This is a genomic window from Bradyrhizobium sp. BR 10289, from assembly GCF_019455385.1.
Classification (GTDB): Bacteria; Pseudomonadota; Alphaproteobacteria; order Rhizobiales; family Xanthobacteraceae; genus Bradyrhizobium.
Map to the genome: position 1 here is coordinate 170,267 of NZ_JACOFR010000010.1, position 56,983 is coordinate 227,249.

The window sequence follows — 56,983 nt, forward strand, 5'->3', positions numbered from 1 at the left end:
AAGTTCAGGTCTGCATCATCGGCGGTGGGCCATCCGGGCTGCTGCTGTCCCAGCTCCTGCACCTGAAGGGCATCGACACCATCGTGCTGGAGAAATACAGCCGCGATCACGTGCTCGCCCGCATCCGCGCCGGCGTGCTCGAGCATGGCTTTGCCAAGCTGATGCGTGAGGCGCAATGCGGCGAGCGGATGGACCGCGAGGGCGAGATCCATGGCGGATTCGAGATCGCTCATGACGGGGAGCTCTCCCACATCGACCTGCACAAGCATTCCGGCGGCAATTCGGTGCTGGTCTACGGCCAGACCGAGCTGACGCGCGATCTCTACGAGGCGCGTGACCGCCTCGGCGGCAAGGTCGTGCACAATGCGGAAGATGTGACGCCGCATGATCTGGCCTCGGACCGGCCGTACGTGACGTATCGGTCGAACGACGAGATCATCCGTGTCGATTGCGACTACATTGTCGGCGCCGACGGTTTCCACGGCGTCAGCCGCAGGTCGATCCCGAACGACGTGCTGCGCGAATACGAGAAGGTCTATCCGTTCGGCTGGCTCGGCGTGCTGTCGCGCACCAGGCCGGTGTCGCCGGAGCTGATCTATGCCAAGCACGAGCGCGGCTTCGCGCTGTGTTCGCTGCGCTCGCAGGTGCTCAGCCGCTACTACATCCAGGTGCCCTTGACCGACAAGGTGGAGGACTGGAGTGACGAAGCGTTCTGGGCCGAGTTGAAGCGTCGCCTGCCGGGCGAGGTCGCGGGCCGCCTGATCACGGGCCCGTCGATCGAGAAGAGCATCGCGCCGCTGCGCAGTTTCGTCGCCGAACCGATGAGCTATGGCCGCCTGTTCCTCGCCGGCGACGCCGCCCATATCGTGCCGCCGACCGGCGCGCGCGGGCTGAACAGCGCGGCGTCCGACATCTACTATCTCTACCACGGCATGCTCGCGCATTATCAGCACGGCGACGATTCCGGCCTCGAAGGCTATTCCGCCAAGGCGCTCGCCCGGATCTGGAAGGCGCAACGCTTTTCGTGGTGGATGACGATGATGCTGCATCGGTTTCCCGACCGGCTCGAATATGAGGACCGGCTGCAACAGACGGAGCTGGACTATCTGCTGTCGTCCGAGACGGCGCAGCGCCTGCTCGCGGAGAATTATGTAGGATTGCCGTTTTAGCGGTGCCGAGAGCGCCGCGAGATCCGGGCTACTTCCCTTCCAGGATATTGACCGGTGTCCAGTCCGGTGGCGGCGGATTTGCGCTGAGCGCCTTCGCGCGCTTTGCGAACAGCGCTGACGCCGGGTCAACTTTCGCCATTCGTTCGAACGCCTCTGCCGCCTTCGCAAACGTCCGCGCGCGCCAGCACGCCAGCCCTTCCGTATACGCGGCCGCTACCTTGGTCTGCTCGCTGCTCTCCGCGCCCTTCTCGGCGAGCGGCTCGAATACCCTGATCGCCTCGCCGCGGCCCATCACCCGGATTGCGTCCAGCTCACGCCAGGCAAAAGCGTCGCCGCTCTGCGCCATGGTCGTTTCCGAGGCCATGATCGCGGTGCCGTAATATTTGTTGGCGCCTTCGAGGCGCGAGGCGACGTTCACGGTGTCGCTCATCACGGTGTAGTTGAAGCGGCGGCGCGAGCCGATATTGCCGACCACGGCTTCGCCGCTGTTGAGGCCGATGCGGTGCGACAGGCCGTGGCCGGCGAAGGCGGGGTGGTTGGCGTTGAGCTCGGCCAGTCTGTCGTGGCACTTCAGCGCCGCGCGCACCGCGTTGCGCGCGTGGGCGGGATCGTCGGCCGGCGCGCCGAACATGGCGACGATGGAATCGCCGATATATTTGTCGACATAACCGCCGTGGCCCTCGATGATATCGGTCATGGCCGAGAGATATTCGTTCATCAGCGTCACCAGCTCGCCCGGCGTCATCTTCTCCGCAATGGAAGAGAAGCCGCTGAGGTCGGAGAAGAACATGGTGACGTTGCGCATCTCGCCGCCGAGCGCCGGCATCTTGCCGGAGGCGACCATGGTGTCGATCACTTCGGGCGCGAGATAGAAGGCAAAGCTCTTGCGTAGAAAGCGCTCATCGCGATCGGCCAGCACGAAGCGGTAGCTGGTCATCATCGCGAGCGCGGTAAGGCTTGCGAGCGCAGGCTCGGTCAACGGCAGCGCCAGAGCGTGGACGAACGCGCCGACGGCAACGGCCGTATAAACGGCTACCAGAGCGAACCAGGCGATCAGCGCACCGCCCGGTGCAAGCATGCAGGCTGCGAAAGCGATCGCGGCGGCAAACAACACCGTGAGGATGGTCCGCGTGGGAAAGCCGAGCTCGGTGACGGCGTCGTGCTCGATCAGATTTCGGACCACAGCGGCATGCACGAACACACCCGCGACGTCGCTACGCGCCTTCTGCGCGCTGCTCTTCGGGGCGGGCTGGGCACATCGGGCGGCCGACGTTCCATCATAGCCGCCTGAGAGGCGCATCGACGTCAGCTTGCGATCCTCGAAATTGAGGATGGTGCCGAGCAGCACGACCTTGCCGTTAAAGGCACGGCGGAAGAAGTCGCTGTCGCCCTTTTCTAGGCACGCCCGCAGGTCGGCGAAAGAATAGGTCGGCACGTCGCGACCCATGCCACGGTAATTGAGGGTCAGCGTGTTCGGCACTGTGCTTGGGATGGCATAGCCGGACAAGATCGTTGCGCCGGACGGACCGGTCTGCGGCTCTGCACCGAGTGCATGAGCAGCCAGCTCGACGGCCATGGCGGGCACCTGTTTGCCGCCGACAGAGAAGCTCAGAGGCATCCGCCGGATCACGTCGTCTGTGTCGGTATGAACGTTGAGGGCGCGGACATTGTTTTTCACCGCAAGGCGCTGTGCGAGGTAAGGCACATCCGGATGGTCATTGCTGAGGATCTCACCAAGCACCAGCTTGCCGTTATCGGAAAGCTTGCGCAGGGCGATGAGATAATCCCGGTCAAATCCCCTCATGCGCGCGCCAAGCGGCGCGTCGCCAAAGGGAATTTCCGATTGCTCGATCGAGCTCGGAAAGATGACGTCGTAGCCGATCACCTTGGCGCCGCCGTCGGCAATGCCGGTGAGCACCCGGCCGATCTCGCGTGTCCAGGTCTGCGTCGGCGATCCCCTGAAGGGCGGCGTGTCGTAGGTCTCGCCGTCGATGGCCACGACGACGACCGGTGATGTCAAGGGATCGCGGTGTTCGGGGACGAGCCAGCCGCGCAGCGCCGTGAGGATGTCGAGTGAGAGGCCTTGCAGCGCCTGAAGCGGTGGAGACGTGAAGATCGCGCCCGCAAGGAGCGCAATCAGGATCGCCGCAACGATGTCCCGCCCACCGATCCGCCGCATCGCCCTGTCGCCAGGCCGCCTATTCGAGCCGCAGCAGGCGACCGACGATCGGCGTCGGCGACGAGGTGGCGCTGGCGTCGACCTGGAAGGCATAGCGCTTGGCACCGAGAATGGCGAGATAGCTGCCGCCCGGCGTCAGCGACTTGCCAGCCTTGGCAAAGTCATAGAACTTGCCGCCGACCATGATCTCGCTCTTGAGCGGGATGCTGATGCTGGGCTCCTTGCCGTCGGTGCGCTCGATCACGAGCGTGCTGCCGCTCTTGGCCTGCACCAGCGGGGCCGTGCCGTAGAGCGTCGGCAGCTTGGCAGGCACGCCACCTTTGGCATCCGAGCGCATGGTGCGGAACGTGGTGGCGGCGCTCTGGTTGGCCTCGCGCTCGGACAGCTTTACCGCATTGGTGTCGCAGGGGACCGTTTCCCGCTTGACGTCGCCGAGCTGCACGGTGCTTTGCTCGGCGCCGACCAGCACGACGCCTTCGCTGATGGTCTCGCGGACGCAGGATTTGAGATAGCTGAGCGTCACGCTCGCCTTCGGGCCGAGCTTGATGATCTTGCCCGGCGCCACATAGTCCATGAAGGCGATGCCGTCGACCTTGCCTTGCACGTCCTCGATGATCGCGGCCGGGGTCTCCGCCAAGGCGGGTGCGGCAACACAAAACGCGCCGACAACGGCGCCGATCAGGCTTCTCATGGGTATTCTCATTCCGTTCGACCGATACTCTGCCGGTCCCCGCCCTGATCCAATGCTTAGCATCGGAGCGCCCAGGCATGTGTGACCAGAATCACTCTTGGTTATTGGTGCCACTTTAGCAGCAACAGGTTCAAACCGGCGGCCGGAGAAAACAGAGCTGCGGCAAGCTCTTGCCCGGATTGACGAGGTCAGTCGGCCGGAATGGCCTGGACCGGACGGCTCTCAGCCGCACTCTCTATATCAGGAACGAGTGTGGCCTCGGTTTTCTGGAATGGCGTCACCTGCTGCCCGGCGGCGATCTCCACGACCTCGCTCCAGCGCGACAGAAAGGCTTCGACGCAGGCCGGGTCGAACTGCCGGCCCTGGTTCTCGACCAGATAGTTGCGGGCGACGTCCAGCGGCATCGGCTCTTTATATGGCCGCCGTGTCGTCAGGGCGTCGAACACGTCGGCGACCGCCACCACGCGGGCGGCAACCGGTATCTCCTCCGCCTTCAGGCCGTTCGGATAGCCGGCGCCGTCCCAGCGCTCATGGTGGCCTGCGGCAATCTGCGCCCCGAGCTGGATCAGCTCGCAGCTGGAGTCCGCCAGGATCCTCTCGCCGATGGTCGCATGGGTGCGGATGACGGCCATCTCCTCGTCGGTGAGCTTGCCGGGCTTGAGCAGGATCTTGTCGGGAATGGCGACCTTGCCGACGTCGTGCAGGGGCGCGGCGAGATAGATGTCGCGGCAGAGGCGGGGCGGCAGGCCGAGCTCTTCGGCGATGATACGGCTGTAGCGGGCAACCCGCAGCGTGTGCTCGCCGGTGTCGTTGTCGCGGTATTCGACCGCGAGCGCCAGCCGCAGGATGATCTCCTCCTCGCGCTCGCCGAGTTTCCGGGTTGCTGCCGCGACGGCACTCGCAAGATCGGCAGCGCGGTCGTTCTGCTTGCGCACGGCTGCACCAAGGCGCACCAAATTCCGGAGGCGCACCGTCATCTCGACGCTCTGCGGTGCCTTCGGCAGGAAATCGGTTGCACCAGCCTGCAGCGCTTCCATCTTCACGTCGTCGGTCTGGCGCGAGGTGATCATCGCGATCGGAATATCGGCGCAGCCGGGCAACGTGCGGAAGGTGCGGATGAAGCTGATGCCGTCCATGTGCGGCATCTCATAGTCGACCAGCACGAGATCGAACACGCGCTCGCGCGCACAAGCCAGCGCGTCCACGGGGTCGAGAAAGCTCGTGACCTCGACGAGGCCGTCCGCTTCGATATGACGTGTCAGGAAGTTGAGGACAGAGCGGCTGTCATCAACCAGAAGCGCTTGGGTCAGCATCGGCGGCCGGACTGTTCGGATGGCGAAGCATGACCTCAACAAGTAGCCGTTGCGATTTAACGCGAAGCAAACGTTTCGCCTGCGGCGAACTGACTCAAGACTGCGCACAACGCATGAGATTTGAGCGGGCTATGCACGGATGCATGCGGACGCGAAGTTATTCGATATGTGACCCGTAGTTGTACGGGGGTGCCCATTAGGGGTTTGAACACTCTCCATAACGAATAGTCGTCGCGCGGGATTCGCGTCGCGCGTGCAGCGCATCCTGAGGAAATTTGGGGGACGAATGTCGTCTGATGCTACGGAGTCGAAGTGGTCCCTGCGGCTGCCTGCCGACTGCAGCATTGCTGCGATCCGCAGTGTCTATGATCTGATCCGCGAAGCTTTCGGCCGGCAGGACCGGCTGGAGATCGACTGTTCGAGCGTCGACAAGGCCGACGTGACCTCGATCCAGCTTCTGCTGTCAGCTGCCAAGACCGGCGATGCCCAGGGCCGCCCGGTGGTGCTCACATCCTTTTCCCAGTCTTTGCGTAACACCCTTCGCCGCGCCGGCTTCGCCAGCGATGCGATGATCGATCAGCATTTCCCGCAAAAGAAAGATGGCATCTAATGGCCACGATTCTCACGGTCGACGACTCCCCCAGCATCCGCCAGATGATCAAGGTCGTGCTCGAGCCGGCCGGTCACAACGTGATCGAGGCCGGCGACGGCGCGCAAGGGCTCGCCAAGGCTCAGGCCGGCAAGCTCGATCTCGTCATCACCGACCTTAATATGCCTGTCATGAACGGGCTGGAGCTGATCCGGGCGCTGCGCAAGCTGCCGAGCGCGGTCGGCATGCCGATCGTGTTCCTGACCACCGAGTCGAATGACACGGTGAAGCAAGAGGCCAAGAGCGCGGGCGCCACCGGCTGGATCACCAAGCCGTTCAAGCCCGAGCAGCTGCTCGCTGTCGTCGGCAAGCTGGTGCGTGCATGAGCACGATGGACCCGACCGAGGTCTTTCGCCAGGAAGCCAGCGAGCTGTTCGAGGTCCTGGAAGGGGCGCTGCTCGATCTCGGCCAGCGTCCCGACGACCGCGAGCTGGTCGATTCGGCCTTCCGCGCCCTGCATACGATCAAGGGCTCGGGCGCCATGTTCGGCTTCGACAAGGTCGCCTCGTTCACCCACGAATTCGAGACCGCCTTCGACCGCGTCCGCAAGGGCGAGATCAAGCCGACCCAGGAGCTCATCTCGGTCGCGCTCGCCGCCAAGGACTATATCCGCGCCCTGATCGAGGATCCGCAGTCGACCGACGACATCATCGGCGAAGGCATTCTGGACGACCTCAAGCGCTACGTTTTCCCCGATCAGGCCGTCGTCCCGGTGGTCGTGGTCGCCGAGGCGCCATCGCTCGCGCCGGCCGAGAGCCAGCAGGCCGGCTGGCATCTCTATCTGGAATTCGAATCCCACATCCTCCGCAATGGCTCGAACCCGCTCGACCTGCTGGAAGACCTCTGCAAGCTCGGCCCGTGCTTCGTCGTTCCCGTGACCGACGGCATCCCGTTCCTCGACGAGATGGAGCCCGAAGACTGCTATCTGAAGTGGGACGTCAAGCTGCACGCGGCCTGCACCAAAGACGCGATCGACGACGTCTTCATGTTCGTCTCGGACGAGATGAAGCTGACGCTGTCGCCACTCGAGCAGGTCGAGGCGCCCGCGCCTGCGCCGGTGTTCCAGCTCCTTGATGAGGAGCCGGCCCCGGCAGCCGAGATGCCGGCGCCGGTGGTCGAAGTTGTTCCTGCGCCCGCCGTCGAGCAGCCCGTCGCAAAGCCCGAGTTGAAGTCCGAGTCAAAGCCGGAAGCAAAGTCCGAAGCCAAATCGGAAGTTAAGTCCGAAGTTAAGCAGGATCGCGGCATCGCCACCGTCCGCGTCCAGGCCGAGCGCCTCGACGAATTGATGGACCGGGTCGGCGAACTCGTCATCGCCCAGGCGCGGCTGAGTCAGCTCGCCGCCTCCGGCTCCGATCTCTCGATCAAGATGATCGCCGAGGAAATCGAGCGTCTCGCCTCGTCCTTGCGCGACACCACGATGGGCGCGCGCATGGTGCCGATCGGCTCGCTGTTCGGTCGCTTCCGCCGCCTGGTGCACGATCTGTCCCGCGATCTGTCCAAGCCGGTCGATTTCGTCACCTCGGGTGAGGACACCGAGCTCGACAAGACCATGATCGAGTGCCTGGCCGATCCGCTGGTGCACCTGATCCGCAACGCCATCGACCACGGCATCGAGGACACCGCGACCCGCTCCGCCAACGGCAAGACCGAGCAGGGCCGGATCGAGCTCGCTGCCGTTCATTCCGGCGCGCAGGTGCTCGTCACCGTCAAGGACAATGGTGGTGGCCTCAACACTGCGCGCATCCGCGCCAAGGCCGAAGAGCAGGGCCTGATCGCGGCCGGCGCCGTGCTGACCGACCACGAGATCCACCAGTTCCTGTTCCACCCGGGCTTTTCGACCGCACAGACCATCTCGGCGCTGTCAGGCCGCGGCGTCGGCATGGACGTGGTCAAGCGCACCATCGAGAACATGCGCGGCACGATCGACCTGTCGACCAAGCCGGGCCAGGGCACGACCGTGACGCTGCGCCTGCCGCTGACGCTTGCGATCATCGAAGGCCTTTTGATCCGCGTCGGCGAGGGCCGCTACATCATTCCGCTGTCGGCGGTGGAGGAATGCATCGAGTTGACGGCCGAGGACGAGCGCTCCCGCGGCCGCAACTTCCTCAACGTGCGCGGCAACCTCGTCCCGTTCCTGCGCCTGCGCGAGATCATGACCGCGTCGGGCACGCCCGACCGGCATCAGAAGACCATCATCATCTCGACCGGCGAGACCCATGTCGGTCTGGTCGCCGACCAGATCATCGGCAACCACCAGACCGTGATCAAATCGCTCTCCAAGCTGCACTCCGACGTCACGATCTTCTCCGGCGCGACCATCCTGGGTGACGGCACGGCGGCGCTGATCCTCGACGTCGCGCAGCTCGTCGCGCTGGCGCAGTCGAGGGTCGAGAAGCAGCACATCAGCGAGGCGGCGTGATGAACGACGGATTGGCGCGCGAACAGCAGGCCGACGCGATGCAGGTCGTGATGATCGGCCTCGGCGAGGAGAAATTTGCGCTCGATGCGGGGCTCGTGCGCGAGATCATCGATCCCGTGCCGGTGACGAAAGTGGCGGGCGCGCGGGCTTTCGTTCCCAGCGTCATCAACGTGCGCGGTAACGTCATTCCCCTCGCTGACCTGCGCATCCGCTTCGGCATGCCGCAGCTCGACGACTCTGCCGAGACCCGCATCGTCGTCATCGAGCTCCAGCTCGACGGCGAGCCGGTGCTGGTCGGCGTCACCGCCGACAAGGTCTACGAGGTCACGGAGATATCGCAGACCGACGTGCAGCAGACGCCGCGCGTCGGCATGCACTGGAAGCCGGAGTTCATCCGCTTCATCGCGAAGTGGCGTGAAGAGTTCGTCATCGTTCCCAACATGGAACGCATCCTGAATTAAACGGGGTCTCGGGGGCGAGACCGGGTAGGGGCTGGACATGAGATTTACGGTCAAGGCGAAGCTGGCAAGTGCCTTTGGTGCGATCATCGTCTTGTCGATGGTCGCGGGCGGCGTAGCCTATCTCAAGCTCACCGACATGATTGTCAGCTCGGAGAATCTGATCGGGCGCGCCGCGCGTATGCAGAAGGCTGCCCAGATCGAGATCAATCTGATGGCCCAGGTCCGCGCCGAGAAGAATGCGATCATCGCTCCGGACAACGATGTCGACGGATTCGTGGCCGAGATCCCCAAGCTTCGCGAAACCAACATCAAGATGCGCGATGAGGTTCACGCCATCGCCAGCGAGGGCGGCAAGCGGCTTCTCGAAAAATATGCAGCGACCTACGAGAAGCTGAACAGCGAGCAGGACCAGACGATCAAGCTGATCAAGACGGACCGTGCCCGCGCGGCCGATCGAACGATCCACGAGGGTCGCAAGGCGATTTCGGAAGCCGTGGAGGCAATCGACGCCTACCTCGCGTATACGCGCAAAGCCTTGGGTGACGAGGCCGAGGCCTCACGCGCCGAAGCAAGCCGCGGTCAGATGATCGTGCTGGTGCTCGTCGGCATCTCCCTGATCGTGGCGATTCTTGCTGCGCTCTGGATCTCCCTCAGCATCAGCCGTTCCTTGAGCCGCGCGGTCGGACTTGCGGGCGCGGTTGCGGAGGGCGATCTGACGCAAACCATTCCGTCCGCCAGCAACGACGAGATCGGCGACCTCATCAGGTCGCTCAACGCGATGGTCGAGAAGCTGCAACAGGTCGTCTCCGAAGCCCTGACTGCCGCGCAGAACGTTTCGGCCGGCAGCCAGGAACTGTCCTCCAGCGCCGAGCAGCTCTCTCAGGGTGCCACGGAGCAAGCCTCCTCGGCGGAGGAAGCCTCTTCCTCGATGGAGGAAATGGCTTCGAACGTGAAACAGAACGCCGACAATGCCAGCCAGACTGAGGCCATCGCCGCCCGCTCGGCCAAGGATGCCGAGGCATCGGGCGCTGCCGTCGGCCGCGCGGTGGGCGCCATGCAGACGATCGCCGAGAAGATCACGATCGTCCAGGAGATCGCGCGCCAGACGGATCTGCTCGCCCTGAATGCGGCCGTGGAAGCGGCCCGCGCCGGCGAGCACGGCAAAGGCTTCGCCGTGGTGGCTTCCGAGGTGCGCAAGCTTGCCGAGCGCAGCCAGGCAGCCGCCGCCGAAATCGGCACCCTCTCGACCGAGACCGTCAAGGCCGCTCAAGAAGCGGGCGAGATGCTCGGCAAGCTCGTCCCCGACATTAAGAAGACTGCCGAACTGGTGCAGGAAATCACCGCAGCCTGCCGCGAGCAGGATGTGGGCTCCTCTCAGATCAACCAGGCGATTCAGCAGCTCGATAAGGTCGGTCAGCAGAACGCCAGCGCCTCCGAGCAGGTGTCCTCCACGTCCGAGGAACTCGCGTCTCAGGCGGAGCAGTTACAGTCCACGATCTCCTTCTTCCGAATCGAAGATTCGGGTCGCAAGACCAAGGTACCGGCCGAGGAGGTTGACCGGGCGGTGGGGCAGTTGCGGGCCAAGGCGGCCAAAATGGCAGCGGTCGAGCGGGGCAACAAAGCCCCGGCAAAGACCGGACGGGCCAAGAAGGTGGTCGGTGGCGGCTTCGCATTCGACATGGAAGACGGCGGCGACGAGCGCGACGCGGAATTCCAGCGGTAGACGGTTTGGGAGGTGCGGTCCGTATGGCTCACCTTCCAACAACAAAAACCGGGGATGGACCCCGAAGGAATAGGAATATGCGATTCACCATCAAGGCCAAGCTGGCGTGTGCATTCGGTGCCATCCTCCTGCTGTCGATGATCGCGGGAGGCATCGCATATCTGAAGCTCAGCGATCTGGCTGCGACCACCGAGGTCGTGATCGGGGCCGCGGGGCGCTCGAGCAAGGCCGGCGAGCTTGAACGCAGCTTGCTGCTGCAGGTGCGAGCCGAGAAGAACGCCATTTTGGCGCAGTCGGATGCGGATGTGGAGCGATATAGCGCCGAGGTCCGCAGGCTCCGCGAGGAACTGGTCAAGACGAAGGACGGGATCTACGCGACGGCCACGGAGACCGGACGCAAGATGCTCGACCGATTCTCCACGCTTTACACGACGCTGAACACCGCCGAAGACGAAGTTCTCAGACTGGCCCGCTCGGACAAGGCAAGGGCAATGGAGCTGTCGAGCGGCGAGGTTCGCCGCGCCGTGACCGAAGCAAGTCACGCGCTGGATGAGTATCTCGAATTCCTCAAGAAGCTGATGGCGGATCGGGCTGATGAAGCCCGCGCGGAGAGCAGCCGCGCGCAGACGGTGCTGATTAGCATCGTCATCGTCTCGTTGCTGCTCGGCGCTGCCGCCGCCACCTTCATTGCATTGAGCATCAGCCGCTCCCTGATGCGCGCCGTCGGTCTCGCAAACGCCGTCGCGATCGGCGACCTCGGACAGAAGATCGAGGTCAAGAGCAATGACGAGGTGGGAGATCTCGTCAAATCGCTGAACGGGATGACTGCGAACCTGAATGCGACCGCGGCAATCGCCGACGAGATCGCGCAGGGCAACCTCGCCGTGGAAGCCAAACGTCTGTCCGACAAGGATGTCCTCGGCATCGCGCTGGAGCGGATGATCACTGGCCTGAATGCCAACGCCGAGATCGCCAACGAGATCTCGCAGGGCAACCTCACGATCGAAGCCAAGCGCCTTTCCGACAAGGACAAGCTCGGCATTGCGCTGGAAACGATGGTTGAGCGGCTCAGGCAGATCGTGACCGAAGCGATCACCGCCGCCCAGAACGTCTCGGCCGGCAGCCAGGAGCTCTCCGCCAGCGCCGAGCAGCTGTCGCAGGGCGCGACCGAGCAGGCCTCGTCGGCGGAGGAAGCCTCTTCGTCGATGGAGGAAATGGCTTCCAACGTGAAGCAGAATGCCGACAACGCCAACCAGACCGAGCAGATCGCAGCGCAGTCGGCCAAGGACGCCGAAGCCAGCGGTGCCGCGGTCGGCCGTGCGGTGCAGGCGATGCAGACGATTGCCGAGAAGATCACCATCGTCCAGGAGATCGCCCGCCAGACCGACCTGCTTGCTCTGAACGCCGCGGTCGAGGCCGCCCGCGCCGGCGAGCATGGCAAAGGCTTTGCGGTGGTTGCTTCCGAGGTGCGCAAGCTTGCCGAGCGCAGCCAGGCGGCTGCGGCTGAAATCGGGACGCTTTCGACGGAGACCGTGAAGGTCGCCCAGGAGGCGGGGGGCATGCTGTCAAAGCTCGTGCCCGACATCAAGAAGACCGCCGATCTCGTCCAGGAGATCACCGCAGCCTGCCGAGAGCAGGATGTCGGCGCCTCGCAGATCAACCAGGCGATCCAGCAGCTCGACAAGGTCGGCCAGCAGAACGCCAGCGCCTCCGAGCAGGTGTCATCGACATCGGAAGAGCTCGCCTCTCAGGCCGAGCAGCTGCAGTCGACCATCTCGTTCTTCCGGATCGAGCAAACCGCGCGTCACGGGAAGCCGGCGCATGCGGAGGTCGAGCATGCCGTCGGCCAGCTGCGCGCCAAGGCGGCCAAGATGGCAGCGGCCGATCGCGGCAACAGGAAGCCCGCCTCGAAGCCTGCGCGGGCTCTGAAAGTTGCCGGCGGCGGAGGCGGCTTCGCCTTCGACATGGACGATGCCGACGATGATCGCGACGCGGAATTCCAGCGCTAACCAGCGTGTCCGGCCGCTGCCGGACCCGCTTCCCGGATACACCTGACCGAGTGGACTGCATCATGGCCGCAACCTCGCAATATCTGACGCTCGGGCTCGCCGGCGAGACGTTCGGCATCAGCATCCGCAACGTTCGTGAGATCCTGGACATGCGGCCGATCTCGCGGCTGCCGCATGCGCCGAACTTCCTGCTCGGCATGATCGACGTGCGCGGGGCCGGCTATCCGATCGTCGACCTCAGGACCAAGCTCGGCCTTCCGGCCGTGGCCGCGACCGAGGCGACTCGCATCATCATCCTCGACGTGCCGATGAAGGACCGCCTGGTCGGCGTCGGCTTCGTCGCCGATTGCGTGTTCGAGGTCACCGACATCGACGAGCAGGCGATCGAGCCGATCCCCGAGGTCGGCGGCAAATGGCAGTCCGACTATGCCGCCGGCATCGGCCGCAAGGGCGAGAAATTCGTGGTGATCTTCGACCTCGCCAAGCTGATGGCGAATGACGAGATCCCGGAAGGACGTGACGTGGCCGCGGATTCGTCCCGCGCCGCCTGAGTTTGTAAGTGCGTGAGCAAGCGTAAGTACCTTAATTCGAACCAACGAGACTGACATGAGATTCACCGTCAAGGCCAAGCTTGCCAGCGCATTCGGCGTCGTCATCCTGCTCTCCATGATCGCCGGCGCGGTCGGATATCTGAAGCTGGCCGACATGGTCAATTCCTCCGAACTCCTGCTCGCTCGTTCGGGCCGCATGGAGAAGGCCGCGGACCTCAAGGAGGGTATCCTCATGATGGTGCGTTCGGAGAAAAACTCGATTCTTGCAACCTCGGACGTCGAATACGAGCAATTCGTGGCCGATCTCGCCAAGAATCGCGATGCCCTGACCAAGAGCAAGGACGAAATTCAGGCTGCTGCCGTCAGCGAAACCGGCAAGAAACTGATGGAGAGTTTCTCCGCTGCTTTCGCCAGGCTGAATGCGTATCAGGAAGAGACAGTCAGACTCGCGAAAACCGACAAGCTGAAGGCGCTGGATCGCTCCATGCATGACGGCCGCAAGGTCGTCGCGGACGCCATCGAGGCCGCCGACAATTATATCAAGAACAACAAGAAGAACATGACCGAGCAGGCTGAGCAGGCCAGGCAGGACGGCGCCCGCGCCGAGATGCTGCTGATGAGCCTTGTCATCGCCTCGCTGCTGATCGCGGTGGTCGCGGCGACCTGGATCGCGCTCAGCATCAGCCGCGCCCTGGCCCAGGCGGTGGGCCTTGCCGACGCCGTGGCGATCGGCGATCTCAGCCACAAGATCGAGTCCTCCAGCAATGACGAGATCGGCGATCTCATCAAGTCGCTGAACGCGATGACGGTGAACCTGAATGCGACGGCCGCGCTGGCCAACAAGATCGCGCAGGGGGACCTCACGGTCGAAGCCAAGCCGTTGTCGGACAAGGATACGCTCGGCCTCGCGCTCGAACGGATGGTGGAGAAGCTTCGCCAGATCGTGTCGGAAGCCCTAACCGCCGCGCAGAACGTCTCGGCGGGCAGCCAGGAGCTCTCCGCGAGCGCCGAGCAGCTCTCGCAGGGCGCCACCGAGCAGGCCTCGTCCGCCGAGGAGGCCTCGTCCTCGATGGAGGAGATGGCCTCGAACGTGAAGCAGAACGCCGACAACGCCAATCAGACCGAGAAGATCGCTGCGCAGTCGGCCAAGGACGCCGAGGCGAGCGGTGCCGCGGTCGGCCGCGCCGTAAACGCGATGCAGACCATCGCCGAGAAGATCACGATCGTGCAGGAGATCGCGCGCCAGACCGACCTGCTAGCGCTCAACGCCGCGGTCGAGGCCGCGCGCGCCGGCGAGCACGGCAAGGGCTTTGCCGTGGTCGCCTCCGAAGTGCGCAAGCTCGCCGAGCGCAGCCAGGCGGCCGCCGCCGAGATCGGCACGCTCTCGGCCGAAACCGTGAAGGTCGCGCAGGAAGCGGGCTCCATGCTCTCCAAGCTCGTCCCCGACATCAAGCGGACGGCGGAACTGGTCGAAGAGATCACCGCGGCCTGCCGCGAGCAGGACGTCGGCTCGGCCCAGATCAACCAGGCCATTCAGCAGCTCGACAAGGTCGGCCAGCAGAATGCCAGCGCATCCGAGCAGGTGTCCTCGACTTCGGAGGAACTCGCCTCGCAGGCCGAGCAGCTCCAGTCGACCATTGCCTACTTCCGGATCAATCAGGGCGTGAAGAGCCAGGCTCCGGCGCCGATCGATCGCGCCGTCAACCAACTGCGCGCCAAGGCGGCCACCATGGCGGCGGCCGAGCGACCGGCTCGTAAGCCGCAGGCCAAACCGGCGCGCGCGATGAAGGCTGCTGCCGGCGGCGGCTTTGCCTTCGACCTGAACGACGGCGAAGACGATCGCGACGCCGAATTCCAGCGCTAAGACCGTTCCAAGGGATCGGCCTGCCATTCACCAGCGGGCCGATCTTTCCTCGTTGACCAGCGCAAACGCGTAGGATTCAAGATGGCCCGTTCGGCCCGACATTCAGTGCAGGCGGCGGCCATCCCGGATGGGGGCATGCAGCGATGATGCCCGCCGTACAGGATACGGCCGTCCATCTGTCGGACCGCCACTTCCGGACCATCGCCGAATTGATCGAGGGCCAGGTCGGCATCAAGCTGCCGCAGGGCAAGCGGCTGATGCTGGAAGGACGCTTGCACAAGCGCGTGCGTGCGCTGAATTTCTCAGACCTCAACGAATATGTCGAGAATCTGTTCGAGGCCGAGCATTTCGACACCGAGCTCACGCATCTCATCGACGTGGTGACGACCAACAAGACCGATTTCTTCCGCGAGCCGCAACACTTTGCCTTCATGCGCGACGTCGCGATTCCGGCCTTGCTCAAGCTGCATGGGCGCAACAGTGCCAGCCTGAAGATCTGGAGTTCAGCGAGCTCCACGGGGATGGAAGCCTACACCACCGCGATGGTGCTGGACGACATGACGCGGAACGGCTCGCGCTTCCAGTACCGCATTCTCGGAACCGATATCTCGACGGCGGTGCTCCGTCTCGCCAAAACCGCGATCTATACCCGCGACGTCCTCGCGCCAGTGCCCGAGCCCTTCGTGAAGCGCTATTTCCTGTCGTCGCGGGACAAGGCGCGCGGCGAGGTGCGGGTGGTGCCGGAATTACGGCGGATGACGCATTTCATGCGGATGAACCTGATGGATACGTCTTATCCGGTAGACCGGGACGTCGACATCATCTTCTGCCGCAACGTGCTGATCTATTTTGACAAGCCGACGCAGCGAAAGGTCGTCGAGCAGCTTTGCAATCATCTGCGTCCGGGAGGATATTTGCTGGTCGGACACTCCGAGTCGATGGTTCACAGTGCCGTTCCGGGGCTGAAGCAGGTTCAGCCGACCATTTTCCAAGTCTGATTGGGGGCACGTTCAACATGCCGAGGGAGAAAGTTCGCGTACTGATCGTGGACGATTCGGCGTCGGTGCGCCAAATCCTTCAGACGATCCTGAACGAGGATCCGGATATCGAGGTGATGGGCACGGCGTCCGATCCGTTCGTGGCGGCAAAGCGTCTCCAGGACGAGATTCCCGATGTCATGATTCTCGACCTCGAGATGCCGCGCATGGATGGCATGACGTTCCTGCGCAAGATCATGGCGCAGCGGCCGATCCCGGTCATCATCTGCTCTTCGCTCACCGAGGAAGGCTCGAACGTGATGTTCGAGGCGTTCGAGGCCGGCGCCGTCGACATCGTTCCCAAGCCTAAGATCGACACGCGACAGGCGTTGCTCGAATGCTCGACGCGTTTGCGCGAAGCCGTGAAGTCGGCGGCGCGCGCACGTGTGCGGCCGCGGACGGAACGACGGGTGATCGAGAAGAAGTTGACGGCCGACGCTATCATCCCCCCGCCGGTGCAGGGCAAGGTGCGGCCGACGACGGAACGCATCGTGTGCATTGGAGCCTCGACCGGCGGGACCGAAGCGCTCAACGACGTGCTCGAGATGTTGCCGCCGCACTGTCCGCCGATCGTGATCGTCCAGCACATGCCGGCCGGCTTCACCGCGGCCTTCGCCAAGCGTCTCGATGGCGTCTGCCAGATCCACGTCAAGGAGGCGGAGGATGGCGAGACCGTGCTGCCTGGCTGGGCCTATATCGCGCCGGGCGCCCGTCACATGCTGCTGCAGCGCATCGGCCTGCGCTACCAGATCGCGATCAAGGACGGCCCGCCGGTGTCGCGGCATCGCCCGTCGGTCGACGTGCTGTTCCGCTCGGCGGCCCAGCATGCCGGCGCCAATGCGCTCGGCGTCATCATGACCGGCATGGGCGACGACGGCGCGCGCGGCATGCTGGAGATGCGCAGGCTCGGCGCCGCGACGCGGGCGCAGGACGAGGACAGCTGCGTGGTGTTCGGCATGCCCAAGGAAGCCATCGCCCATGGCGGCGTGGAGAAGGTCGTCTCGCTGAACCTGATCCCGCGCGAGATCATGCTCTGGTACCAGACCGGGCACGTGGCGGCGGCAGGTTGATCGTCATGTCAGCCATTCCCGCCAACACGCTGACGGAGGCGACCGTCGCGATCGAACAGGTCTCGTCGCGGATCGAGGACGTGTTCGCGCGGGTCGGCCAGGAGCTCGGGCGCGGCCACCTCATCTTTGGGGAGTTGAACCAGGGCCTCGCGACGCTCTCGCAGGAGCTTTCCGGCGCCGAGATCGAGGGCGCCGCGACCGCGTTGCAGGAGATCTCGGCGCGGCTTAGCGAGCTCGCAGAGGCGCTGCCGGCCGAGAGCGCGCTGCTGGCCACGATCGGCACCAGCACGGCGGAAGCGTCCGCGCTGCTCAAGCCGCTGTTCAAGCATATCGGGATGATCACGATCATCGCGCGCAGCGCCCGGATCGAGGCGGCCTCGCTCGACGGCGATCGCGAGGGCTTTCTCGCCTTCACGCAGGAGGCCTATGACCTCGGCAAGGCTGTGCAGGGCTCGATCGAGGGCTGCGCGAAAGACCAGCAGGGGCTGTCAGAAGCGGTTGCCACGGCGTCCGGCCGGCAGAAGGAATTCGAGAGCCGCTACGGAAAGCAATTGGTGTCGGAAAGCGCCGAGCTCGGCGCGGCCTATTCCGGATTGCGCGACCAGCGCCGCAACAGCAGGCAGCTCGCTGACCTCGCAAGCGCCAGCACAAGGAAGATCGCCGAGGCGGTCGGCAGCGCGATCATCTCGTTGCAAGCCGGTGACAGCACGCGTCAGCGCCTCGAGCATGTCTGTCACGGTCTCGGCCTTGCGGCGGGAACCGGCCCGAGCCTCGTTCCCGGTGCAGTCGCCAGCGACGACGGTGCGCGCGCGATCTGCCAGTTGCAGGCGGCGTTGCTCAGGGACGCCCAGCGCGAGTTCGGCGGCGATATCGGCCAGATCGTCCGCGCGCTGACTGCCATCCTGCATGACGCGGGCAGCGTGGTCCGTCATGGCCGCACGCTGTTCGGCGGGGAGGATGGCGGCTCGTCGTCATTCCTGACGCGCATCAAGCAGACGCTCGCCCATGCCTCAACCCTGATTGCCACCTGCGAAGGCGCCGGCCGCGCGGTCGACGAGGCGCTGGCCATCGTCGAGGACACGCTGACGAAGTTTCGTGAGGCCATTGCCGGGCTCGCCGAGGCCACCGTCGACATCACGCTGATCGGCATGAATGCCGGTCTCAAGGCGAGCCATCTCGGCAGCCGCGGCAGCGCCTTCGTCGTGATCGCCAACGAGCTCAAGGCAACCGCCGATCAGGTCTCTGCGGGCGCAGCGCGCTTGCGGCCCGTGCTCGACGGCATCGAGCGTTCGGCAAAAGAGCTGAGAGAGCTCCGTGTGCAGGGCGATCCCGCGCAGCTTGCCAAGCTCGAGCCGCAGATCCTCCAGGCGCTCCGCGAGGTAGAGGTCGGCAACGAGCGGCTCGACAGGCTGATGAGGCGCCTCGTCGACGAGGGCGCGGAATTCGAAGGCCTGATGAACTCCGCGCAGGGCCAGATGACCACGCTCGGCGAGGGCTCTGCAACATTGCCCGCGGTTGCCACGCGGCTCGAGACCGCCAGCTCCGGTGCGGAGCCGCCGCAGCCGGAGGTGCAGGATCAGGCGATGCTGGACGATCTCTTCGTGCGCTACACGATGGAGCGCGAGCGGGACGTCCACCGCGAATTCTTGCAGACGCTTGGGCTGGCATCGACTGCGACCACGCGTGTCGTGGCGATCGAGGCCGCGGATGACGGCATAGAGTTGTTTTGACGTTCCTCGCCGGCATCGCCTCGTGCGTCGGCGTCAATTTGAAGGGACGGCTTTGCAGGGTGTTAACCGTGGCGAAATGCTTACCGCGCCGGTCATTGTCGCGCCCCACAGTTGGTTGCAAATACCAGTGAATTTTCCGACGGGTGTTTCCATGATGAGAGACGGCCAATACGCGGCCTGGTTCAGGACCTCACGCGGCCAGGGCACAGGTATCGTGCATCTTGCGGACGGAAGGATCTCCGGGAGCGACAGCTTTATCACCTATGGCGGCTCCTATCAGTTCGATGACGATCAGCGCTTCACGGCCGTCCTGACCACGCGGCGCTATGCCGAGGGGCCGCCGACCGTGTTCGGGTTGGACGAGGTCGAAGTCAGCCTCTCAGGCGTGTGCAACGGTCTGGTGGCCACCTGTTCGGGTACGGCCAAGCAAGCGCCCGACGTCAAGTTCGAGGCGACCCTGATCTACAACCAGGACGAAGCGCCAGTGGCCGACATCCGATGCGCCGTCGTGAAACTCAACGCCGACAAGCTGCCCAAAAGTCTCGACGGCCGCTTCCGGCCGCGCCATCCGTTCACGCCACCCAAGGTACCGCCGTCTTAGGCTTGCGTTGACGCTGTTGGCGCGAAGGCGTTCGCGAGCCGCGCTGTGCCAACAAAGCATTTAGAGATGGAAATCTAGTCTGCGGCGCAAACAAGGGTGGTCAAGAACAATGCCTCAGATCTGGATGACGTATAACGAACTCGGCGCGCTTTGCGGCTGCGGCGCAATGGAAGCCAGGGAGCGCGCGATTCATTTGTCGCTCGATCGTCGCAAAAGCCGCGGCGGGACGACGCGCGTGAAACTCGATCTGGCACTGACGGCGAAATTCCTCGCATCCGTGCGCGATTCCGATTTCGATCTCGATTGCGCCATCGAGGCGCTCCAGAACACCCACCGGCAGATGGCCAATCTTCTCACGTCCAGTGAGATCCGCGACCGGCGTGGAGTGGCTTGAGCCGTTCCTGGTGGCGGCCCGCCGCGACAGGCGGGCGCCATAAGGTTACTGGCGGGAAATTCCCATCTCTCTCTGGAGTTGCGGCGAGAGCCCCATCGCGCCCTCGGTTCGGCCTTGCCCGGTGCCGCCATTGCGCGCCGGAGCTGCAGGGGTGGCCGAAGATATATTGGGGCTGCTGACCGCCCCTGACGTGCCGTTGCCCTGCGCATTTCGTGTGGGGGAGGTGTAGGTGCCTTGAGCCTCGGCGGAGCCGGATGTTCCGATCAACAAGGCTCCAGCCAGGAATATGCCATATCTCATCGTGGTCAGGGTTCCAGTCGCTGCAAAGAGCGACACTATGGACCGGAGGTCGTTTGGCGCCAACCGCAGTTTTGGCTTTCGCGACCGAGATACAGTTTATGATGGGGGTCTGGGCAGGAACGCCAGGATCGTCTGGGCCAGGAGCACGCCCACGATCCCGCCAGCGGCCTTTTGCAGCACGTCGAGAATATGGGGATCCTGATCCAGTATAAAGGCTTGAAAGATCTCAAGAAAGCCAGCGACGGCCAGAACCAGCATGCAGGCGCCGGCGAAACGTCCCGGTAACAGGAAGGACAGCAGGAAGCCCAGCAGCGCGTAGGCGCTGAAGCGCTCTATGACAAAGACCCAATAGGCTTCCGCATGTCCTATCAACGCCGGCCTGCCCGCCAGTCTGGCGAGGGTGGCGTAAGCGATAAGCGCGAGGCAGACGCCGGTCGCGGCTAATAGATGATTGCGGCGCATGTCCGACCATAGCGCTAACCTCAGTGCCGGTGCTCGAAACCTGACGGTATCGTTAAAGTGGTCTTCTGTGCGATCAGGGCAGGCAGCATGGCGTTTGTGCCATGCTCAAATTTTCGGACGCAGCATGATCAAATATCCGGCGTCAGTTGCTGCGCCGGCCGCCGGACGCCACGCGTTTCATCGACGTGACGTTGCGGTTATCCGGTCGCATCAGGAATTCCGGGGGTTGGGACGGCCGCGAAGGGCGAACGTAGGGCTCCCACTTCAGGTATCGCGTCAGATAGCTCGTGCGACGCCTGTACGACACGACAGAACGCGTGCCATAGCCCGCCGCGAACGAACTTATCGCCACCAGGATGAGGAGAAGGGGATCGGGCATTTCGACGAGACTTGGTACGGAAGAGGAGATTTAGCGGCGTTTAACCGTTTTGCGCGATGCCGGTAAGGCAGCTTTGCGGAATCCCGGTGACAAGCCATCACATCAATTTGCTCCCCCGCCGTGGAACAAGACTTCCCGGTGCGAACGCGGCTATCGTCTGCATGGATCGCCGCTGCCATTCCAGCGTCCGGAGCCTTCGCAAGCCTCCTCGTGTTTATGCGCGCTTCGACCGTGGCCCCCTGAGGCGGCGGCGCATTCGTGAGACCCCCTCACGGGTGAGATACCCTGCGGTAAATCCGGTCACGAAAACTCCCGAGATCACGGCCAGCGCCAGCATCCGGTCCGAAAAGCATATTGTGTGCCAATCAACGCCGGATGGGCTGCGCGGTGTTCTTCAGCCGGGCGAGCCGTATCACGATGGATCGCTCGGAGCGCTCCAGCTTTGCGGCAATGAGCCGCGCCTTGTATCCCTGCGCATCCAGCTCGAGCAGCAACCGATCCTGATCTTCGGTCCAGCGCGTACTTTTATTGCGAGACATCGTCGCCTCGGTTGGTCACTTCGTCGAGATCGAGGTCCCATCCTCAGACGACGATCTTGCTCCTGTCGGCGGGACCGCGTCGGAGCATCCGCGACGGTCGCATCAGACGTGTGACGATGACTTTCTCAGCGCTCTGAAGAAACACGTACCGCCTCACGCGGCTGCCGCTGCATCAGGATCGCTCTGCTTTTCGTCAATCGCTCTTCGTCGGCGGATGGCCGAAGAGAGTGAAGCGACTATCGAGCGGAAGTTTGACCACGGATTGTGTGCATGACGGGTTTGTCTGCGCAGAATCGCGGCTCTCTCTAGCAAGTCGCGCCGAAGCAACGTGGCGAGGGGCCAATCGTTCCGCCTGGGAGCTGCGGGGCGGCGAGTTTGGCACGGGATGTCAGCTCTTCTTGCCGGGCTTCGATTTCAACGACAGGCCGAGACGCAGCGCCATGCGCTTGATCGCATCGGTTGAACGACCGAGAAGTTTCGCTGCCTCTTCCAGCGACGTCGAAGACTTGGCCAGCTCCATGAGCCGGCGGTCTTCCTTGAACGACCAGGGCCTGCGCGCCATAACCGAAACCATCCTCTCCTCGACACAACGACAAAGCCGCCAAGCGGACCCATGTTCGCTCGACGGCTTTGCTTGGGTGGGGCCGGGCTTGGGGCAGCCCGGTGAGAAGATGGATATGCGATCCCCGGGCGTTCGCAACAAACAACGGGGATTAAGCTAACCGCTCAACCTTACCGCGATAAAATCCGGGCGGAGCGCTCCGTAATACCACGGGGTTTTTCGTCAGCCGAGGCCGATTCGCGTGTGCTGGTAGCCGCGATCGAGGATGTTCTGCCACCATGTCCGGTTGTCGCAGAACCAGCGGACAGTCTTGGTCAGCCCGCTCTCGAAATCCTCGCGCGGGCGCCAGCCGAGCTCGCGCTCGATCTTGCCGGGATCCATGGCGTAGCGCAGATCATGGCCGGGCCGGTCGGCCACAAAGCTGATCAGGTCGCGGCGTCTGGCGGTGCCGGGCGAGATCTCATCGAGCAGATCGCAGATGCGCTCGATGACGTCGAGATTGGTCCGCTCGCAGCGCGCGCCGATATTGTAGGTCTCGCCAACCCTGCCGTGCTCGAGAGTTAGCGTCAGCGCCTCCGCGTGGTCGGCGACATAGAGCCAGTCGCGAATGTTGGCGCCGTTGCCGTAGACCGGCAGAGGTTCGCCCGCCAACCCGCGAATGATCATGTGCGGGATCAGTTTCTCGGGAAAATGATAGGGTCCGTAATTGTTCGAGCAGTTCGTCACCAGGGTGGGAAGCCCGTAGGTCTCCCGCCAGGCGCGGACGAGATGATCCGACGAGGCCTTGCTCGCCGAATAGGGCGAGTTCGGCGCATAGGCAGTGTCTTCGCTGAACTGGCCGCTGGCGCCGAGCGATCCGAACACCTCGTCGGTCGAGACGTGGAGAAAGCGGAAGCGCGCGCGCCGCTCCGGCGTCATCGCCCGCCAGTGCCGCAGTGCTTCCTGAAGCAGGGTGAACGTGCCAACGACGTTGGTCTGGATGAACTCGGCGGGGCCGTCGATCGAACGGTCGACGTGGCTTTCCGCCGCAAGATTCATCACCGCGTCGGGCTGGTATGTCTCGAACAACGCGCGCAGACCCGCGCTCTCGCCGATGCATTGCTGTGCGAAGACGTAGCGCGGATGGGTGGAGGCGCCCGGCAGCGAGTCGAGATTGGCGGCGTAAGTGAGCTTGTCGATGTTGACGACGCGCGCGCCGGTGTCCGCCAGCAGATGGCGGATCACGGCCGAGCCGATGAAGCCCGCACCGCCCGTCACGAAGATGGTGATGCCGTCAAAGCGCATGCGGTCTTTGCCTCAGGCGCCGCCCGCCTCGCGCCCAAACGAGCGGTAGACCGACAGCAGATATTGCCCGTAGCTGCTCCTGGCGTTCTTTTGCGCCAGCTTCTCGAACGCTTCAAGCGAGATGTAACCCTGCCGCAGCGCGATCTCCTCGGGGCAGGCGATGCGCAGCCCCTGGCGCTGCTCGAGGATCTGGACGAAATGGCTGGCTTCGACCAGCGAGGAATGCGTGCCCGTGTCGAGCCAGGCCATGCCGCGGCCCATCAGCCGCACGAACAGCTCGCCGCGCGCCATGTAGACCCTGTTGACGTCGGTGATCTCGAGCTCGCCGCGGGGGGAGGGCGCAATCCCGGCGGCGATGTCGAGCACGTCGTTGTCGTAGAAATAGAGCCCGGTCACCGCGATGTTGGAGCGCGGCTGCGCCGGTTTCTCCTCGATCGACAGCGCCCGTCCGCTGGCGTCGAGCTCGACCACGCCATATTGCTCCGGCGCGTTGACGGGATAGCCGAAGATCGTGGCGCCGTGCTGGCGTGAAGCGGCCTGATGCAGCATCTCCGGCAGGCGGTTGCCATAGAAGATGTTGTCGCCCAGCACCAGGGCGACCGGGTCCCTGCCAACGAAGTTGCGGCCGACGATGAAGGCGTCCGCCAGCCCGCGCGGGCTGTCCTGATGGGCATAAGAAAAGGAGAGGCCGATGTCGGAGCCGTCGCCGAGCAGCCGCTGGAACAGCGGCTGATCCTGCGGCGTCGTGATGATGAGGATGTCCCTGATGCCCGCGAACATCAGGGTCGACAGCGGATAATAGATCATCGGCTTGTCGAAGACAGGCAGAAGCTGCTTCGACACCACGGCGGTGACGGGATAAAGCCGGGAACCCGTTCCCCCCGCCAGGATGATGCCCTTCATATGTCCTCGAGCCTTGGCTCAGCAACCGCCCATTGATAATGGATGGCGCGGCCCATGCAAGCCGGTTCCGGCCGCCGTGGTGGCTCCCGGTCCGGGGCGGGCCGGCGGCCGCGCTTGGCTATTTGCCTTGCGTTGGCTTTGCAGCGAGGCTGTTGCCTCGAAAGTGGTGTGACCGCGCGGCAGCCACTGTGCTCTTGGACGCGAGACCCCGACCTTCGGCCGAATGGGCGAGAAAGACTTGCCTCAGACATGAATAACCGATGGCGAACTCCTGCGCTTTTCGGACGATCCCGCGTCCGAAATCGAAGTTCATGCTTCGCGAGGCGGTGGTCGCAATCCCTTCTGCGAGATTGCGCCAGCGCATCTACGGTTGTCGCGTCAGAAGTGGAACGACGAACGCCTTCAAGTCCGGGCCTCGAAACATATGCCCCGTAATTCCTGCGGCAGATGCAGCCTCAAGGTCGCTCTGTTTGTCGCCTATCAATATACTGCGCTGGGTGTCGATAGAGTGTCGCTTTACAAGTTCGTTGATCATGCCCGGCTCCGGCTTTCGGCATGAACATGTCTGTCGATACTCGGCGACGACGCCTTCGGGGTGATGCGGACAGTAAACGAACTCATCTATATGTGCGCCTACGCCAGCCAGTTGATTGGCCATCCAATCGTGAAGTGCTCGAACCTGTTCTTCTCCGTAGAAACCGCGTGCGACCCCCGACTGGTTCGTGACCACGAATGCCAGGTAACCGGACTGATTGACAGCTCGGACAGCCTCCAGCGCGCCCTTAACCCATCGAATCTTGCCCGGCTCGAAAGCGTAGCCATCATCCTCGTTGAGAACGCCGTCACGATCGAAGAATACTGCAGGCCGCATAGCAATTGCTCTGTTCGTTGAACAGGCCGGTTCTCCGACTAATCTTGGCGAAACTCAATCGAAAAATTGCCAGGCCTTGATTTCCGGCTACGTCAAGCGTTTCGTCCAGAACTTCGATGACTCATCGCTCTGTGTCCGAACGATGCTGTAATCTCTAAGTGCCTGGATAAGCTTGACGATCGCGGGCTTGCGATTGTCCAGAACCAGATAATTCCCATCCTCCTTTACGATGAGCACGAGGTGATGTTCGCCAGTTTTGCGGATGACGACCTCCGCCAACACAAGTGCGGACGAGGCCCAGCCCGCGTTCAGCAGGAGGTGGCGCTTGGTCACGGCGTAGTCTGCGCAATTGCCTTCTATTGGAAAGATTTGCCAATTGAGGTCGATTTCATCGACCCCATTTTCGCTCGGCGTGATACTCGTGTTCACCACAGTATTAACCGCATTCAGGTCATGCCATAGCGCCAGGTAGTCGAGCCGGGTCGTCGTCTGCTGTGTGCCCGTGCGCTGGCTGCACTCCGCAGGAAGGCGGGTACAAAAGACAGTGAAGGCCATCGGCGGCAATACGCGGTCGTCTTCTGCGAGCGCAGGTGATGCTTCAACGCAAATGAGCACGAAGGCGACCAGTAGCCATTTCACGCATCTCATGATCACGATCCTCGCTCGAGTTCCGCCGTTGAGAGAAGGATGAGACGGCTATCGAGCGGAAGTTTGGCGAGAGATTGTGTGCATGACGGGTTCGGCTTGCGCAAAATTGTGACGCTTGCCTGGATCAGAAGCAGTGTAGATCTGATTGGCGTTAGTGTAAGATATTTTACAACCTATGCACGATGTGTGAAGGGTCTCATCGATTCGGCGAAATCGCCCGATACGTCTTGGAGAATTCGCGGTTTTGCAGACAAGGCTTCCATAATGAACTAGTGTGTGTCGAAATGATCGAGTGATCGTGATGTTCCGCATGAAACCATGTTTGGTGCCGTGACTGCATTGATTATAATGGTTGACGTCTCGGGCGGCCCGGTTCGGGCTGCGGATGATGCCTTGACGACGAGTCCGAATGCTGCGCAGCAGGCAGATAGTCTCGTTCCTTCATCGGACACTCTTGTCTCTCGCGACGACTGGAAGCGCAGAATCGAGGAGGCGCGCTCACGGGCGGACCGAGCGCGGTGGGATTGGCGGCTCAATGCGCCGTTGCGTATTGCCGTGCCCGATCCGCCGGAGAAGATAGCCACCGAGCGCGTGCTGAGCGACGACACGTTACAGCCGGGAGACATCGTCTCGACAGACAAGGGTTTGCTGCAATTTCGTGGCTGGTCCGGAGAGGACGGGCGGACGGCGGATTTCGTGCCGATCGTTCCGCGTTGAGCCGGCTGCGCGGCATTTATTTCTTCCCGGCCCAGAGAAGCCCGCCGGCGTCGACTGAATCGGTCTCGTGTCAATTCGTGATCGTTACAACGGTCCGGCTGAGAATTGATCCAATTATCAAGGACGCACTCAGAATTTCTGGGATGCATCATCTCCGAATGATCGCCATGTGTTGTTCGTGATCGCGAGCGTCACGAGATCGTCGAATTCGTCCGGCTATGATCCGCGGACGAACAATGCGAATGCGCAGATGCTACAGAAAGCTTGGGCAGCGTTGCCTCTCACCAAAATCAGAGAACGGGCATTCGAGGGTGCGTTCTTCAGCGTGGTGCTGGTCGCAATGGCCGGCTGGGTCTATTTCATCACGCTTTTGCTGGTGAGGATGATCCTGTGGTTCTTCGGGTGACCGGAGCGGATGACCGATCCTCAAGCAGACTGCTGCCCAAGATTTCTCGCGCATGACGACGAAATCAGCAGCACTCATCATCATCTCGACACAACTGCACGATGAGAATGCGGTGTCTGGGAGAAGGAAACGTTCCGCAAATGGAAGACTTCCGAATGACGCCGTTCCTGATCCTGATTCTGATCTTCTCCGCCGGCTTCGGAGTCGGCTACGCCGCTCGAGCCCTGCGGTCGCGCAAGCGCAAGCACATGCGCCAACTCTACGCACCCTATGGTCCGTCATCCCGGCCGGCGACGCGGCGAGCATTCTGAAGATATGCAACCGGAATGGATCGGGCTGCCTTGGTCCTAGCGCTTGTAGAGATTGAGCGTGTGGCGAAGGTCTCCGATGACCGAGGTAACCATGTCCGGTTAGGTTAAGTTGCGGCCACCATTGTTGGTTGGGCTGGCGCTGGCTAGGTTGCGCGCGGATTGCAAATCAATGATTGTCTCCGTGCGCTTTTGAGTTGGGATTGAGCTCGATGATCTGGCTCCTGGCTTTGGACGTAACGGTTTTGGGTGCGCCGCTCTTCATTCGGGTCAATGCGCGGCGACTTGGCGCATTGAATGCTCTGTGGATCCGGTAAGAGGCGCACCATGACTGACCTGAGGAATAATGCTCCCCGTCGATATTTCGTGGACGCCTGTGGGCGGCGCGTCTTGATTGGGTTGACCCTTGAAGAGACGTTCGAGTTTGAACGGCTGGATAGCCAGCCGGTAGCCAATCTCTCCGACGGGCAGTTCAAGCGCGAGGGAGGCGTCCTGTGGCCCGTTGCGGGTGAGGAGCGCTGGCAGGAACTTTATGCCAAGCACGACGGCGCCTGGAAGGCATGGAGGGCGCAAAACCGCGGCGATACGTTCGGAGGTTTCAGTCTTTATTAACTATCCCGGACCCATTTTCCGGTATGATGCCTCCAACCGGAAAATGAACGCATGTTCCAGCTGTTCTTGCGGGCTCGTACTCACAACTTCCTGAGGGACCGCCTCACGGGTGAGCAGCAGTTTCGCGCTCGTTCGCCCGAGCGCGATGCCGAGACCGACCGATCACGCATCGAGGCCATCATGGTCGCGATCGAAGATGCGTTGCACGCCGCGGAACGGGAGCAATCGGGCTTGAATCGCCGGGTCGAGGATGTGCTGGCGCGGGCGGCGGTGACGTTCGGCAATGGTGACGACGAGTATCTCGAGCGTGAGGCCCTTGATAGTCACCATCAGGATCTGTTCGATAAGGAAGTCCTGAACGGCCAGCGCCGACTTAAGGAGCTCGGCGCCTCGATCGCTCACTTTAAATTTCTGAAGGCGGCGATGCTAAGCCGGTTTCCGGAATTCAGGCCACCTGCCAGGAACAACTAGCGTCTGCACTCAGTTCGACGCGCACCAGTGCTGCAAACCAGCGCGAGCCGGGGATCTCAATATTCCAGGACCCGCTCCGGAAAAGCTGGATTCGCAAAGCGGGCGTAGGTGCGGACCCGGCCATAGGCATAGTTCGGATCTTCGTTCTTGGTGCGCGGATCGAAGCTGGAGGGGTAATAGCGCTCCAGGCTCCGATGCCGCACGTGAACCACGATCGGGCAACCACAACGCGGGCCGCAATAGGGGTTAGGGCCGCGATCGATATAGGGCACGCTCGCTGCGATACGGCGTGCCGCGACCGGCGGGACAGCGTAGTCGGCGGCAAAGGATGGCGCAGCGGAGATAGTCAGGCTCGACGCGAGCGCGAGAATTCCAAAAAAAGATCGCATGGCTGTATTTTCCCCAATCCACACTAACCTTAGACGGTCCGGCGCAAACGGGCAAGCTAGTGCATTTGCGCGTGACCCTGCCGCTCACCCGCGCAACGTCGCCACGAAGGACGGCTCGATCGCCTTGACCGCCTGCTCGAGGAATTCCTTGCCCTGCTTTGATGCCCGCCGGTAAGCCAGCACGACGGCCGGTTTCAAGTCCGCCCGTCGCGTCAGCATGAGCCGGATGTCGCCACGCGCCAATTCGGCCAGGTCAGGATCGACCAGTGCGTCGAACTGGGTTGCGGTATCGAGTCGCACTGGCATTAGCCGTGTGTCGTTCGGTGCCGTAAAGTATGTCATTTTCAACGCTTCGAGCATGGCGGGCCCGCTGGGATCGTGCTGGCTTTCAAGCAAGGCTAGGGCGAGCCACAGGTCAGCATCGTAGGGTGCCGAAGAAAGCGCCTGCCTGACGCGCGAACGGGCACGCACGTTGTCAGGGGACGCACCGCCTCCCGGCTTAGCTCGCTGCACCGTTTGTAGAGCGGCCATCAAGGCGTGATTGCTCTCCAGATCCGACCTGAACAGTGGAATGGCTTGCAACCAGCCCGGCACGTCGCCGGCAGGGGGCGCGATCTTCGCGGGATCGGCTGGAAACGCCGGTCGCGGCACCGTGTTCAACTCCGCCGTCGCCGATGCGAGTCCGTAGCAGCCGAGTGCCAGACCGAGGGTGACCAGGCAGATGCGGACATTCGAGGCAGCATTCATCGATAAACGGGGCTCACGTCACAGGGCCAGCAGACTATCGCCCTGGATGGTTAGCAAGGTCAAATTGCCCGTGGCATAGGCGCCGGTGTCGATGTTGACGCGGTTGGGGCGGATGTCCGGCTCCTGGACCGGCGTGTGGCCGTGAACGATGTATTTGCCAAATTGCCGTTCACTCTGGAGAAACTCCTCGCGGATCCAGAGCAGGTCCTGTTCTTGCTGCTGTGCCAACGGCACGCCGGGCTTGACCCCGGCGTGGACGAAGAAGAAATCCCCGCATACGAACCGCAGCCGCAGACTCTCGAAGAAATGGCGCTGGTGGGGGGGAATTTTCGACGCAAGTTGCTGTATCAGCTCGGTTTGCTCGGCCGCATCAGGGTTGAGCGACGGCCGCAGGCCGTACGAGGTCAGCGTCTGGAGGCCGCCGAATTGCTTCCACTGATCGAGCTGTAACGGGTCTTTCAGCACGTCCGCTAGAAAGGCCTCATGGTTGCCCTTCAGAAATACCGATTCGTGCCGACGTCCGCGCTCGATCAGCAATTCGATGGTTCGGCAGGAATCCGGACCGCGGTCGATATAGTCGCCGAGAAATACGTGAATCGGGCGTCTCGATCCGATGGTCGTCAGGTCCCTGTCGATCACGGTGAACATTTGCTGAAGCAGATCGGCGCATCCGTGGATGTCGCTGATGGCGTAGACGCGAATACCCTCCGGCAGTCTCGGCTTTCGCCGTTCCATCTTCGAATGTGGCCATTTGAACATCTGGAGCGACTCTGGCGACCCGTGCGGAAGTGTGATTCGGATAGTTTGACCATACTCGTGTTAGTAAACAAATTCGGTACGCCGTCAGGTGCATTTGATCCTAATTGAAGGCCTAATCAGCCCGGAATTTCAAAACTTTACGCCTAGCATCCTTAGCAAAGCAAAACGCGGGGATGCGACAAATGCGAAAGCTTTGTGTAATGGTTGCCACGGCGCTCGTGGCTATGTCGATGGGATTCCGGGGAGCTGAAGCCGGATTGCTGGGCATGCCGATGGGGCTGCAGGCGGCGATTCAGCGCATCAAGTTCGAGACGCCGACGATGCCGCCCTTTGCCTTCCTGCAGTTCTGTGTCCGGTATGAGGACGAGTGCCGCAAGCGGCCGCTGTTTCGCGGCGGGCCGGTCAAGTTGACGGAAGAGCGCTGGGCCGAGCTGAAGCAGGTCAATCAGAGCGTCAATCGCGAGATCACTCCGGAGCGGAATGACCTCGGCCTCGCCGCCGAAAAATGGCTGATCAACCCGGATCGTGGCGATTGCAACGACTATGCCGTCAGCAAGCGGCATGAGCTCCTCAGCCGCGGCTGGCCGGCGCGTGCGCTTCTGCTCAGCGAGGTCGTCGTCCATTCGGGCGAGCATCACCTGGTTCTGGTGGTTCGGACCAACGGCGGCGACTTTGTGCTCGACAACCTGACACCGCAGATCCGGCCGTGGGTGCGCGCGCCCTATCGCTGGGTCCGGATCCAGATGCCTACCCACCACCGCCTCTGGGCGACGATCGCGGGTCGAGGCGTGTAAGACCGCTACTTCAGCCTGCTGGTTCGGCCGACGCTTTGCGAGAGGCCGAGCCCAACGATCACTGCGCCGATGACCTGAACCGGGGGTGAAAGCAGGCTCGTGTCGCACAAGGCTTCGGCGAGCACGACCAGGATGCTGGCCGCGGCCGCCGAGGCGAAGAACGAATCCCGTCCCCTCCGTAATGCGCCACGAAAGACGAAGACGAAGACGTGTAGGCCTAGAGCCGCGACAATCGCAAATGCCGGCCATCCCCATTCGATAGCGATCGACAATGCCGTCGTCGGGGGGGCCTGCGGCACGCTGCCGAAATCACCATAGATCGCCATCAGTGCGGGCGATGTCCCGACGCCATTTCCGAGCCACGGCGTTGCAGACAGAATCCGCGCTGTGCCGGTGAGTGCTTCGGTACTCGAAGAGGCTGCAAATCCGGCGATTCCGTCCGCCGGCTTGCTCTGCAAATGAGGGAAAATGATCGCAGTAGCGATCCCGGCAACGATGAGAAACACGCCGGTCGCTGGCCATGGCTGAAAGCCGAGACGACGGAAGACGGCGACGACAAACAGTGCCGCGAGCCCAAGGAAGAGGGCGGCGATCGCGAGGCTCGGTGCCAGAATCCGGGTTGCCGCGGAAGCAATGATGAGACCGATCACGGCCGGACCGAGCCGGCTCGCAAGCGAGACGAAGGACGATTCGCCGGTCTCTTTCCGGCTCAGACGTCGTTCGACGGCCATGATGGCAACCGCGCAGTTGCAGAGCGTCGCGAGGAGGGCTGTAGCGACGAACATGTCCGAAGCCGCGCTGCCGGCGGGCGGAATCATCTCCTGAAAAGGCCTGGCCTGAGCGATCAGAACTTCGGCGGACAGAATCGTCAGGACGATGGTTACGACAAAGAAGGTCATCTCGGCCCGCTTGCGGTCCCTGGCGACGATCGCCGTCGAGATCATCAGCGCCAGCATTGCCAGATAGGCGCTCAGGCTTCGCAACGTGGCCCCGGGGGCGACACTGACATGTCCCCAGTTCGACGCCTCGCCCATCGCAGCAGTCGTGGCCAGCCAAATCGGGTTCACCAGCGAGGTGAACGGCAGCGGCACGATCTGGAGCACCATCCAGGCGATGGGAAAGACAGTCGCGAGCGATACGCGGCGTAGCAAAGGCCAAATGATGGAAAGATCGCCCTCCGGCACAGTGGTCGCAGACAACCCGACGAGCACAGCTGTGATCAGTACGATCCCCCCTTGCGCGAGCGCGTCATTGACGGCCGCAAGTGCGGGAATGGCTGCAAGGAATATGACGAGAAGTCGGAAGGCGATCAGCAAGTTCAAAGGCTTCGGGTAGCGACGTGACGGTTTACCCGATCACATCTGACGCAATGGTCTTCAACTATTGCATACCCAAGGCATAACGCCAAACGCGCGGCTTGTGTGCGCGAAACGAGATGACTTGAAGGTGGCTCAGTGCGGTCGCTTCATTGCATTCTTTTTGTAGAGGACCGCGACCGAAGCGGAGCGGGGCGATTTAGGTCGCATCGGCGCCCGCAGGCCCGTCAACGTCGATCGCGTAATGAGGCCGAATGCGTAGCCGAATTGCGGCGCCATTCCGACCAGCAGCGCGTGTCCGAATGCGTCGAGGACCGTTGCGTCCGAGGCGATGTCGACGACGAACCCGAACAGGAGCGCCAATAGCGTCAGGGGCACCAGAATCCAGACGCGGAAGGCCCACGCCAGGACAGCGCCGGCAAGAAACGAGAATATGGCCGCCGAAATCATGCTGTATCTCCGCCGCCACCATTTCACCCGGTTCCCTAAGAAACGGTGAAATGGAAAAGCGAGACCGCGCGACTTCCGCTATTTGGTTAAGCAGTTCGGAGGCAGCGAGCGCAGGGCCCCGGCCAATCCGCGGATCGGTATGACGCCCTGGATCGGACTGGGGCTTGCGGCAATCTCGACCGACAGTTCGCCCGCCGCTTGCCACGCGCCGTTTGCGAGCTTGGACTCGAGCCCCGGCAGCAGCAGGGCCTCGCCGCCCTGAACGACGGCGGCCTCGACTTCGAATGTTTTGGCCTCGGCCTTCATGACGACGGAGGGACGGCTGGCGCGCGGAAGCGGTTGGAGCAGGATCAGGACGGCTTGGAGCCCGTCCTGGCCGCAGCGGAGACTCAATCCCGCCAGATTGATGTCCGATTTCGAGATGTCGGCGACATGCATGACCGAGACGATTTCGGCGTTGCTCGTGGTATCGCGCGTCTTGACCAGTCGCCATCCGTCGCTAAGCATCGTCGTCTGGGTTCGGGCGTTGGCGAGCCTCGACGCTTCCTCGTCGCAGCTTTCGATCTGTCCGGCGCTGGCGCCGGGGCGGCAATTCTGCAGCCGCTGGGCGTCGCTGGATGGCATAGACATGCTGCTGACCAGCATTGCAAAAGCCAACGCAAATAGAACGCCTGGGCCTAATTGTCGGATCGGGACGGCTTGTTGATGTCTGTTCACAAGGACCTGCTTGACGTCATGCTTAATTTGTTGGCAGAAACTTTATCATAAAGGTTTGAAGTGCTGCATTGCGCAATTTTGTTGCGTTGCAACAGGATTTGTGTTTTTTTAGCTAAAATATAATTAGCCGCCGTGCTGTATTTGGGAGGCGATCTTGATCCCTCAGAGTTCGACCGACCTAAAGCAACGCGAGCAGCTTGCAAAGCGCCTAGCAGAGACATCGTCCGCGGAGGCGAGCGGCCTGACCAATAGTGCTGCCCAGGTCGACCACGTCGGCCACAAGCTAAAGCTTCCCTATTTTGCGCTCCAGAACGCGTTGGCGTTCATCGATGCGTGCCTAATCATCTCGGCGAGCCTCGTTGGAGGCGGCCTCTATCAGATGTTGGTGATGGGAGACTTCAAGAACGCCGATCAATTGCTCGGTGCGGGCATGACGGCGGCACTGCTCTATGTGCTTATCGGTCAGGCCAGTGGCTTCTATGACTTGCGGACCGCCTTCTCTAAGAGAAAAGACTTCGGACGGATTTTCGGGCAATGGGCGCTCGTGAGTCTCCTGTTGACACTGCTCGCTTTTTTGCTGAAGGCTGGCGCATCATTTTCCCGCGGCTCGATCATCTGCTTCGGGCTGTTGGCCCTTTCTCTGCTTTTGCTGTTCAGGCGCATTTCCAAGCGATTTGTCGCGACCGCAGTTGCTGAAGGTCAAGTTCAAGGCCGGCGCGCGATCGTTTTTGGAACGCGCAATGAGCTTGCAACGCTCGGGGTTGAGGAACTTCTTGAGCGGTTCGGTCTCACGGAAATCGAGCGCGTCGTGTTTCCCAGCGATGACCATACTCGGTTCACGATGACGGAGGGCGAATCGTCCTCTCTTGATCGAGCGCTGGCGATTGCCCGGGAGCAGGGCGCGAATGAGATCGTGCTCGCCTTCCCATGGAACGATACGCGCAAATTGGAGCTGGTTCGCGATCAACTGAGGATTTCGCCGCTCCCAGTGCAGTTGCTTCCCGACCGACGAATTCGTTCACTCGCCGAAAATCCCTCGTTCCGCCTTCGCAAATCTTTGTCGATCGAGATCCAGCGTGGCCCGCTCTCGCGCGCCGAGCAGCTTTCCAAACGCCTTGTCGACGTCTTGGGGGCTACGGTCGGTCTGATTATCCTTGCGCCCTTGATGCTGCTGAGCGCCATCGCGATTAAGCTGGATTCCCCTGGGCCGGTGTTTTTCCGTCAGCGGCGCAAGGGGTTCAATGCCAAGCAATTCCCCATCTTCAAATTCCGGACAATGATCGTGATGGAGGATGGAGCAACCGTCGTCCAGGCGAGGCGATTCGATCCGCGGGTGACGAGGGTGGGGCGGATCTTGCGGCAGTCGAGCATTGACGAGGTTCCGCAGCTGCTGAATGTTCTGTTCGGCGACATGTCACTGGTCGGGCCTCGGCCGCACGCACTCGCCCATGACGACCATTATGGTGATCTGCTTTCCGCCTACGCGTTCCGGCATCACGTCAAACCGGGCATTACGGGCTGGGCTCAAGTTCAGGGGTTTCGGGGCGAGACCGCACGGGTGGAGCAGATGAAGGGCCGGGTCGACTGCGACCTCTGGTACATCAACAACTGGAGTTTGGCGCTGGACTTTAAGATTTTGGTCCTAACGTGCCTGGAATTAGTCCGATCTCGCAACGCCTATTAGTTGAAATGGCGGCCCGGAAAACGGCTCGCGCGAGATTTCGAGGGCATGTCCCTGCTCAATTTCTGCTCGTATCCCACCACCTGTAACTGCGGCGCAACAAGTTCCGCATACTTACTGCCTGTCATCCAAATCGCGTTGACTCCATTGGGCGTTTCACCCAATCCTCAAGCGCGTAAATTGTAATTGGGGATTGATTTTGGACAGGGGCGTATTCCGAGGGGCTTTGGCGATTTTGGCCATGCTGGGAACGGCGGGGTGCTCGCTGATGCCGAGCTCCGGCCCGGAAGACCACGTTATCAAGAGCGAGATTACGCAGGCAGGGCCAGACTATGGGCTGGTGAAGCTGACTGCCCCCGTGGTTGATATCCTCAAAGAGTACGGTCCCGGCGCGATCGCCGGATCGTTCCCGGATAACCGTCCGCCGGCGTCGATCAAGTTCGGCATCGGTGACGTAGTTTCGGTCACGATTTTCGAAGCGGCAGCTGGTGGCCTCTTCATTCCTGCCGAGGCCGGTGTGCGTCCCGGCAACTTCGTTCAGCTTCCGAACCAGAACGTCGATTCCGCCGGTAACATCACCGTTCCCTATGCGGGAGCAGTGAAGGCTGCGGGCCGCACGCCTGGAGAAATCCAGCAGGATATCGTCCGTTCGATCGGCAATCGTGCCATCGAGCCGCAGGTCGTGGTCGCCCTGATCACGCAAAACACGTCGCTGATCAGCGTGCTTGGAGAGGTCAATACGCCGCAGCGTTTGCAGGCCAATGCGGCTGGTGAGCATGTACTGGACGTGATCTCGCGGGCCGGCGGCATCAAGGGGCAGGGCTACGAGACGTGGGTGACGCTGGAGCGCAACGGCAAGCGCGCCACCGTGCCGTTCGGCGCGTTGGTTTATCAGCCTGCAAACAACGTCTGGGTTCACCCCAACGATACGATCTATGTCTATCGTGAACCACAGGTCTTCCTGGCGTTCGGCGCGCAGGGGCAGCAGGGCCAGTTCACGTTCGATATGTGGAAGATCAACATGGCACAGGCGCTCGGCAAGGCCGGCGGCTTGCTCGACGCGCAGGCGGAGCCGAAGGGCGTTTACGTCTATCGGCGCGAGCCGCGTGAGCTGGCCGAGCGGCTGGGAGTCGATTGCTCGAAATATGTCGGACCGCTGGTGCCAATTATCTATAACGTCGACCTGAGAGATCCTGCGGGCTTCTTCCTTGCGACCAAGTTCGAGATGCGCGACAAGGACGTCCTTTTTGCGGCGAACGCGGCGACGGTGGATTCGGCCAAGTGGCTCCAGTATGTGCGCCTGGTCATCGCGACTGCCAACGATACGACCGTCGCGGCGAACAATACTCAGATCCTGAGAATCAACTTGAAGCAGTGACCGGGGTCGCAGGAGCACTTCGCCGCTGGTCCGGTCTTGTCTCTTTAGCCTTGCTTTGTCTCACGATGGTGGTCTCACCGATGCCTTTTGGCTCGGTGGGACTGCCTTCCATTGTGGTTTGGGCTGCTGTGCTGGGAGGGGCCGGTATCCTTGCCTCCTTCCAAAGGTTGGACGTCAGGCGTGCTATCGTTCTTTTCGCCCTCTGGTCCTTCTGCGCCTGCTGGCTGGCCGTCCTGCTCCTTCAGACCTGGTCATCGCCTGCTACCGACTTCCTGGACAATCCCATCTGGGACGACACCGCCCGGTTGCTCTCGACAAAGTTGGATCCAATTCCGTCTGCACTTCGTTTCCAACCCGTTTTGTCTCAGGGGCCCTTTCTGCTGGCGGTTCTGACGCTCAGCTGCGCATTCGTGCTCGGCGCGAAGGAGCGATACGCGCGGGTGATCATCGCGGCCTTTGCCTGCAGCGGCCTGCTTTACGCGATTTTCGGTATCGTTTCCTACCTGATCGATCCCTCCAAGATCCTCGGTTACGACAAGGATGCCTATCTCGCGGAACTGACGGCGACCTTCTATAACCGCAATACGGCGGCGATCTATTTCGGATGCTGCGCGGTGATCTGGCTGGTGTTTCTATCGGAGCGGATTCGGCGGAAGAAGCCCAGTCTTACGAATCTGTGGGACTGGCGCGCACTGCTGTACAGCGAGTTGCTGCCGCCGGCGGTAGCCATCTTGATCTGCCTGGTCGCAATGTTCATGACACGCTCACGGGCGGGATCACTGGCGTCAGTGGTGGGGCTAATCGTCGTACTCCTCGGGTTCTTCTATCGCTCCTTGGCCTCTCGTCGCACGCTTCTGGTCGCAGGTGTTGCGGCCGTGGCGGCCGCGGGGGTGCTGATGCAGTTCCTCGGTGGCGGAGTTACCGAGCGAGTCAGTGTCGAAGGGGTCTCGGACCAGGGGCGGTGGCAGGCCTACCTTTCCACTTGGCGGATTATCCAGGATTATCCTTGGCTCGGTACCGGGCTTGGGTCATTTGCGTGGGTTTTCCCGGCCTACCGGAGCCCGCTGATTTCGAGCTGGGGCGTCTGGGATCGTGCCCATAATACGTTCCTGGAACTGACCTCTGAGCTCGGAATCCCGCTCGGATCGCTGCTTGCGCTGGGCTGGATGGCCATGATCGCGTTGCTGATCCGAGGTATTCTGACGCGTCGGCGACGGGTCGGATGTCCGGCCGCCGCGCTTGGCGTTTTGGTGGCCGCGACCTTGCATACAATGGTCGATTTCCCGTTTCAGATTCCGGCGTTTTCGATCGTCGTTTTCGCGATTGTCGGTGCCGGTCTATCCCAGTCGTTCCGACCACGGCGGGCCATGACGCGGATGGTGTCAGACGTACCCGCGGTGACAGATGCTTGATTTCAAAAATCGGGTGATTTTCGGCTCGATTAAGCAATTGGCAATAAATCGCCCTAGGGATGCCATCTTGCACTGCAAAATGTGCTATATGGTCCCGAGCGGCATGGTATAAATTAAGAAATTGAAGGAGTGCGGCATATGGCTAAAGCGGCAGCGCAATTGATCGGACGTGCCTTTCTCGCGACCGTTGCGACAACGGTGGTCCTCAGCCAAGGTGCCTGGGCAGCCTGTTTGGCGCCCGACAAGCAGATGTCGCCTCAGGCGATTTCGGACTTCCTGAACAACCCAGGCGCGCTGTTGAACGACCCGGCCAACGCCAATCCGAACCCGAAGTCAGCCGGCGACAGCTTCGCCAAGACCATCGAGAATTTGGTGGCTTCGGATCCGCGAGCGCTGCCCGCTGTTATCGAGATGCTCAAGACGGCAAACGTGGCGCAGCAGGGCGCCATCGGCACCGGTTTGGGCGGCGCAGCCAACGACTGCAACGTCCCGGATCCGAAGTTCGCGGCGGACATCGCGGAAGCGTTGGCCAAGGCGACCTCAACCCCAGCTCAAACCAATTTCGCGCTCGCCACGGGCAAGCCGATCGGGTCGGTCGCAGCTGGTGGCGCTGGCGGTGGTGTTTCGTCCGGCGGCGTCGGCGGATCGACAAACCCGACGACGACTGGATCGAGCAGCGGCACTGCCACACCTTTCTCTTCCAGCGGTACGCCGACCACCGGAACAAGTTATTTCAGCGGAGGCGTGTCGGGGATTAGCGCAGCATCCACGACCTCGACGACATCATCAAGCAGCGTGAGCAGGTAGCTTCCTGATCACATTACGAAGCGTGTCGACCAATTGACCGGCAACCGCCGGCCAATTGATGTTGAGCCATTGAACAGGACGATTCATGCTTCAGGTTGATCCGAAAGCTTTTCGAACCGCCCCAACCGCGCCAGAGCAGCCTCAGCGCGATCAGGCGACGTCGCAGGACTCGTTGCTGGCTTTCCGGGCGCTGATACGCCGACAGCTACCCTATATTGTACTTACAGTGATCGCTTGCGTTGGCTTGGCAAGCGCTTACTGCATGACGGCTGAGAAAAAATACACGAGCACTGCGGCGCTCATCATCGATAGCCGAAAAACCCAAATGCTGAACCAGCAGTCGACGTCGTCACCGATGGGCGTCGACACGCCGTTGGATTCCGCGACCGTCGATAGCCAAGTTGAAATCTTGAAGTCCGACAAGGTCGGATTGGCCGTAATCAAAGATCTTGATCTGATTCACAATCCGGAATTCGTGAGCAAGGATTCGAGCTGGCTGTCGTCGGTCTTGGGTCTGTTTTTCGAGCGGACGCCGCCGTCCGAGCAGTCTTTGACGCGGCTTGTCTTGATGCAGCTCCAGAGGAACCTTGCCGTCAAGCGCAAGGCGCTGAGTTACGTGATCGAGGTCTCTTATAAATCGCGTGATCCTGAACTGTCGGCTCATATCGCCAACGCTGTCGCTGAGGCTTATTTCGTCGATGCGCTTGAAGCCAAGTATCAGGCGTCGAAACGCGCTGCCAGCTGGCTGCAAGACAGATTGAAGGAGCTGCGCGCACAAGCTTCGGCGGCTGATCGTGCTGTCGCGGATTACAAGGCTAAGAACAACATCGTTGATACTGGCGGCCGGCTGTTGACCGAACAGCAGCTCGCCGAAACCAACAGCGCGCTCACGATCGCGCGTGCGCAGACCGCGGAAGCTCAAGCCCGTTATGACCGTCTGTCATCCATCTTGAACGATGAAAATCGTGACGTGAACGATCTCTTCAAGGACATCGCCACGGTCACGGATTCTCTGCGCAACGATGTTATCACGCGGCTTCGGCAGCAATATCTCGATCTCTCGGCACGCGAGGCGGATTGGTCGAAACGCTATGGCCCTCAACATCTGGCTGTCGTTAACATCCGAAATCAGATGCGTGAGATCCGCAAGTCGATTACCGACGAACTCCGACGAATCGGGGAATCCTACAAGAGCGACCTGGAAATTGCCCGCGCGCGCGAGGCATCCGTTCAGGCAAGCCTGAAATCGACAATCGATCAGTCTAATGACACCAATCAGGCGCAGATCGTGTTGCGCGACCTGGACAGCAACGCGCAGAGTGCGCGCGCTTTGGCGGACAACTTCCTGCAACTTTATATGTTGTCGGTACAGCAGCAATCGTTCCCGATGACGGATGCGCGTCTGATCACTGATGCGTCGCCGCCATTGACGGCCAGCGATCCCAAGACGCTCGTTATCATCCTTGGTGCGATTATGGGTGGGTGCCTGCTCGGCTTCGCGGTCGGCTGGACCAGGGATGCGCTCGATCAGGTGGTCCGCACGCGGGACGACGCCGAAGCGCTTCTGGGCGTGAGCTGTCTGGCCGTGACACCAAGAATCGGCGCTAGCGACGCAACGAAACTATCGCGAGGCAGTTTTCCCGTCAGAATGTTGCGTGCTTCAGGCAGGATGCTCGGCATTGGCAGAGAGCGGTCCTCCGTGAACGCAATCGATGTCTTGCCCACGAATGCCTCGGAGGGTGCGGTTGGAAGGCCTGGGAGTCTTCTGATCGCAGACGATATCATGCGGTATGTTCAGGACTCGCCGTTTTCTCGCTTCACGGAAGCGGTGAGGTCCATCAAGGTGGCTGCAGATATCGCCTTTATGGATCACAAGACGAGAGTCATTGGCTTTACCTCGGCGCTTCCCAATGAGGGCAAGACGACCATCAGTGCGTCGTTCGCGCAGATACTTGCGCTTGCCGGCAATAAGGTTGTGTTGGTCGATGCCGACATTCGCAATCCGTCTGTCACGCGAGCTCTTGCGCCAACCGCAACGCAGGGATTGCTTGATGTCGTGCTTGGGAAGATCGATCTCGACTCGGCGATCCTGAAAGATCCGGAGACGCAGCTCGCTTTTCTTCCAACGGTCGTGCCGTCGCGCGTTGCCCAATCGTCCGAGTTCCTGTCGTCGTCAGGCATGGCGAAGACTATGGAAGCGCTCCGCGAGAAGTATGACTGGATTGTCGTTGATCTCTCGCCCTTGACGCCAGTCATCGACGTCCGCGCGACGTCGCGGTTGATCGATGCCTACGTGCTCGTCATCGAATGGGGCCGCACCGATCGAGATGCGATCGTGCAGGCATTGAAGGACGCGCCTATGCTCCACGATCAGATTATCGGATCGGTGCTCAACAAAGCCAATGTCGATGTGCTGAATCGTTACGATTCGTATCGCGGCAACTACTATTACAAGAATTACTACAGTCGTTACGGCTATGTTGACTGAGCGAGATGGTGCTCCTGCTCTCGCGCTTTGCGCTACTGCCTCTCTTGGGGGTGGGAGCGATCGCGCTGGTTTGGGCTCGCGCATTCAGTTCTGAATTCTGGGTTTATGCGCCGCTCGAAGGTATAGCATCGCGAATCGTTCGCTCCGACAATTTGGCTCCTGACGTATTGGACGGCGTCGCTCCGTTGATAAACAATCTGGAGCAGTTGCAGCAGTGCCTGCCTAGGGCAACGCATAACGCGGCGATCATTAGGGGCAGAATGCTCCAGATCGCGATCGACAACTCCGACCCCGATCTGGTCGCGCAGGCCTCCGCAAGCGTGGATACCATGATCCGGAAGTCCCTGCGATGCGCGCCAAACGATTCGTTTCTCTGGTTCGTGCTGTTCTGGCTCGAGGGCATGCGGGGAGGCTTCAGCGATGATCTGGTTGGCTATCTGTCCAAATCTTACGAGCTCGGTCCTTACGAGGGATGGATCGCGCTCCGTCGCAACAAATATGCGTTGATTGTCTATCCGTTGTTGCCGCCGCCGCTGCAGGATCGTGTCGTGAGCGAATTTGCTGCAATGGTCGATTCGGGCTTCATCCGCGACGCCGCTTCCAACCTGATGGGAGCGGGATGGCCCGTTCATGACAAGCTGCTCGCGAGTCTCACACATGTGAGCCTCAAGTTCAGACGGCAGCTGGCTAACGACCTGCGTCGAGCCGGCGTGGAAGTTGACGTTCCTGACGTCACGATGCCCGAGTTCCGCCCGTGGCAGGTTGAGTGACTGCTTATAGGCTCAGAGAGGCGCCGTCTTATCGGTCGCCCTTACAAACCACTTTCCACTCACATCGCTGGAATGCGTCGCAGACTTGCTGGTCTCGGCAGGAGGATCGACTACCAGCTATCGGCGGCGGCGCGAGGCGGGGGGCCATGGATCTCGCGCAGGTCGTCGCAGGACAGACCGGTGGAATGTCGTAAGAGTTGGTACAGGCCGGCTGCAGCTGGCCGTCGACGCAAGTGCAGGAACAGCCGGCAATTGCTCCTGTCGAATGCAGGACTATCGCTACCGCCATGGCCGCCAGGATGATGGTCTTCATTCGAAACCTCCGTCGTGGCGAACTAGTCTGCCGAATTGGCCGACCCGAGACGGGCGCGATAGGCTTCAGCCAGCAGCTTTGTATCTGTGGCCTTGGACAAGTCAATTGGCGCTTTGATCATTCGGTGCTGCGTCATAAAAATGTAAAGGTCATTCCATCTGTTTCGGAGGGCTTCTCCGAAGCGCGCGCCACCAGGGCGGATGAATTCTCGCTGCCGTTCGAGAGCGCGCTTTAACATACTACGATCGATGTCGCCGCCAATAACCGACGCGATTTCCTCGATGGCTTGATCAGGTTTGGCATAGGTGTAATCCCAGCCGGCAATCAACGCGCGCAAGAAGCGAATGAGAGCGTCCGGATTTTGGCGAAAGCTGATTTCGTCCACCACATAGACCGTGCCTAATGCGTGAACACCATAGGCGCGGGGGTCGAGCGTACCGTAGTCGAGTCCGGCCTTTTCGAAGATGAGATTTTCAACGCCGGAATGCCCGAGGATCACGTCGATTTTATCGTCCAATATTCCCTTCGCGCCAGGATTGACCGGGACCTCGGTCAAGCTCGATCTCGCGACGGAGTTCTTTGTTAAAAACCATTCGAAAATCAGCCCGGTGTCCGAGTTCGCATCGTATCCAACCGATTTTCCAGCGAGATCTTGCTCCGAACGAATGTTCTTTTTGCGTCGAAAGAAGAATGCAGCCGAGCTGTCGACGTAGTTGCCTGCAATCGCGACTAGTGGAACTCCGCTTGCCCGGGCGATCATGAAGTCGCGGGCATTCTGGATGCTGATTACGATCGAGGGAGTGTCATCCGTGCCGCCATCACGTCCTTGGAGGCTCTGCAATTTGACCGACAGTCCCTGCTGGGCAAAGAACCCCAGCTTGGAGGCCATCATGACGCCCGCCAGCGACACATCCGGCGACCCAGAAAACTGAAGATTGATTGAGGTTGCCTCTGGTCCAGCCGCGAGTGCGCCGGAAGTCGGCTGCGCGAGGAACAATGCGCCCACGCACGCGATAAAGTATCGGAGCACGTATTGAGCTCTCACACTGTCAGTCGCGAAATGGGCGATCATGGCCGGCTCGATTGGCTCAGTTGAAGTCCTCAGTGTACGAGTACCGGAAATCCTTGTCCGGAGAGAATCCTAAGGTCTGTTGTCGCCTTGCATAGCCAGCGATTGTAGTTTTGACGCAGTTCGTGGTCTGGTAGTAGCAGACCTTGAGGCCAACCGGAAAGCTGCAGCTGTTAGCAATGATGAGCACGTGCTCCGACACGGTTGGGTTTACGATCTGGGGGCGGATTGTTCCGTGAATATTTACGCAGGGTTGTCCCGTTGCCGTTCTATGCAGATTCGGCTTGGAGCCGAACCGCGACTTGTCGTCACTGTCAGGGAAAGCGAGGCCGCCCGTCCCGCCAACAACGGGAGGAGCATTGAGGACGCCTCCCGTCTGACCAAGCGCGCCGCTACAAGAAATGGTCGTCAACCCAATCACGATCAGGCTGGTCGTCATATTGACGGACAGAAGTCGAACTAACCTTGGTCTTAGCATTTTGGCCTTTCTGCTTTCGAGCGAATATGTGCAATCTGTCAATTTTAAGCCTAAATGATGCATTGCATTGCATTGCCAATCCATTCACGGTCAGGAATAGTCCTGATCATGGCGGCACATTGTTGCACTTGGCGGAGGAATGAACCGCCGTTCGAACGGGGCAGCGGTTTCAAGGTGAAGTTGCATTCCTGGTTTCGTGCTCTCGCGTTCGCTCAATGATGAGGCCTTCAGTGTCTAATTCTGCGGCATCAATTTCAATAGGGGTGCTGCGAGCCGAGTTCGCAATCGAGCGTATCTTGAATTTCTTTCCGGAATAGCCGTTGCTGGTTGATGATCGTCAACATTCGAGTCATTCATCCACGTGAGCTGAAACAGATACGCAATCGGTACGCATAGTGGCACGCTCAACTAAACTTCAGAGATCGCTGGACAGGTATCTCGGGATTCCGGCGATTCGCGCTATAGGGCTGGTACGAAGGAAGCGTCATCGGGTCCCCGGTACGATTAGTCGTATCGGGTTGATCCAGCCCTCTGCGATCGGCGACATGTTCCTGACCTCGGGATTAGTGGACCATCTCCACAAATTGTATCCCGCCGCGGAGATCCACGTATTTCACAGTGCCTTTAACGCGGGTGCCGTGCAGTTTCTTGTGCCCGATGTGATCAGTCATCGCTGTGACTTCACGGACCCAAGGCCCGCTCTGCGGGAACTGAGGGACGCCAAGCTTGATGTTCTGATCAATTGCGCTCCCTGGACGCGGCTGACGGCTCTGCTGACCTCTCTGTCCGGCGCAAAGGCCACCTTCGGCTTCCGCTCAAAAGGGCAGGGCATTCATCCCGCGTTTGATCTCACTGTGCCCTATCGCGACGATCGGCACGAAATCGCGAACCATCGCGCCATGGCCGAGCTATTCGGCCCGCTCGATAGCTATCGATTGACCATCCGTTCGATCGAGTGCGCGCCCTCCAGGGCACTTCCATACGACAAACTGGTGTTGATGCATGCTACGCCCGGCGGATCGGCGGCCAAGCCGAAGTCCTGGCCGCGGGAGCATTGGGCGGAGCTGGTTGGCCGGTTGACCGGCAAGGGCTTCGTCGTCGGCTTCACTGGCACGCAGGCCGATCAGACCGCTATTGATGCGATCCTCGACGTGGCGAAGGTGCCGAGCGAAAGCGCGTTTTCGCTCGCCGGGCTCCTCAGCCTGCCCGAATTGGCATATGCGCTAAACCGGGCGAAGCTGCTTGTTACTGTCGATACCGGCGTTGCACATCTCGCGGCCGCGCTGAATGCACCCGTCGTGTGTCTTCACGGGCCAACGCGCTTCGCCCGCTGGGGCGCATGCAACGTGCGCGCGACTGGCGTCGATTCACCGCATCCGGCGGCTGGTTACATCCACTACGGCTTTGAGAGTCATCCGCTACAGAACGACGTCATGCCGGCGATTTCCGTCGAGGCGGTCGAGGCCGCCGTAACTGTGCGGCTTACAGAGACGAAGAGCGAGACCGTTGCCGTGGTGCGTGACGCCTTGGAGCAGGAACAGAAGGCGCGCCGCTCAGCAACGTCCTGACGTTCCTGCGCCAATTTCGTGCCTTCATTCAAATCTTCGTGGCTTCCGTCGTCAGCATGTGCTCGATCTGGTCGCAAATGCCGTGCGCGGACATCAGGTGGATCTGCTGGATCACCGGCGTGTCTTCGGTCGGTGCGATAAGGACGTGATCGCAGAAGGTCCGCATGCTCTCGCCCTTTGCGCCTGTAAAGCCCACGGTCACCAGGCCATTCGCGCGTGCAGCCTTCATCGCCGCGAGAATATTTGGGGACTTGCCAGATGTCGTTAAGCCCAGGAGAACGTCTCCCGGCTGCCCAAGGCCCTGCACCTGGCGCGCAAAGACTTCCTCGTAGCTGTAGTCGTTCGAGATTGCCGTCAGGGCCGAGGTGTCCGTCGTCAGGGCAATAGCGGCCCATGCCGGGCGCTCAAGCTTGTAGCGGCCAACGATCTCCGCTGCGATATGTTGCGCGTCGGCAGCGCTTCCGCCATTGCCGATAAGCAATAGCTTCTTGCCGGCCTTCAATGCCTCGGCGATGCTGCGCGCAATGGTATGAAGCGTCGCCAGCAGTTCGGAACTCTGCGTCGCACGGCTCATCCCCTCCATCGAGCTGTGGAAATGGGCTGAAATTCGATCTTGAGACAAGGTCAATACATCCGGTCGGGGGTTAACGATGAGCGCGCAGTGCCAATGTTCTCGACGTGCGAGCCGCGGTTAGACGAGAACTGCGACAATTCATTGAATCGTCGTTGTTCCCTGATCGGCCATATTGTCAGGGCTGCAACCGCCATGCCACTGCGTAGAGCGCGTTTGGTGCGTGCATGTCAATGCAATCGCTGGATGCCGCGCGTGCAGGTTAACTCCATTGCCTTATTTGGCGTCATTCTCGTAGGCGAAATGCTTCAAAGTCGATGCCGAACGCGCTAACAGCAGGGCGCAGATCGCTTATCCAGTTAGCTGTGAATAGTTGTTCATTTTAAGGCGCGTCGTGTCAGGAATTCTCCTTAACCGTATGCGATAAGGCTGCGGGCCGTCTCCTGAGACAGGCGCATTTCTTGCTCGTGACGTCAGGTGATTCTGAAGATGGACGAGTGCCAAGAAAGCTTCGAGAGGACGAGTTAATGCTTCTGGTGACCGGAGGGGCTGGCTTTATTGGCTCCAATATCGTGGCCGCACTCAACGATGCCGGCCGAGCGGATGTCGCTGTGTGTGACGTGCTCGGCAGCGATGGAAAGTGGCGCAATCTCGCCAAGCGTCGACTCGCCGACGTCGTACCGCCGACTGACCTAGCGGCCTGGCTTCAGGGACGCAAGCTCGATGCTGTCATTCACATGGGTGCGATTTCGGAGACCACCGCGACTGATGGTGACCTGGTCATTGAGACCAATTTCCGCCTTTCGACTCGGTTGCTCGACTGGTGCACAGCACAGGCAACTCCGTTCATTTATGCGTCATCGGCAGCGACGTATGGCGATGGAGATTCAGGCTTCGCTGACGATGCATCGCTCGGTGCGCTCAAGAAGCTACGACCGATGAATCTCTACGGTTGGAGTAAGCACCTCTTCGATCTCCTCGTCGTCGAACGCTTGGCGAGGGGGCAGAAGATGCCGCCGCAATGGGCGGGCTTGAAATTCTTCAATGTGTTCGGACCGAACGAGTACCACAAGGGTTCGATGATGAGCGTGCTGGCGCGTCGGTTCGACGACGTCAAGTCGGGAAAGACGGTCCAGCTCTTCAAGTCGCACCGAGAAGGTATCGCTGACGGCGATCAACGCCGCGACTTCATCTATGTCGATGATATCGTGCGCGTCATTATGTGGTTGCTTGCTTCCAATAGCGTCAGCGGCATCTTCAATGTTGGCACCGGCAAGGCGCGAAGCTTCCGCGATTTGATCGTCGCAGCTTATGATGCGCTGGGTGCGGCTCCGAAGATCGAATACATCGATATGCCCATGCAGATCCGCAACAGCTACCAGTACTTCACGCAAGCGTCGGTCGAGCGGCTGCACGGCGCGGGCTACAATGGCGGTTTCACCTCGCTCGAAGATGCAGTTTCCACCTATGTCGGAAACTTTCTCAATCAGCCGGACGCCTACCGCTAGTCATTGAACAGGACAGAAAAGATGTTCGATTTCGATCTGCTATCAAAAGCCATCGTTCGCCAGACCGTCCTGTGTATCGGCGATCTCATGCTGGACGAGTTCGTCTATGGTGAAGTCTCGCGCATCTCGCCCGAGGCGCCGGCGCCCGTTCTGGCGGTCCAGCGCAGTGAAACCAATATCGGCGGTGCGGGAAACGTCGCGCGAAACGTCACGTCGCTGGGAGCCCGTTGCATTTTCGTCAGCCTGGTTGGCGACGACATGACCGGAAAATTTCTCAAGAGCGAGCTGGCGGCAGATCCGTTGATCGAGCCTGTGCTGATCGTGGACCGCGACCGTCCGACGACGCGGAAGACCCGCTATGTCTCGGAGCATTTTTCCACGCATATGCTGCGTGCCGATGCGGAGCGTGCCGCGCCCGCACCCGAGCTCATCGAGCAGCAGATCATCAATGCCGCCGTCGCCGCGCTGCCTCGCGTTGATGTCGTATTGCTCTCCGATTATGCGAAAGGCGTGCTGACGGCGCGCGTCGTTCGCAACGTGATCGACGAGGCTCGCAGGCTCGGCAAGCCCGTGGTCGTCGACCCGAAGAACGCCAACCTCGCGTTCTATCGTGGCGCGACTCTGCTCACGCCGAACCGCAAGGAGTTTTCGGAAGCGACGCGCCGTCGCATCCTGTCAGACGACGACATTGCTGAAGCATCCGTCGAGGCATTGAGGACCGCTGACGCAGAGGCAATCCTGGTGACGCGCAGTGAAGATGGCATGACCCTCGCGCACCGAAACGGCGATCTGATCCACGTTCCAGCCCAGCCGTCGAAGGTCCGCGATGTGTCGGGAGCCGGCGACACGGTCGTTGCTGTTATCGCCGTCACGTTGGCAACCAGGGCGGATTGGGAAGACGCCCTTCGTTGCGCCACGGCCGCTGCTGCGGTCGCGGTGAGCAAGCCCGGAACGGCCACGGTTTCACTCGACGAGCTGCGCCGGAAGATCTTACCGGCCGCCTCCCTCACGGCGGAGGAGAAGATCGCCATGAGCGCGGATACTCTCGACGCGCAGATAGGCGAGTGGCGTAAAGAAGGCCAACGGGTCGGATTTACCAACGGCTGTTTCGATATCCTCCACCCCGGTCATGTTCGTGTGTTGACGCAGGCGCGCGCGGCCTGCGACCGCTTGATCGTAGGGCTGAACAGCGATGCCTCTGTGCGCCGCCTGAAAGGACCCGAGCGTCCGGTTCAGGAGGAGCGGGCACGTGCCGAGGTTCTCGCTGCGCTCGAGGCGGTCGATCTCGTCGTGATTTTCGAGGAGGACACACCGCTGAACCTCATCTCGGCGATCAAGCCGAGCGTACTCGTCAAGGGCGGCGACTACACCCGCGAGCAGGTCGTCGGCCACGAGATCGTTACGGCCTATGGCGGCGAGATCGTCCTTGTGGACATCTTGCAGGGGCACAGCACGACCTCGCTGGTGAAGCGGGCCCGTGAAAAGCGGGGCTGAGCAGAAGGGCCTTCACTGCGACCCGTCGGCGAGCCGCTAGGCTGTGACCTCCAGCACCTGCAATTGGTCTGCGATGTCGAGATCAAGCGGACCGCCGGTCGGTGCGATCTCGCTCGTGGAAAGTGAGCCATCGTCCTGAAAGCGGTGAAGCTTTATCGTGGCAGGCCGTTGCGACGCCGTGACTGTGCATCGGCGCGACGTCGGGTCTTTCGCGGTTCTCGTTGACGGATTCCAGCCGGCCACGCCGAGCCAGAAGAAGTATAAATGCGAACCATCGTCGCGCATGAACGTCGCTGTGAAGACATCCTGGGCGGTCCCCTTCAAGTCGAACTGCAATGTTCGCCCTGCAACTTGTTGCGAGGACGGGCGACGAAACAACGCAATCAGCTGGGCAACAGCATGGTAGGAGGGTTTCGGTGCGCAATCAAACGTAGCTAAACCGAAGTTCGATTCGGGATCTCCCGTCCCGTTGTTGAAGCTGTCGATAAGCTCGTAGATGTAGGTGCGCTTGACTGATGCAAGGAAGTTGAACAACAGCAAGCGCGGCAGATAACGAGTCTTAATGGGCTCGGACACGGGCAAGTGCGACTTCGTCGTCGTGAGTGCGGTATGATAGCCGGATTCCGACACCAGCACCGGCTTCTTTCCAAAGATGCGCTCGGCGTCCGCAATGAAATGGTTGAGCTCGCCAGCTCCTCTGGTTTCCGGGTGCTCCATGCCCGGATAGGGATGAATGTTGATGAGATCGACGGCATCGGAAAGGTTCTCGGCAACGGCCACATTCTTCTGAATGTAGCTTGGGGAAGCGACTAACACTTTCCGCAGAGCTGGCGTTGATTTAACGACGCCGTAGAGCGCGCGCTGGTGGTCGGCCGAGATGGCCGGTCCGAGCTGCGAACGTACAAGATTGGGTTCATTCGCGCCTTCAAAAATCTCCACGCCGCCATCAGTCCATTCGTAGATGTCGGGCACTTTGCGGGTCGGTGTGAAGATGAAGCCGTTTAGCGGATCCTGGCAGACCAGATCGAAGCGATAGCCGGCCTGGACGAGGCTCCGGATCCTTTTGTAGAAGTCGTCGTCACGGGTGATGTAACCCGCTACCACGGCATCGTCACGGAGATGCATTATTCCGAGCGGCTTCAGCAACGCGACGACGCCCTCGAAATTCGTGTAGTAGGGGGTGACCTTGTTTCTGAGATGAATGCCTACCCCGACTCTGTCCAGAAAGTCAGACGCCCGGAATTGTGCCGGCCGGGTTTGTGCGCCGGCGGGCATTGATCGAGCCAGCCCCGACGCGACAGCCAGCGATGCTAATTTTACAAACGCGCGGCGCGACGTTTGGCCGCCGTGAGTGAGTTGCGGAATGCGCACTATCTTCCCTCCAGATCGACGCCAGACAGGCACAATTTCCGTGCAAATCCTCGCGCCGAGAGCCGTGTACCCCGGCAGAAATATTTTTTTAAGGCAGACGGCGCCTGTGCCGTTAGCTATTTTTGTCAAGTTGTGGAGAGCTCCAAGGCGTTAACCCGATATAGGTCTACTCGCCACATTCGATGCGTGGTATCAGCTCTGGTGTCGGTCAACATTCGTGAACCCTTTGATTTTCTTGGTGATCCTGTCCTCATGACCAAAGTTGCGTCCCGCGAGACGACGCGGCTGTTGGCGTTGCAGGCGCTGCGCACGATGGCCGCCACGATGGTGGTTCTTCTGCACGCCCAGGAATTGATTGGCTTGCACGCGGCTGCCCACGGCCATGCGTTCACCCATTTCAAGGCCATTCCGCTTGGTGCGGGCGTTGATCTCTTCTTCGTCATCTCGGGATTTGTGGTGGTTTACGCCTCACAAAAGCTCTTCTGCTCGCCGGGCGGACGTGCGGAGTTCGTCCGTCGCCGTCTGATACGGATCATACCACTGTACTGGACAGCGTTGACGCTACGGCTCGCTGTATTAGCTGTCGGGGCTGGCGTCGGCGCCAAGCTGTTTCCCGACGCAACGGCGATTGTGACGTCATACCTGTTCATTCCCTACGACTCCCTTGGTTTCGGATCTGACTATCCGTTTCCGATTCTCGACCTCGGGTGGACTCTCAACTATGAGATGTTTTTTTACGCTCTGTTTGCCTGCTTCATGGGCTTTCGCCGCGATGTCGCTGTGCCCGCCGCCGTCGCTTGTCTGGTTGGGGGTGTTCTAATCGCGGCGGTATTTCCGCCCGAAAACTTGGCGATCCGCTTCTGGTTGCACCCAATCTCGGTGGAATTCGCCGCCGGTGCGGTGATAGCGTTGCTGTTCATCCATGGCTTGGCTCTGAACTGTGTGATGCGGATTGCTCTCATCCTTGGCGGTTTTGCGCTGTGGCTGGTTCCGGTTGCCTGGTTCGGTGATACATCCGGGCCCGGATTTTACACGTGGATACGGGTTATGGTCTGGGGCCTCGGTGCGGTGATGATTATTGCCGGGGCGGCACTCGGACACACCAGCTTCAAATCCGCGTGGTCTCGGGCCATCGCCGATCTGGGCGACTCGTCCTACGCGCTCTATCTGCTGCATCCTTTCGTATTTCTCATCTTCAAAGCGGTTCTCGGTAAAATCGAGCTGCCGCAGGTGGCCTACTGGCCGTCCGTACTGCTGATAACCGCGCTTGCAATCGCGGCCGCTGCGTTGTTTCATAAATACGCGGAGACCCCCGTAGTTGCTTTCCTTCGGGAAAAAACCCGGCCCCGCGCCAGTGTGCCTGCGGTCGGAGTCGGTTAGGCCCTGGTTGCCCGAATGGGCTCACATCTGTCGCCTCGCGCTTCAAGCCGGATAAGAAACGCTCAATGCTCGAGAATTTGCTATCGGTCTTCGGGCTGAACATCCTTCGCTCGGTCGTCCAGTTTTTCATGACGTTCGCGCTGACGCGGTTCATCAATCCGTCGGACTATGGCGTCATGGCGTTCGTGATTCCATTCTGGACATTCATATCCCTGGTGTCTGATTTCGGGCTCAGCAACGCCATTGTCCGCGAGCAGAAGCTGACGAGACGACAAGCCGGCGCGGCGATCAATCTCTGCCTCATCATTACGGCCGTCGGGGCGATCGGAATGCTCGCGATGGCCTGGCCAATCGGCAAAGTGATGAATGACTACAAGATCGCCGAGGCGATGGCCTGCTTCGCGTTGGTCTTGAGCCTGGCGATGATCTCGACCATTCCACGTGCGATGCTCGAGCGGGATTTGCGGTACCGGACACTGGCGACCATCGAGTCGGTTGCCACGCTGGGCGCTGTTCCGCTCTGCCTTGCTCTCGCAATCGGTGGAGCCGGCTTCTGGAGCCTGATCGCCTATCACGTAACGGTTCAGGTGATCAGGCTGATCGGCTTTGGTCGTTACGGTCGCGACAATATCGAGTTGACGCGGGGATGGCGCGAGGCGCTGCCACTGGCGAAGTTCGGCGGATGGGTCCTGGCTTACAACCTCCAGAATTTTCTCGCGCGCAACGCCGACAACATCATCATTGGACTTTACCTCGGCGCCAGTGCGCTCGGTGTCTACGCCATCAGCTACCAGATCATGGTCCTGCCCCTGATGACAGTGACTTGGCCGGCAAGTGGTGTTCTACTTGCCACCGTCAGCCGGCTCCAGAACGATCTGTCAAAGGCGCAGCAATACGTCGCCTGTCTGATTTCGTTGACGGCCGCACTGATATTTCCTGCGATGATCTATTTGACGTTCGGTTCGAAATACCCACTAACCGTCTATATGACGGCGGCCTGGCTCGACGTGCCGGATCTTCTGTTCTGGCTCGCGTGGGTGGGAGCCATCCAGTCCGTGGCCGCCTATGGCGGCGCCGTGTTGACCGCGCAAGCGAAAATGCGGCTCTACTTATCGCTCGGCGTCGCCAATACGATTGTGTTCTTGATCATCTTCCTGATCACTGCCCGGATTGGCATCGAGGCCCTGGTCATGTCCTATGCCGCCGCTGCGATTATTGGGTCGCTTGTATATCTCTACGTGCTCGCGCGAGTCCTCGAAATTTCCGTGATCAAGCTCATATCGTGGATGTCGGCGGGCCTGCTGGCAACGGGCCTCGGTCTTGCAGCGGTTGGGCTCTCACGCCTCGTGCAGGTCCAGGATGCTGGCCTGCGATGGGTGTTCGATACCGGAGCCTACAGCGTCGCAGTTGTTATGGTTCTGTTACTCTTCAGGGCGCGGCTGGTGGACCAGGTTCGTTTTTTTGCCGTTAATCGGGGAACAAGCGATGTCAGTGCGTGATCTCGTCGAGGACGATCAGGACCGCTACTTTGGGACCCGAACCCGAAAAGCGCGGATCAAATCCTATCTTTTCCATCCCGGCTTTCTGACGATTTCCCTGCATCGTTTTGCAGCCTGGCACCGGCAGCGTGGTCGGAATCTGCTGGCAGACCTGTTTTGGCGCTTCAACGTCTTGCAAAGCGGGTGTCACTTTCATTTCGATTCCAGGATTGGGCCGCGGCTCTACCTGCCGCATCCCGTGGGAATCGTGGTGGGCAGAGGCGCGACGATCGGAAAGAACGTCACGATCTATCAGAACGTGACGCTGGGACAACCGACCGAGACTGGCGGATATCCGGCGATCGAGGATGACGTGATCATCTATCCGAACAGCGTTTTGGTCGGCGGCATCACCATTGGCGCAGGTGCGATCATTGGCGCCAATTCATTCGTCAATCGCGATGTTCCGGCCGGCGCCGTCGCATCCGGCGTGCCTGCACGCGTTCACGAGAAATCGGCCCGTCGGTCCGCGTGAAAACTCTTCGTCCTTCGGTCAGGCTGCTCAGCACGTTCCTGCTGAGCGCCTGCCTCGCTCATTTGCGTCCGGTCACTTCTCGATACACATTCAGATATTTTTCGGCGACGCGTGGCGGCTGTGTTTCGTTGACGACGCTCCGAAACGCCTCCTTGGTCGGCAGAGCGGATCGGCCGCCGTGCATGACGCCTTTAATTTTCTCGGCGAGGTCGGCGTCGTCGCCAGGGTTGAACAGCCACGCGTTGTTGTCTGCGCCGATCAGATCGGGGATACCGCCGGAGCGCGCGCCAATAACTGGAACGCCGATGGCGTAGGACTCAAGGATGGTGCGGGGCAGGGGTTCTGCCCAGATCGAGGGAACGATGAGAACGTCGAGTTCGCGGAAAAAGTCGAATGGGTCGACCCAGCCAACGAACTCGATCGGCAGGCCTTCGGCGCGCCTTTTGAATTCATCGAGCGTATCTGGCGCCTGGCCCGCGATTCGTACGCGCCAATTTCCATTGCCGACTCGTCTGAAGGCATCGATCAGGGTGCCTACGCCTTTTTCGATGTTGATTCGGCCGAGGTAGCCGAAGGTCACGGGCTGTTGCGCGCGGTCGAACGTGGCTCGTGCGGTCGCGGCGCTGTCGGGGACGACAGCCCCGTTCCAGATCACGCGGCGACGTTCCGGCGGCAGGTGATCGAAGAAGCCATGTCTGACATGGACGTTGAGAGTTTCAGCGCCGACCGCTATTGCCGCGCTGACCCACTTGCTTGTCCAGAGCTTCGACATGTTGACGACCTTGCAGCCGAGATGCCAATGGTCGCAATTTTCTCCGCGGCGGAACATCGCGGCGTTGCCACACAGCATGTCGTAGTCGCGCAGCGTGTGGACGATCGGAATCCCGCGTTTGTTCGCCGCTCTCCACACCAGAGTCGAAATGTCGACCATGGAGTGGGTGTTCACGACTTCCGGCTTGAAGTCGTCCAGGATGCGGTCGAACTCCGCTTCGATCTGCGTGTTCCACTGCTGCTTCATCTTCTGCCAGAGTCGCTGCCCGCGCGAATATTTTGGCCAGTCCTCGAGCCAGAAGCTGTTGTGGTGCGCCATGCGATAGACGGAGACGCCATTCTGGGCGGTCTTTGCGACGCCTTCGCGTTCGATGCAGGCCGCGCCAACCTGATGTCCCATCGACGTAAGCTGTTCGGCCAGCAATGCGACTGACTTTTCGGCTCCGCCAACGATGTGAGGGGGGTAAAGCGAGCTCAGATGGAGAATACGCATTGCGACGTCGGTCCTAGGAATTGAGAACGGCTTTATAGAGGTCGAGATAGGCCTCGGTCACCTTGGCGGGCGCGACGCGTTCCGCGACCAAATCGGTCACTGGAGGCTTTCGCAACAGGCGTTCGGGATTTTCAAGAACCGAAAGCATCCTTTGTGCCAAGATCGCCGCATCCCCGGGCGGGAACAGCCAATCTGGCTGCAAAGGCCCGATCTGTTCGGCGATCCCGGCAGTTGCCGAGCCGATCACCGGCACGCCACGGATGTATGCTTCCGCGACCGTTCTGCCGAATGCTTCTGGCCAAACCGACGGGACGATGAGGCAATCGATGCCATCGAAAAAGGCATCCCGTTCCATGAAACCCGTGAAGGTGACGGGCAGTCCATGCGCGCGCGTCTCATACGGGACGGATTCATCGGATGGACGCCCGGTCACCAGCAGTTGCCAACCCGAACGCGGCAGCATGCGGCAAGCGTCGAGCAGAACATCGATGCCCTTTGAAGGCTCGATGCGCCCGAGAAAACCGAACACGATATCTCGCCCCGGTTCGTAGGCCCTGGTTCGTTGATGGTTCGGGGCGTCGACTGGATTCCAGATCACGCGGCGGAGTGATTGCGGAACGTGCTGAAACAGGTTCGCGTCGAGATGGCGTTGCAGGATCTCCGAGCCAACTCCCGTGACCGCGTCGACCGCCGATTGGTTGCATTGGTGCGGATAGGTTAGGAGTTTGCATCGAAAATGCTGAGCGTTGCACGCATGCCCGTCGACGAACATCGAGCCCTTGCTACAGATGCTCTTGTAGTCGTGAAGAGTGTGCACGAGGCGCGTTTGGTGACGTTTGACCATCGACCAGATCTGCGGAGGCAGTTCGGAAAGCGAATGCGTGTTCACGACGTCGGGTCGGAAATCACGGATAACGTCGGAGAATTTCTGCACGGCATAGGCGTTCGTCTTCGTCTTGAGGCGATAATGTGCGCGCTCGATGCGTGACCGGCGATCCTGATCGAGAATGAAGTACGGCGTACCGTGCCCGGTGCGGTAGACGGTCACGCCGTTGCGCTCGGCCGGAGCCTCCTCCTTGCGGGATGCGCAAGCGACCGCGACGGCATGACCATAAGCAGCCTGGTTCTCCGCCAGAACCTCGGCCATGACTTCTGCGCCTCCGACTTGGTCGGGATAATAGAGCGAGCTAATATGAAGGATACGCATCAGGAATCGTCGCTAGGAGTGCCCCTTGCTTATAGCAAACATCGTCGTTTTGAACCGCGCTGATTGTGATTAATGATGGACTATCAAGGCTTTTGCTGCCACTATGATTAACCTAAACAATATGGCCTCCGCCTAACCTAGATGACCGCTGTTCCTCGCCGCTGATGCCTCGCGTGCTCTTGAATATGCCCAGTCAGTTCGGGGGCAAGCCGTCGGGTGTCGCCCGAATGGCATTCTGTCTGATCGAGGCTCTGCTGAAGAATCCAAAGTTTGACTACGTCTTGCGATCGCCCTGGGAACGGCGGGATTTGCCGATGTCGCTGCAGGCATCCCCCCTCGATGTGATCACAATAAGGCGGCCGCCGGTGATGATTGCCGATGTGATCAGGCAGATCTTCTCGATGCCAATTTTCTGTCGTCAGCATGACATTGATCTCCTCGTCAATATCGATCCTTTCGGAGCACCTACCGGAGCGCGGGCCCGCGTCATGATTGTCCATGATCTGTATTTTCGTGTGCTTCCGCAGCAGGTGAGCCGGCGAGAGGCGTTTACGACCGACATCATCTATCGCCTGATGCTTGCGAACCATGACCGTGTCGTGACGGTATCGGATGCGACGAAGCGCGATCTCTTGCATCATTACCCCGCTGGTGCAGCGCGGGCTACGACGGTTCACTCCGCGGCAACGCTCGCACCGATTTCACTTGATGTCGAGG

General features: G+C 60.9%; 54 protein-coding genes (2 of these 54 cut by a window edge). 33 read left to right on the top strand and 21 right to left on the bottom strand.

The annotated features are described in order from the left end of the window. On the top strand, positions 1–1,169 hold the 3' portion of the coding sequence (pobA, locus tag HYH08_RS18870; RefSeq protein WP_220011293.1) for a 4-hydroxybenzoate 3-monooxygenase. It extends 4 nt beyond the left edge of the window; the window shows 1,169 of its 1,173 coding nt (coding positions 5–1,173); its start codon lies off the left edge, out of view; the stop codon is at positions 1,167–1,169. 28 nt (positions 1,170–1,197) lie between these two features. Here pobA and HYH08_RS18875 read toward each other — a convergent pair whose 3' ends face one another. From HYH08_RS18875 to HYH08_RS18885, 3 genes are all read right to left on the bottom strand, one after another. Next, positions 1,198–3,348 (bottom strand): adenylate/guanylate cyclase domain-containing protein, encoded by a 2,151-nt coding sequence (locus tag HYH08_RS18875; protein ID WP_220011294.1) that lies wholly within the window; start codon positions 3,346–3,348, stop codon positions 1,198–1,200. A 19-nt stretch (positions 3,349–3,367) separates the two neighbouring features. Then, positions 3,368–4,039 carry a hypothetical protein gene (locus HYH08_RS18880; RefSeq protein WP_220011295.1) on the bottom strand — a complete coding sequence of 224 codons (672 nt, stop codon included), beginning with the start codon at positions 4,037–4,039 and terminating at the stop codon, positions 3,368–3,370. 188 nt (positions 4,040–4,227) lie between these two features. Next, positions 4,228–5,352, bottom strand: coding sequence for a response regulator (locus HYH08_RS18885; RefSeq protein ID WP_220011296.1), 1,125 nt, complete (start codon positions 5,350–5,352; stop codon positions 4,228–4,230). 286 nt (positions 5,353–5,638) lie between these two features. On the opposite strand from HYH08_RS18885, the gene HYH08_RS18890 reads away from it, so the two are divergent. From HYH08_RS18890 to HYH08_RS18950, 13 genes are all read left to right on the top strand, one after another. Beyond that, positions 5,639–5,962: an STAS domain-containing protein gene (locus HYH08_RS18890; RefSeq protein ID WP_220011367.1), complete on the top strand. Its 324-nt coding sequence runs from the start codon at positions 5,639–5,641 to the stop codon at positions 5,960–5,962. Next, on the top strand, positions 5,962–6,327 hold the full coding sequence (locus HYH08_RS18895; protein ID WP_008142319.1) for a response regulator: 366 nt from the start codon (positions 5,962–5,964) through the stop codon (positions 6,325–6,327). Before HYH08_RS18890 ends, HYH08_RS18895 begins: the two co-directional genes overlap by 1 nt. After that, positions 6,324–8,420, top strand: coding sequence for a chemotaxis protein CheA (locus HYH08_RS18900; RefSeq protein WP_220011297.1), 2,097 nt, complete (start codon positions 6,324–6,326; stop codon positions 8,418–8,420). The genes HYH08_RS18895 and HYH08_RS18900 overlap by 4 nt, the downstream gene beginning before the upstream one ends. Then, entirely contained in the window at positions 8,420–8,881 is a 462-nt protein-coding gene (locus tag HYH08_RS18905) for a chemotaxis protein CheW (RefSeq protein WP_220011298.1), read from the top strand. Before HYH08_RS18900 ends, HYH08_RS18905 begins: the two co-directional genes overlap by 1 nt. Before the next feature lie 37 nt (positions 8,882–8,918). After that, entirely contained in the window at positions 8,919–10,604 is a 1,686-nt protein-coding gene (locus tag HYH08_RS18910; RefSeq protein ID WP_220011299.1) for a methyl-accepting chemotaxis protein, read from the top strand. A 77-nt stretch (positions 10,605–10,681) separates the two neighbouring features. Then, positions 10,682–12,613 carry a HAMP domain-containing methyl-accepting chemotaxis protein gene (locus tag HYH08_RS18915; protein WP_220011300.1) on the top strand — a complete coding sequence of 644 codons (1,932 nt, stop codon included), beginning with the start codon at positions 10,682–10,684 and terminating at the stop codon, positions 12,611–12,613. Between the two features lie 62 nt (positions 12,614–12,675). Then, positions 12,676–13,164, top strand: coding sequence for a chemotaxis protein CheW (locus tag HYH08_RS18920; protein ID WP_220011301.1), 489 nt, complete (start codon positions 12,676–12,678; stop codon positions 13,162–13,164). Positions 13,165–13,219: 55 nt separating this feature from the next. After that, positions 13,220–15,028 (top strand): methyl-accepting chemotaxis protein, encoded by a 1,809-nt coding sequence (locus HYH08_RS18925; protein ID WP_220011302.1) that lies wholly within the window; start codon positions 13,220–13,222, stop codon positions 15,026–15,028. Between the two features lie 143 nt (positions 15,029–15,171). After that, entirely contained in the window at positions 15,172–16,026 is an 855-nt protein-coding gene (locus tag HYH08_RS18930) for a CheR family methyltransferase (RefSeq protein WP_220011303.1), read from the top strand. 17 nt (positions 16,027–16,043) lie between these two features. Next, on the top strand, positions 16,044–17,135 hold the full coding sequence (locus HYH08_RS18935) for a protein-glutamate methylesterase/protein-glutamine glutaminase (protein WP_220011304.1): 1,092 nt from the start codon (positions 16,044–16,046) through the stop codon (positions 17,133–17,135). 5 nt (positions 17,136–17,140) lie between these two features. Further along, the gene (locus tag HYH08_RS18940; protein WP_220011305.1) at positions 17,141–18,865 is read left to right on the top strand and encodes a chemotaxis protein; all 1,725 of its coding nucleotides are present in this window, start codon (positions 17,141–17,143) and stop codon (positions 18,863–18,865) included. A gap of 151 nt (positions 18,866–19,016) precedes the next feature. Continuing rightward, complete coding sequence (locus HYH08_RS18945; RefSeq protein WP_220011306.1) at positions 19,017–19,466, top strand: hypothetical protein; 450 nt, start codon at positions 19,017–19,019, stop codon at positions 19,464–19,466. 109 nt (positions 19,467–19,575) lie between these two features. Continuing rightward, positions 19,576–19,860, top strand: coding sequence for a hypothetical protein (locus HYH08_RS18950; protein ID WP_220011307.1), 285 nt, complete (start codon positions 19,576–19,578; stop codon positions 19,858–19,860). 396 nt (positions 19,861–20,256) lie between these two features. Here the strand turns inward: HYH08_RS18950 and HYH08_RS18955 are convergent, their stop codons facing one another. The 7 genes from HYH08_RS18955 to HYH08_RS18980 all read right to left on the bottom strand — a co-directional run bounded on the left by HYH08_RS18955 (position 20,257) and on the right by HYH08_RS18980 (position 25,799). Further along, positions 20,257–20,622 (bottom strand): VanZ family protein, encoded by a 366-nt coding sequence (locus HYH08_RS18955; RefSeq protein WP_220011308.1) that lies wholly within the window; start codon positions 20,620–20,622, stop codon positions 20,257–20,259. Positions 20,623–21,366: 744 nt separating this feature from the next. After that, the gene (locus HYH08_RS18960; protein WP_220011309.1) at positions 21,367–21,540 is read right to left on the bottom strand and encodes a hypothetical protein; all 174 of its coding nucleotides are present in this window, start codon (positions 21,538–21,540) and stop codon (positions 21,367–21,369) included. Between the two features lie 388 nt (positions 21,541–21,928). Further along, a complete protein-coding gene (locus HYH08_RS37695) occupies positions 21,929–22,060 on the bottom strand; it encodes a hypothetical protein (protein WP_283844153.1) in 132 nt (43 codons plus the stop codon). Positions 22,061–22,324: 264 nt separating this feature from the next. After that, complete coding sequence (rfbB, locus tag HYH08_RS18965) at positions 22,325–23,386, bottom strand: dTDP-glucose 4,6-dehydratase (protein WP_220011310.1); 1,062 nt, start codon at positions 23,384–23,386, stop codon at positions 22,325–22,327. A 12-nt stretch (positions 23,387–23,398) separates the two neighbouring features. Next, a complete protein-coding gene (gene rfbA / locus HYH08_RS18970; RefSeq protein ID WP_220011311.1) occupies positions 23,399–24,289 on the bottom strand; it encodes a glucose-1-phosphate thymidylyltransferase RfbA in 891 nt (296 codons plus the stop codon). Positions 24,290–24,653: 364 nt separating this feature from the next. Continuing rightward, positions 24,654–25,160, bottom strand: a complete 507-nt coding sequence (locus HYH08_RS18975; protein ID WP_220011312.1) for a D-glycero-alpha-D-manno-heptose-1,7-bisphosphate 7-phosphatase — start codon at positions 25,158–25,160, stop codon at positions 24,654–24,656. Positions 25,161–25,247: 87 nt separating this feature from the next. Then, complete coding sequence (locus HYH08_RS18980) at positions 25,248–25,799, bottom strand: transglutaminase-like cysteine peptidase (protein WP_349631443.1); 552 nt, start codon at positions 25,797–25,799, stop codon at positions 25,248–25,250. Between the two features lie 402 nt (positions 25,800–26,201). Between HYH08_RS18980 and HYH08_RS18985 the strand changes: the two genes are divergently transcribed. The 5 genes from HYH08_RS18985 to HYH08_RS19005 all read left to right on the top strand — a co-directional run bounded on the left by HYH08_RS18985 (position 26,202) and on the right by HYH08_RS19005 (position 28,322). Continuing rightward, on the top strand, positions 26,202–26,525 hold the full coding sequence (locus HYH08_RS18985; RefSeq protein ID WP_220011314.1) for a hypothetical protein: 324 nt from the start codon (positions 26,202–26,204) through the stop codon (positions 26,523–26,525). Between the two features lie 169 nt (positions 26,526–26,694). After that, on the top strand, positions 26,695–26,931 hold the full coding sequence (locus HYH08_RS18990) for a hypothetical protein (protein ID WP_220011373.1): 237 nt from the start codon (positions 26,695–26,697) through the stop codon (positions 26,929–26,931). Between the two features lie 140 nt (positions 26,932–27,071). After that, positions 27,072–27,242, top strand: a complete 171-nt coding sequence (locus tag HYH08_RS18995) for a hypothetical protein (protein WP_220011315.1) — start codon at positions 27,072–27,074, stop codon at positions 27,240–27,242. A gap of 324 nt (positions 27,243–27,566) precedes the next feature. After that, the gene (locus HYH08_RS19000) at positions 27,567–27,851 is read left to right on the top strand and encodes a hypothetical protein (protein WP_220011316.1); all 285 of its coding nucleotides are present in this window, start codon (positions 27,567–27,569) and stop codon (positions 27,849–27,851) included. A 51-nt stretch (positions 27,852–27,902) separates the two neighbouring features. Beyond that, complete coding sequence (locus tag HYH08_RS19005; RefSeq protein ID WP_220011317.1) at positions 27,903–28,322, top strand: hypothetical protein; 420 nt, start codon at positions 27,903–27,905, stop codon at positions 28,320–28,322. A gap of 56 nt (positions 28,323–28,378) precedes the next feature. Here HYH08_RS19005 and HYH08_RS19010 read toward each other — a convergent pair whose 3' ends face one another. The 3 genes from HYH08_RS19010 to HYH08_RS19020 all read right to left on the bottom strand — a co-directional run bounded on the left by HYH08_RS19010 (position 28,379) and on the right by HYH08_RS19020 (position 30,217). After that, on the bottom strand, positions 28,379–28,711 hold the full coding sequence (locus HYH08_RS19010) for a hypothetical protein (RefSeq protein ID WP_220011318.1): 333 nt from the start codon (positions 28,709–28,711) through the stop codon (positions 28,379–28,381). 84 nt (positions 28,712–28,795) lie between these two features. Then, positions 28,796–29,458: a hypothetical protein gene (locus tag HYH08_RS19015; protein ID WP_220011319.1), complete on the bottom strand. Its 663-nt coding sequence runs from the start codon at positions 29,456–29,458 to the stop codon at positions 28,796–28,798. Between the two features lie 18 nt (positions 29,459–29,476). After that, positions 29,477–30,217 carry a metallophosphoesterase family protein gene (locus tag HYH08_RS19020; RefSeq protein WP_220011320.1) on the bottom strand — a complete coding sequence of 247 codons (741 nt, stop codon included), beginning with the start codon at positions 30,215–30,217 and terminating at the stop codon, positions 29,477–29,479. A gap of 200 nt (positions 30,218–30,417) precedes the next feature. On the opposite strand from HYH08_RS19020, the gene HYH08_RS19025 reads away from it, so the two are divergent. Then, positions 30,418–31,011, top strand: a complete 594-nt coding sequence (locus HYH08_RS19025) for a transglutaminase-like cysteine peptidase (protein ID WP_228747923.1) — start codon at positions 30,418–30,420, stop codon at positions 31,009–31,011. 5 nt (positions 31,012–31,016) lie between these two features. Here HYH08_RS19025 and HYH08_RS19030 read toward each other — a convergent pair whose 3' ends face one another. From HYH08_RS19030 to HYH08_RS19040, 3 genes are all read right to left on the bottom strand, one after another. Next, a complete protein-coding gene (locus tag HYH08_RS19030; protein ID WP_220011322.1) occupies positions 31,017–32,327 on the bottom strand; it encodes an O-antigen ligase family protein in 1,311 nt (436 codons plus the stop codon). Positions 32,328–32,462: 135 nt separating this feature from the next. Further along, on the bottom strand, positions 32,463–32,777 hold the full coding sequence (locus tag HYH08_RS19035; RefSeq protein WP_220011323.1) for a hypothetical protein: 315 nt from the start codon (positions 32,775–32,777) through the stop codon (positions 32,463–32,465). Between the two features lie 78 nt (positions 32,778–32,855). Then, positions 32,856–33,422 (bottom strand): hypothetical protein, encoded by a 567-nt coding sequence (locus tag HYH08_RS19040; RefSeq protein ID WP_220011324.1) that lies wholly within the window; start codon positions 33,420–33,422, stop codon positions 32,856–32,858. Between the two features lie 226 nt (positions 33,423–33,648). Here HYH08_RS19040 and HYH08_RS19045 point away from each other — a divergent pair, with 226 nt between their 5' ends. The 6 genes from HYH08_RS19045 to HYH08_RS19070 all read left to right on the top strand — a co-directional run bounded on the left by HYH08_RS19045 (position 33,649) and on the right by HYH08_RS19070 (position 42,030). Further along, positions 33,649–35,178, top strand: a complete 1,530-nt coding sequence (locus HYH08_RS19045) for an undecaprenyl-phosphate glucose phosphotransferase (protein ID WP_228747924.1) — start codon at positions 33,649–33,651, stop codon at positions 35,176–35,178. Positions 35,179–35,401: 223 nt separating this feature from the next. Beyond that, complete coding sequence (locus HYH08_RS19050) at positions 35,402–36,553, top strand: polysaccharide biosynthesis/export family protein (RefSeq protein ID WP_228747925.1); 1,152 nt, start codon at positions 35,402–35,404, stop codon at positions 36,551–36,553. Between the two features lie 80 nt (positions 36,554–36,633). Then, on the top strand, positions 36,634–37,965 hold the full coding sequence (locus tag HYH08_RS19055) for an O-antigen ligase family protein (protein WP_220011325.1): 1,332 nt from the start codon (positions 36,634–36,636) through the stop codon (positions 37,963–37,965). Between the two features lie 138 nt (positions 37,966–38,103). Next, complete coding sequence (locus HYH08_RS19060) at positions 38,104–38,772, top strand: hypothetical protein (RefSeq protein WP_220011326.1); 669 nt, start codon at positions 38,104–38,106, stop codon at positions 38,770–38,772. A gap of 85 nt (positions 38,773–38,857) precedes the next feature. Then, the gene (locus HYH08_RS19065) at positions 38,858–41,260 is read left to right on the top strand and encodes a polysaccharide biosynthesis tyrosine autokinase (protein ID WP_220011327.1); all 2,403 of its coding nucleotides are present in this window, start codon (positions 38,858–38,860) and stop codon (positions 41,258–41,260) included. Between the two features lie 5 nt (positions 41,261–41,265). After that, on the top strand, positions 41,266–42,030 hold the full coding sequence (locus HYH08_RS19070; RefSeq protein ID WP_220011328.1) for a hypothetical protein: 765 nt from the start codon (positions 41,266–41,268) through the stop codon (positions 42,028–42,030). Positions 42,031–42,365: 335 nt separating this feature from the next. Here the strand turns inward: HYH08_RS19070 and HYH08_RS19075 are convergent, their stop codons facing one another. Next, on the bottom strand, positions 42,366–43,415 hold the full coding sequence (locus HYH08_RS19075; protein ID WP_220011329.1) for an ABC transporter substrate-binding protein: 1,050 nt from the start codon (positions 43,413–43,415) through the stop codon (positions 42,366–42,368). 1,020 nt (positions 43,416–44,435) lie between these two features. On the opposite strand from HYH08_RS19075, the gene HYH08_RS19080 reads away from it, so the two are divergent. Then, positions 44,436–45,458: a glycosyltransferase family 9 protein gene (locus HYH08_RS19080; RefSeq protein WP_220011330.1), complete on the top strand. Its 1,023-nt coding sequence runs from the start codon at positions 44,436–44,438 to the stop codon at positions 45,456–45,458. A 28-nt stretch (positions 45,459–45,486) separates the two neighbouring features. Here the strand turns inward: HYH08_RS19080 and HYH08_RS19085 are convergent, their stop codons facing one another. Beyond that, positions 45,487–46,080 (bottom strand): D-sedoheptulose 7-phosphate isomerase, encoded by a 594-nt coding sequence (locus tag HYH08_RS19085; protein WP_220011331.1) that lies wholly within the window; start codon positions 46,078–46,080, stop codon positions 45,487–45,489. Between the two features lie 476 nt (positions 46,081–46,556). On the opposite strand from HYH08_RS19085, the gene rfaD reads away from it, so the two are divergent. After that, positions 46,557–47,537, top strand: a complete 981-nt coding sequence (gene rfaD / locus HYH08_RS19090; protein ID WP_220011332.1) for an ADP-glyceromanno-heptose 6-epimerase — start codon at positions 46,557–46,559, stop codon at positions 47,535–47,537. A 21-nt stretch (positions 47,538–47,558) separates the two neighbouring features. After that, positions 47,559–49,031 carry a D-glycero-beta-D-manno-heptose-7-phosphate kinase gene (rfaE1, locus tag HYH08_RS19095; RefSeq protein ID WP_220011333.1) on the top strand — a complete coding sequence of 491 codons (1,473 nt, stop codon included), beginning with the start codon at positions 47,559–47,561 and terminating at the stop codon, positions 49,029–49,031. Between the two features lie 36 nt (positions 49,032–49,067). Here rfaE1 and HYH08_RS19100 read toward each other — a convergent pair whose 3' ends face one another. Further along, positions 49,068–50,402 (bottom strand): hypothetical protein, encoded by a 1,335-nt coding sequence (locus tag HYH08_RS19100; RefSeq protein ID WP_220011334.1) that lies wholly within the window; start codon positions 50,400–50,402, stop codon positions 49,068–49,070. Positions 50,403–50,603: 201 nt separating this feature from the next. Here HYH08_RS19100 and HYH08_RS19105 point away from each other — a divergent pair, with 201 nt between their 5' ends. The 3 genes from HYH08_RS19105 (at position 50,604) to HYH08_RS19115 (ending at position 53,795) form a co-directional block, all read left to right on the top strand. Then, positions 50,604–51,782, top strand: a complete 1,179-nt coding sequence (locus tag HYH08_RS19105) for an acyltransferase family protein (protein ID WP_349631444.1) — start codon at positions 50,604–50,606, stop codon at positions 51,780–51,782. Between the two features lie 65 nt (positions 51,783–51,847). Further along, the gene (locus HYH08_RS19110) at positions 51,848–53,281 is read left to right on the top strand and encodes an oligosaccharide flippase family protein (protein WP_220011335.1); all 1,434 of its coding nucleotides are present in this window, start codon (positions 51,848–51,850) and stop codon (positions 53,279–53,281) included. Continuing rightward, the gene (locus tag HYH08_RS19115; protein ID WP_220011336.1) at positions 53,274–53,795 is read left to right on the top strand and encodes a serine O-acetyltransferase; all 522 of its coding nucleotides are present in this window, start codon (positions 53,274–53,276) and stop codon (positions 53,793–53,795) included. Before HYH08_RS19110 ends, HYH08_RS19115 begins: the two co-directional genes overlap by 8 nt. Before the next feature lie 58 nt (positions 53,796–53,853). On the opposite strand, the gene HYH08_RS19120 is transcribed toward HYH08_RS19115, so the two are convergent. Continuing rightward, positions 53,854–55,059 (bottom strand): glycosyltransferase family 4 protein, encoded by a 1,206-nt coding sequence (locus HYH08_RS19120; RefSeq protein ID WP_220011337.1) that lies wholly within the window; start codon positions 55,057–55,059, stop codon positions 53,854–53,856. A gap of 13 nt (positions 55,060–55,072) precedes the next feature. Continuing rightward, positions 55,073–56,266, bottom strand: coding sequence for a glycosyltransferase family 4 protein (locus HYH08_RS19125; RefSeq protein WP_220011338.1), 1,194 nt, complete (start codon positions 56,264–56,266; stop codon positions 55,073–55,075). A gap of 185 nt (positions 56,267–56,451) precedes the next feature. Between HYH08_RS19125 and HYH08_RS19130 the strand changes: the two genes are divergently transcribed. After that, positions 56,452–56,983, top strand: the start of a protein-coding gene (locus tag HYH08_RS19130; RefSeq protein WP_349631445.1) for a glycosyltransferase family 4 protein. Its footprint extends 581 nt past the window's final position; 532 of the gene's 1,113 nt are visible here — the first part of the coding sequence; it begins with the start codon at positions 56,452–56,454; its stop codon lies off the right edge, out of view.

Excerpts from the sequence above, each read along its gene's own strand:
- HYH08_RS18875 (WP_220011294.1), bottom strand. The coding sequence starts at position 3,348 with ATGCGGCGGATCGGTGGGCGGGACATCGTTGCGGCGATCCTGATTGCG.
- HYH08_RS18880 (WP_220011295.1), bottom strand. The coding sequence starts at position 4,039 with ATGAGAAGCCTGATCGGCGCCGTTGTCGGCGCGTTTTGTGTTGCCGCA.
- HYH08_RS18885 (WP_220011296.1), bottom strand. The coding sequence starts at position 5,352 with ATGCTGACCCAAGCGCTTCTGGTTGATGACAGCCGCTCTGTCCTCAAC.
- HYH08_RS18890 (WP_220011367.1), top strand. The coding sequence starts at position 5,639 with ATGTCGTCTGATGCTACGGAGTCGAAGTGGTCCCTGCGGCTGCCTGCC.
- HYH08_RS18895 (WP_008142319.1), top strand. The coding sequence starts at position 5,962 with ATGGCCACGATTCTCACGGTCGACGACTCCCCCAGCATCCGCCAGATG.
- HYH08_RS18900 (WP_220011297.1), top strand. The coding sequence starts at position 6,324 with ATGAGCACGATGGACCCGACCGAGGTCTTTCGCCAGGAAGCCAGCGAG.
- HYH08_RS18905 (WP_220011298.1), top strand. The coding sequence starts at position 8,420 with ATGAACGACGGATTGGCGCGCGAACAGCAGGCCGACGCGATGCAGGTC.
- HYH08_RS18910 (WP_220011299.1), top strand. The coding sequence starts at position 8,919 with ATGAGATTTACGGTCAAGGCGAAGCTGGCAAGTGCCTTTGGTGCGATC.
- HYH08_RS18915 (WP_220011300.1), top strand. The coding sequence starts at position 10,682 with ATGCGATTCACCATCAAGGCCAAGCTGGCGTGTGCATTCGGTGCCATC.
- HYH08_RS18920 (WP_220011301.1), top strand. The coding sequence starts at position 12,676 with ATGGCCGCAACCTCGCAATATCTGACGCTCGGGCTCGCCGGCGAGACG.
- HYH08_RS18925 (WP_220011302.1), top strand. The coding sequence starts at position 13,220 with ATGAGATTCACCGTCAAGGCCAAGCTTGCCAGCGCATTCGGCGTCGTC.
- HYH08_RS18930 (WP_220011303.1), top strand. The coding sequence starts at position 15,172 with ATGATGCCCGCCGTACAGGATACGGCCGTCCATCTGTCGGACCGCCAC.
- HYH08_RS18935 (WP_220011304.1), top strand. The coding sequence starts at position 16,044 with ATGCCGAGGGAGAAAGTTCGCGTACTGATCGTGGACGATTCGGCGTCG.
- HYH08_RS18940 (WP_220011305.1), top strand. The coding sequence starts at position 17,141 with ATGTCAGCCATTCCCGCCAACACGCTGACGGAGGCGACCGTCGCGATC.
- HYH08_RS18945 (WP_220011306.1), top strand. The coding sequence starts at position 19,017 with ATGATGAGAGACGGCCAATACGCGGCCTGGTTCAGGACCTCACGCGGC.
- HYH08_RS18950 (WP_220011307.1), top strand. The coding sequence starts at position 19,576 with ATGCCTCAGATCTGGATGACGTATAACGAACTCGGCGCGCTTTGCGGC.
- HYH08_RS18955 (WP_220011308.1), bottom strand. The coding sequence starts at position 20,622 with ATGCGCCGCAATCATCTATTAGCCGCGACCGGCGTCTGCCTCGCGCTT.
- HYH08_RS18960 (WP_220011309.1), bottom strand. The coding sequence starts at position 21,540 with ATGTCTCGCAATAAAAGTACGCGCTGGACCGAAGATCAGGATCGGTTG.
- HYH08_RS37695 (WP_283844153.1), bottom strand. The coding sequence starts at position 22,060 with ATGGAGCTGGCCAAGTCTTCGACGTCGCTGGAAGAGGCAGCGAAACTT.
- rfbB (WP_220011310.1), bottom strand. The coding sequence starts at position 23,386 with ATGCGCTTTGACGGCATCACCATCTTCGTGACGGGCGGTGCGGGCTTC.
- rfbA (WP_220011311.1), bottom strand. The coding sequence starts at position 24,289 with ATGAAGGGCATCATCCTGGCGGGGGGAACGGGTTCCCGGCTTTATCCC.
- HYH08_RS18975 (WP_220011312.1), bottom strand. The coding sequence starts at position 25,160 with ATGCGGCCTGCAGTATTCTTCGATCGTGACGGCGTTCTCAACGAGGAT.
- HYH08_RS18995 (WP_220011315.1), top strand. The coding sequence starts at position 27,072 with ATGGAAGACTTCCGAATGACGCCGTTCCTGATCCTGATTCTGATCTTC.
- HYH08_RS19000 (WP_220011316.1), top strand. The coding sequence starts at position 27,567 with ATGACTGACCTGAGGAATAATGCTCCCCGTCGATATTTCGTGGACGCC.
- HYH08_RS19005 (WP_220011317.1), top strand. The coding sequence starts at position 27,903 with ATGTTCCAGCTGTTCTTGCGGGCTCGTACTCACAACTTCCTGAGGGAC.
- HYH08_RS19010 (WP_220011318.1), bottom strand. The coding sequence starts at position 28,711 with ATGCGATCTTTTTTTGGAATTCTCGCGCTCGCGTCGAGCCTGACTATC.
- HYH08_RS19015 (WP_220011319.1), bottom strand. The coding sequence starts at position 29,458 with ATGAATGCTGCCTCGAATGTCCGCATCTGCCTGGTCACCCTCGGTCTG.
- HYH08_RS19020 (WP_220011320.1), bottom strand. The coding sequence starts at position 30,217 with ATGTTCAAATGGCCACATTCGAAGATGGAACGGCGAAAGCCGAGACTG.
- HYH08_RS19025 (WP_228747923.1), top strand. The coding sequence starts at position 30,418 with ATGGTTGCCACGGCGCTCGTGGCTATGTCGATGGGATTCCGGGGAGCT.
- HYH08_RS19035 (WP_220011323.1), bottom strand. The coding sequence starts at position 32,777 with ATGATTTCGGCGGCCATATTCTCGTTTCTTGCCGGCGCTGTCCTGGCG.
- HYH08_RS19040 (WP_220011324.1), bottom strand. The coding sequence starts at position 33,422 with ATGCTGGTCAGCAGCATGTCTATGCCATCCAGCGACGCCCAGCGGCTG.
- HYH08_RS19055 (WP_220011325.1), top strand. The coding sequence starts at position 36,634 with ATGCCTTTTGGCTCGGTGGGACTGCCTTCCATTGTGGTTTGGGCTGCT.
- HYH08_RS19060 (WP_220011326.1), top strand. The coding sequence starts at position 38,104 with ATGGCTAAAGCGGCAGCGCAATTGATCGGACGTGCCTTTCTCGCGACC.
- HYH08_RS19065 (WP_220011327.1), top strand. The coding sequence starts at position 38,858 with ATGCTTCAGGTTGATCCGAAAGCTTTTCGAACCGCCCCAACCGCGCCA.
- HYH08_RS19070 (WP_220011328.1), top strand. The coding sequence starts at position 41,266 with ATGGTGCTCCTGCTCTCGCGCTTTGCGCTACTGCCTCTCTTGGGGGTG.
- HYH08_RS19075 (WP_220011329.1), bottom strand. The coding sequence starts at position 43,415 with ATGATCGCCCATTTCGCGACTGACAGTGTGAGAGCTCAATACGTGCTC.
- HYH08_RS19080 (WP_220011330.1), top strand. The coding sequence starts at position 44,436 with ATGTTCCTGACCTCGGGATTAGTGGACCATCTCCACAAATTGTATCCC.
- rfaD (WP_220011332.1), top strand. The coding sequence starts at position 46,557 with ATGCTTCTGGTGACCGGAGGGGCTGGCTTTATTGGCTCCAATATCGTG.
- rfaE1 (WP_220011333.1), top strand. The coding sequence starts at position 47,559 with ATGTTCGATTTCGATCTGCTATCAAAAGCCATCGTTCGCCAGACCGTC.
- HYH08_RS19110 (WP_220011335.1), top strand. The coding sequence starts at position 51,848 with ATGCTCGAGAATTTGCTATCGGTCTTCGGGCTGAACATCCTTCGCTCG.
- HYH08_RS19120 (WP_220011337.1), bottom strand. The coding sequence starts at position 55,059 with ATGCGTATTCTCCATCTGAGCTCGCTTTACCCCCCTCACATCGTTGGC.
- HYH08_RS19125 (WP_220011338.1), bottom strand. The coding sequence starts at position 56,266 with ATGCGTATCCTTCATATTAGCTCGCTCTATTATCCCGACCAAGTCGGA.